36 protein-coding genes are annotated in these 47,887 nt (G+C 73.9%); 21 read left to right on the forward strand and 15 right to left on the reverse strand.

Annotated features, from left to right (window positions below):
* Window positions 1–118: 118 nt before the first annotated feature.
* From ABT247_RS05080 to ABT247_RS05110, 7 genes are all read right to left on the reverse strand, one after another.
* Window positions 119–646, reverse strand: a complete 528-nt coding sequence (locus tag ABT247_RS05080) for a hypothetical protein (RefSeq protein WP_350738113.1) — start codon at window positions 644–646, stop codon at window positions 119–121.
* 61 nt (window positions 647–707) lie between these two features.
* Window positions 708–974 (reverse strand): hypothetical protein, encoded by a 267-nt coding sequence (locus tag ABT247_RS05085; protein WP_350738116.1) that lies wholly within the window; start codon window positions 972–974, stop codon window positions 708–710.
* 341 nt (window positions 975–1,315) lie between these two features.
* Window positions 1,316–1,888, reverse strand: a complete 573-nt coding sequence (locus ABT247_RS05090) for a hypothetical protein (RefSeq protein ID WP_350738119.1) — start codon at window positions 1,886–1,888, stop codon at window positions 1,316–1,318.
* The gene (locus tag ABT247_RS05095) at window positions 1,885–3,282 is read right to left on the reverse strand and encodes a hypothetical protein (RefSeq protein WP_350738122.1); all 1,398 of its coding nucleotides are present in this window, start codon (window positions 3,280–3,282) and stop codon (window positions 1,885–1,887) included. The genes ABT247_RS05090 and ABT247_RS05095 overlap by 4 nt, the downstream gene beginning before the upstream one ends.
* Window positions 3,279–4,088 (reverse strand): ABC transporter ATP-binding protein, encoded by an 810-nt coding sequence (locus ABT247_RS05100; protein ID WP_350738125.1) that lies wholly within the window; start codon window positions 4,086–4,088, stop codon window positions 3,279–3,281. Before ABT247_RS05100 ends, ABT247_RS05095 begins: the two co-directional genes overlap by 4 nt.
* Before the next feature lie 32 nt (window positions 4,089–4,120).
* Entirely contained in the window at window positions 4,121–4,948 is an 828-nt protein-coding gene (locus ABT247_RS05105; protein ID WP_350738128.1) for a zf-HC2 domain-containing protein, read from the reverse strand.
* Window positions 4,945–5,505: an RNA polymerase sigma factor gene (locus tag ABT247_RS05110; RefSeq protein ID WP_350738130.1), complete on the reverse strand. Its 561-nt coding sequence runs from the start codon at window positions 5,503–5,505 to the stop codon at window positions 4,945–4,947. Before ABT247_RS05110 ends, ABT247_RS05105 begins: the two co-directional genes overlap by 4 nt.
* Window positions 5,506–6,097: 592 nt before the next feature.
* Between ABT247_RS05110 and ABT247_RS05115 the strand changes: the two genes are divergently transcribed.
* On the forward strand, window positions 6,098–8,077 hold the full coding sequence (locus ABT247_RS05115) for a family 20 glycosylhydrolase (RefSeq protein ID WP_350738133.1): 1,980 nt from the start codon (window positions 6,098–6,100) through the stop codon (window positions 8,075–8,077).
* Window positions 8,078–8,160: 83 nt separating this feature from the next.
* On the opposite strand, the gene ABT247_RS05120 is transcribed toward ABT247_RS05115, so the two are convergent.
* Window positions 8,161–8,700, reverse strand: coding sequence for a hypothetical protein (locus tag ABT247_RS05120; RefSeq protein WP_350738136.1), 540 nt, complete (start codon window positions 8,698–8,700; stop codon window positions 8,161–8,163).
* Between the two features lie 546 nt (window positions 8,701–9,246).
* Between ABT247_RS05120 and ABT247_RS05125 the strand changes: the two genes are divergently transcribed.
* The 5 genes from ABT247_RS05125 to ABT247_RS05145 all read left to right on the forward strand — a co-directional run bounded on the left by ABT247_RS05125 (window position 9,247) and on the right by ABT247_RS05145 (window position 17,091).
* Entirely contained in the window at window positions 9,247–9,546 is a 300-nt protein-coding gene (locus ABT247_RS05125; protein WP_350738139.1) for a hypothetical protein, read from the forward strand.
* Between the two features lie 1,009 nt (window positions 9,547–10,555).
* Window positions 10,556–12,328 carry an acyclic terpene utilization AtuA family protein gene (locus ABT247_RS05130; protein ID WP_350738210.1) on the forward strand — a complete coding sequence of 591 codons (1,773 nt, stop codon included), beginning with the start codon at window positions 10,556–10,558 and terminating at the stop codon, window positions 12,326–12,328.
* Window positions 12,325–13,923: an acyl-CoA carboxylase subunit beta gene (locus tag ABT247_RS05135; RefSeq protein ID WP_350738141.1), complete on the forward strand. Its 1,599-nt coding sequence runs from the start codon at window positions 12,325–12,327 to the stop codon at window positions 13,921–13,923. The genes ABT247_RS05130 and ABT247_RS05135 overlap by 4 nt, the downstream gene beginning before the upstream one ends.
* Window positions 13,924–13,937: 14 nt before the next feature.
* Window positions 13,938–15,905: an acetyl/propionyl/methylcrotonyl-CoA carboxylase subunit alpha gene (locus ABT247_RS05140; RefSeq protein ID WP_350738144.1), complete on the forward strand. Its 1,968-nt coding sequence runs from the start codon at window positions 13,938–13,940 to the stop codon at window positions 15,903–15,905.
* 13 nt (window positions 15,906–15,918) lie between these two features.
* Window positions 15,919–17,091 carry an acyl-CoA dehydrogenase family protein gene (locus ABT247_RS05145; protein WP_350738147.1) on the forward strand — a complete coding sequence of 391 codons (1,173 nt, stop codon included), beginning with the start codon at window positions 15,919–15,921 and terminating at the stop codon, window positions 17,089–17,091.
* Window positions 17,092–17,210: 119 nt separating this feature from the next.
* On the opposite strand, the gene ABT247_RS05150 is transcribed toward ABT247_RS05145, so the two are convergent.
* Complete coding sequence (locus ABT247_RS05150; protein WP_350738150.1) at window positions 17,211–17,888, reverse strand: hypothetical protein; 678 nt, start codon at window positions 17,886–17,888, stop codon at window positions 17,211–17,213.
* Between the two features lie 224 nt (window positions 17,889–18,112).
* Between ABT247_RS05150 and ABT247_RS05155 the strand changes: the two genes are divergently transcribed.
* The 6 genes from ABT247_RS05155 to ABT247_RS05180 all read left to right on the forward strand — a co-directional run bounded on the left by ABT247_RS05155 (window position 18,113) and on the right by ABT247_RS05180 (window position 24,267).
* The gene (locus tag ABT247_RS05155) at window positions 18,113–19,714 is read left to right on the forward strand and encodes a 4-coumarate--CoA ligase family protein (protein WP_350738152.1); all 1,602 of its coding nucleotides are present in this window, start codon (window positions 18,113–18,115) and stop codon (window positions 19,712–19,714) included.
* 90 nt (window positions 19,715–19,804) lie between these two features.
* Window positions 19,805–20,425 (forward strand): TetR/AcrR family transcriptional regulator, encoded by a 621-nt coding sequence (locus ABT247_RS05160; protein WP_350738155.1) that lies wholly within the window; start codon window positions 19,805–19,807, stop codon window positions 20,423–20,425.
* A gap of 145 nt (window positions 20,426–20,570) precedes the next feature.
* Window positions 20,571–23,066, forward strand: a complete 2,496-nt coding sequence (locus ABT247_RS05165) for a SpoIIE family protein phosphatase (protein WP_350738158.1) — start codon at window positions 20,571–20,573, stop codon at window positions 23,064–23,066.
* Window positions 23,033–23,326, forward strand: a complete 294-nt coding sequence (locus ABT247_RS05170; protein ID WP_350738161.1) for an STAS domain-containing protein — start codon at window positions 23,033–23,035, stop codon at window positions 23,324–23,326. Before ABT247_RS05165 ends, ABT247_RS05170 begins: the two co-directional genes overlap by 34 nt.
* 81 nt (window positions 23,327–23,407) lie before the next feature.
* A complete protein-coding gene (locus tag ABT247_RS05175; RefSeq protein WP_350738164.1) occupies window positions 23,408–23,812 on the forward strand; it encodes a DUF2267 domain-containing protein in 405 nt (134 codons plus the stop codon).
* 56 nt (window positions 23,813–23,868) lie between these two features.
* Window positions 23,869–24,267 (forward strand): DUF2267 domain-containing protein, encoded by a 399-nt coding sequence (locus ABT247_RS05180; RefSeq protein WP_350738167.1) that lies wholly within the window; start codon window positions 23,869–23,871, stop codon window positions 24,265–24,267.
* A gap of 108 nt (window positions 24,268–24,375) precedes the next feature.
* Here ABT247_RS05180 and ABT247_RS05185 read toward each other — a convergent pair whose 3' ends face one another.
* Window positions 24,376–25,521, reverse strand: a complete 1,146-nt coding sequence (locus tag ABT247_RS05185) for an enolase C-terminal domain-like protein (protein ID WP_350738170.1) — start codon at window positions 25,519–25,521, stop codon at window positions 24,376–24,378.
* A 293-nt stretch (window positions 25,522–25,814) separates the two neighbouring features.
* Here ABT247_RS05185 and ABT247_RS05190 point away from each other — a divergent pair, with 293 nt between their 5' ends.
* From ABT247_RS05190 to ABT247_RS05200, 3 genes are all read left to right on the forward strand, one after another.
* The gene (locus ABT247_RS05190) at window positions 25,815–26,819 is read left to right on the forward strand and encodes an SDR family oxidoreductase (RefSeq protein ID WP_350738173.1); all 1,005 of its coding nucleotides are present in this window, start codon (window positions 25,815–25,817) and stop codon (window positions 26,817–26,819) included.
* Between the two features lie 243 nt (window positions 26,820–27,062).
* Window positions 27,063–29,918: an aconitate hydratase gene (locus ABT247_RS05195; protein ID WP_350738176.1), complete on the forward strand. Its 2,856-nt coding sequence runs from the start codon at window positions 27,063–27,065 to the stop codon at window positions 29,916–29,918.
* 45 nt (window positions 29,919–29,963) lie between these two features.
* The gene (locus ABT247_RS05200) at window positions 29,964–30,467 is read left to right on the forward strand and encodes a metallophosphoesterase family protein (protein ID WP_350738179.1); all 504 of its coding nucleotides are present in this window, start codon (window positions 29,964–29,966) and stop codon (window positions 30,465–30,467) included.
* 72 nt (window positions 30,468–30,539) lie between these two features.
* On the opposite strand, the gene ABT247_RS05205 is transcribed toward ABT247_RS05200, so the two are convergent.
* Window positions 30,540–31,118: a TetR/AcrR family transcriptional regulator gene (locus tag ABT247_RS05205; protein WP_350738181.1), complete on the reverse strand. Its 579-nt coding sequence runs from the start codon at window positions 31,116–31,118 to the stop codon at window positions 30,540–30,542.
* A gap of 71 nt (window positions 31,119–31,189) precedes the next feature.
* Here ABT247_RS05205 and ABT247_RS05210 point away from each other — a divergent pair, with 71 nt between their 5' ends.
* A complete protein-coding gene (locus ABT247_RS05210) occupies window positions 31,190–31,675 on the forward strand; it encodes an FBP domain-containing protein (protein WP_350738183.1) in 486 nt (161 codons plus the stop codon).
* Window positions 31,676–32,049: 374 nt separating this feature from the next.
* Here ABT247_RS05210 and ABT247_RS05215 read toward each other — a convergent pair whose 3' ends face one another.
* The 3 genes from ABT247_RS05215 to ABT247_RS05225 all read right to left on the reverse strand — a co-directional run bounded on the left by ABT247_RS05215 (window position 32,050) and on the right by ABT247_RS05225 (window position 35,132).
* Window positions 32,050–34,110, reverse strand: coding sequence for a serine/threonine-protein kinase (locus tag ABT247_RS05215; RefSeq protein ID WP_350738186.1), 2,061 nt, complete (start codon window positions 34,108–34,110; stop codon window positions 32,050–32,052).
* A gap of 117 nt (window positions 34,111–34,227) precedes the next feature.
* Window positions 34,228–34,602, reverse strand: coding sequence for a peptidase inhibitor family I36 protein (locus tag ABT247_RS05220; RefSeq protein ID WP_350738189.1), 375 nt, complete (start codon window positions 34,600–34,602; stop codon window positions 34,228–34,230).
* Window positions 34,599–35,132: a hypothetical protein gene (locus ABT247_RS05225; protein ID WP_350738191.1), complete on the reverse strand. Its 534-nt coding sequence runs from the start codon at window positions 35,130–35,132 to the stop codon at window positions 34,599–34,601. Before ABT247_RS05225 ends, ABT247_RS05220 begins: the two co-directional genes overlap by 4 nt.
* Window positions 35,133–35,671: 539 nt before the next feature.
* On the opposite strand from ABT247_RS05225, the gene ABT247_RS05230 reads away from it, so the two are divergent.
* Both ABT247_RS05230 and ABT247_RS05235 read left to right on the forward strand, forming a co-directional pair.
* The gene (locus ABT247_RS05230; protein WP_350738194.1) at window positions 35,672–37,177 is read left to right on the forward strand and encodes an extracellular catalytic domain type 1 short-chain-length polyhydroxyalkanoate depolymerase; all 1,506 of its coding nucleotides are present in this window, start codon (window positions 35,672–35,674) and stop codon (window positions 37,175–37,177) included.
* Window positions 37,178–37,344: 167 nt separating this feature from the next.
* Window positions 37,345–38,328, forward strand: coding sequence for an aldo/keto reductase (locus tag ABT247_RS05235; protein WP_350738197.1), 984 nt, complete (start codon window positions 37,345–37,347; stop codon window positions 38,326–38,328).
* A 93-nt stretch (window positions 38,329–38,421) separates the two neighbouring features.
* Here the strand turns inward: ABT247_RS05235 and ABT247_RS05240 are convergent, their stop codons facing one another.
* Window positions 38,422–39,426, reverse strand: coding sequence for a LuxR C-terminal-related transcriptional regulator (locus ABT247_RS05240; RefSeq protein WP_350738199.1), 1,005 nt, complete (start codon window positions 39,424–39,426; stop codon window positions 38,422–38,424).
* Between the two features lie 286 nt (window positions 39,427–39,712).
* Between ABT247_RS05240 and ABT247_RS05245 the strand changes: the two genes are divergently transcribed.
* The 3 genes from ABT247_RS05245 to ABT247_RS05255 all read left to right on the forward strand — a co-directional run bounded on the left by ABT247_RS05245 (window position 39,713) and on the right by ABT247_RS05255 (window position 47,622).
* Entirely contained in the window at window positions 39,713–39,946 is a 234-nt protein-coding gene (locus ABT247_RS05245; RefSeq protein ID WP_350738202.1) for a hypothetical protein, read from the forward strand.
* A 369-nt stretch (window positions 39,947–40,315) separates the two neighbouring features.
* Complete coding sequence (locus ABT247_RS05250; protein ID WP_350738205.1) at window positions 40,316–46,510, forward strand: DNRLRE domain-containing protein; 6,195 nt, start codon at window positions 40,316–40,318, stop codon at window positions 46,508–46,510.
* 275 nt (window positions 46,511–46,785) lie between these two features.
* Complete coding sequence (locus ABT247_RS05255) at window positions 46,786–47,622, forward strand: alpha/beta fold hydrolase (RefSeq protein WP_350738208.1); 837 nt, start codon at window positions 46,786–46,788, stop codon at window positions 47,620–47,622.
* Window positions 47,623–47,887: the final 265 nt, after the last annotated feature.

Raw genomic sequence — 47,887 nt, forward strand, 5'->3', positions numbered from 1 at the left:
GACCGTCCATGGTCGGCGGGCCAGGGGATCGATGTGGGACCTGTCGACCGCCTGCGCAGTGAGCATCTACAGGTGTCACGCGACACGTCTCACAGCCAGGGAAGTCGGTCGGGCCTGGTTAGTTGCAGCGCGAGCAGGGCTGGAACACCACGATGCGGCCGCTCTGGGCGCCTCCGTAGTACCCGTAGTGGCCGTCGATGGTGGCCCAGAACCCCTCCTGTACCACGTAGGTCCCGTAGTTCTGGGGTCCGTAGTCGTGGAAGAACGCCTCCGAACCGTTCTCGAAACTGGCGGGTGCCCAGGTGTCGCATCCGCCGTCGGCTACCTGCCAGGTCGCGCCCGTGGAGGGGTTCACACCGAGCAGTTGCTGGCACACCAGGATGTTCAGATTGGAGGGACCGTTCGCTTGGACGGTCCCGACCAGGTCGTTGTATCCGTAGCCGCCCACCGACGGAAGGAGGCTGACGCTTCCGGCTTCGGGTGCCCACGCACAGGTGTGGCCGCCGTCGTAAGACCTGCATCCCTTGATTCCGACGGTTGCCACGTCCGCCGAGGCGGGCTGCGCCGCGAGCGCGGTGCTCAGGAACATCAGGACGGTCGCGCTGATGACGGCGACCGCCTTCGACCTCGTCCGCTGAATCTTCATCAGGCCTCTCTCCAGAGAGTACGAGGAACGGGCGAAAGGCCGTTCCGGAATATCAAAGACTTCAGTGGTACCAAGCCGAGCCGGTGCTCTGGCTGCCGTTGGAGATCGCTATCGCAACCGCGTGGACGACGCTGTCGTGGTAGTACGGGTTGGTGTTGCCGCTCCCGCCCGGCCCGAAGGAGATGGTCTGGGAGGTCTGCAGTCCCGTTTGGTCGTTCCGGTCGAAGATGGTCAGCCAGCAGGTGGTCGTATACGAGTCCAGGTGGCCGTAGGCCGAGTTGGCCGACAGGTTCAGATGGCCGATGCAGCCGGGAACCGAGATGCTCACCGAACCGGTCGTGCCTGCGTGGGCGGTTCCCGATATGCCGACAACGCTGATGCCGGCCATCGCGGCTGTGGCGATCATTGCCCCGATACGACGACGCATGGATCCTCCATGATTCCATTGATCTGAGAGCACTGAACGGTGGACAACAGCGACCTCTCGCGGGCTTTCCGCCCCTGTCGTTGTCCGCACATCAGGTTGCCCGTGCACCGGCATGGTGCGGAAGGACGTTGACCGGACGTTTCCCTGACGCTTGGACCGATGCGCAGGCTTCGCCAACCGACCCGAGGGCAAGGAGGCCGCGCGGCCGGCCCCGCGGCGGGCCCGTCACCGTCTCGGGCCCGTCACCGTCTTGGGCCCGCCGCCGCGTACAGCACGGTGCCGGTCGCCAGCAGGGCCCACGCGGTGGCGGCGGATGCCGTCGTGGCGGGGGAGATGATCATCCAGCCGCCGACCTCTCCCGCGAGGCCGGGCGGAACCGGGACGAGGAGGGTGAAGGCGAGCCAGCCGACCGGCAGGGTCCAGGCGAACTGCGCGCCGCACAGCACCGCCCCGAGCGCGGCCAGGCCGGCCAGGCCGGCGCTGTCCCGGACGACGAGCGCGATCGGGGCGAGCCTGGCTCCCGCCGCCTGGACCGCCAGCAGCGCCGCTCCGGCGCCCGCGCCGGCCAGCAGCACGTGTGCCGCCCGGCGGGGCGCCCACCGGATCGCGGCGGTCCGGTCCAGCGCGACGTCCCGGCCGCCGAGCCCGACGGAGGCGGCCGCGACGTTCGCGGTCAGGACCAGGACCGCGACCCCCTCGGCCAGCGGGCCCGCGCCGTCCCGGTTGCAGGCCCACGCCGCCAGCGCGACGAGCGCGACCGCCGCGGCGGAGGTGGGCACCTGCCGTGAACGGGCGTACAGGATCAGCCACCTCATGGCGACACCCACCCCGCCATCGCCGCAAGCTCGTTGTTCCCCGTGCAGGAGAGGGCGGCGGCGTGGAGTTCGGTGATCCGGGAGCGCTGTTCGGCCGGTGGCAGTGCCGTCAGCCGCTGCCAGACGGCGTCGGCGTCCGCCCAGGTGCGCTGCGAGTACGCGTAGGAGTCCGGCCGCTGCAGCGGTACGAACCGGTGGTCGCCCAGGGCCCAGCTCGCGGCGATGCTCTGGACGGGGATGTCGATCTGCCCTCTGCCCTCCCAGGTGGTGCGCGGTGCGCAGTTCGGTGCGAGGCCCTGGGCGACCAGGAGGCGGGTCAGTTCCGCCCCCGTGGCGGGGGCGATCAGCGGGTCGTCGAAGTCGACCAGCACCGCGTCGCCGGTGAGCCGGCGTTCGTCGCCGAGCGCGCGCAGCTGGGTGTCCTCCCGCACCGAGGTCGGCGCCTTGTCGCCCAGGGCGTCGTGCAGCACGCGCAGTGCCTCCTTGCCGCGCTGCGCGAGGTCGGGCAGGCGCGACCGGTGCGCCGCCGTCACGCACACCGGTCCGTCGCAGACCGGGGCGGCGGCGGCCCTGTCGATGACGTAGGTGCCACCCGGGTAGGCCGGCAGGACCGCCAGGGCGAGGGCCGCGCCGGCCAGGGCGGGGGCCACCGCGAGCAGTCGGGCCCGGCGGGTCGCGGCCACCAGCAGTGCGAAACCGGTGGCGAGCAGGCCGAGCAGCCAGAGCGTCTGGCCGAGGTGCACGGAGCCGGCCAGGGTCAGCAGCAGCTCGCGCGGCTCCGCGGTCACCGGGAACAGCAGGGCGAGCCGGTTCGGCGCGCTGCTCGACGGCAGGGCCGTCTCGTTGCTCTGACGCAGCAGGAGGGTCGCCAGCAGGAGGGACAGCGTCAGGGCCGGCGGGGTGAGCACGGAGGGCAGGGCCCGCCCGACGCCCATGCCGAACACGGCCCCCGCGACCAGGGACAGCGCCGCCACCAGCGAGATCGGCAGCCAGCCGGAACCCGTGTAGGCGGTGTCACCGAGGGCCACCTGGACCGCGCCCACGAGGACCAGCAGGCCGAAGCCGGACGCCAGCGCGAGTGCCGTCGCGCCGGCCGGCAGCGCCGCACGGCGCCAGGCCGGCAGCGGCGTGGTCGCCAGCAGTTCGACCGTCCGCGCGCGGGAGTCGCGCAGCCCGTACACCGCTCCCAGGCCCACCACGAGCGGCCACCAGAAGCCCAGCAGGTACCGGGTCCACAGGGCCATCGAGGTCCACTGGGCCGTCCACCCCGCGTCACCCTTCCACCAGATCCCGTCGATCAGCAGCAGGACCGCCAGGCTGCCCGCCAGGACGACGAGGCCGGGCCACGGGGCGGCGGAGCGCTTCAGCTCGATGCGCAGGACACGTCCGTTCACCAGGTGCCTCCCGGCCGTCCGGAGCCCTGGAGCAGCGCCGAGTAGCCGCGCTCCAGCGGGCTGTCGCCCGGGTGGTGGGGGCCGCCCGCCGCGGCGAGGTCGTCCGGCGTGCCCTGGAAGACGAGGCGGCCGTCGGCGACGAGCACCACGTCGGAGCAGGCGGCGGCGACGTCCTCGACCAGGTGGGTGGAGACGACCACACAGGTGTCGCGGCCCAGCTCCTGGAGCAGTTCGCGAAAGCGCAGTCGCTGGGCCGGGTCCAGACCGACCGTCGGCTCGTCCAGCAGCAGCACCGCCGGGTCGTTGACGATGGCCTGGGCGATGCCGGCCCGCCGCACCATGCCGCCGGACAGGGTCCTCATCCGGTGGTCGGCGCGGTCCGCCAGGCCCACCCGTTCCACGGCCCGCTGGACGGCCCCGGGCACGTCCGCCTTCGGGACCTCCTTCAACCAGGCCATGTACTCGACGAACTCACGCACCGTGAAGCGCTTGTAGTAGCCGAACTCCTGCGGGAGGTAGCCGAGCCGGCGGCGCAGGGCACGGTGGTCGCCCGCCCCGCCCACTGCGGTGCCGAGCAGCTCCAGTTCGCCCTCGGTGGGGCGCAGGACGGTGGCCAGCGTCCGGATCAGGGTGGTCTTCCCCGCTCCGTTGGGCCCCAGGAGGCCGTGGGTGCCGGTGCCCAGGGAGAGGTCGAGCCCGTCGACCGCCGGCTTCCTGCGTCCGACGCGTACGCGCAGGCCGCTGGCCCGGATCTCCCAGGCGTAGGTCTTCGGCGCGGTGTCGGCCGCGCTCGTGGTGGGCGTCATGCGGTGGTCCCTTTCGGGGGTCGACGATGGTGTCACAGCGTTGAGTACGCGTCCTTGCGGGCGATCACGGCGCCGGTGCCGAGCGCGATGAGCAGCCCCCACCAGGGCAGCCGGTCCGGCTGCAGGACGAGCCGCAGGGCGAGGGGGACGTGGCCGGTGGCCATCGCGGGCACCGCCACGACGACGCCCCACGCGGCCAGCAGGCCGGTGGCGGCGCGGGTCACGCCGACCACGCTGCCCAGCGCCAGGGCGGTGGAGGTGAAGGCCAGTGAGGGCAGCAGCCACTGCGCGGCCGTCGTCGTTCCGGTCAGCCATCCCCCCAGCAGGAGCGCGGGCAGGACCACCACGAGGACCGCCGTGGTGCGCCTGAGGAGCAGGGGCAGGCCGGCCCGGGCGGTCGAGGCCGTCAGTTCGTGGGCCGGGTCCAGGCCGCGCGACCACGACGCGGCGACCCCGCCCAGCGGCAGCACGGGAGCGATCGCCGACAGGGGAGAGGCCCCGCCGAAGAACGCCGGCGGTGCGACCGCGCCCAGCAGCAGCGCCAGCAGGGTGACGACGACGGTCATGGCCAGCCAGGGGGCCATCGCCGGCGTCAGCCAGGCCGACACCCACCTCGGGCGACGGCGTCGCGAGGGCGCCTGGGCGGCCGCGTCCACCTGCGGGTCCAGACCGGCCCGGACGGTGTCGAGGAGCGCGGCGATTCCGGGCGCCTCGGTGGCCACACCGGCCGCCAGGCGGCTCCGGCACGGCGCGCACGTCTCCAGATGGGCCTCCAGCGCCCACACCGTGTCCGCGGCCATCGTCGCGTCACCGCGTGTGTAGGCGTCGATCAACTGCTTCGACGCGTGTTCCCCGCTCATGCCAGCGCCTTCCGCATCGCGATCCGGGCCCGGCGGGCGCGGGTCTTGACCGTGCCTTCGGGCAGTCCCAGCAGGACGGCGGTCTCCCGTACGGAGAACCCGTCCAGCACCGTGGCCTGCAGGACCTCTCGAAGCTCCGGCGCCAGTCGCCGCAGGGCGTCGCCGACGTCCCCGCCGACGGTCGCGGCCAGTGCCTCGTCCTCCGCCGCGGGCACCACCGCCCGCTCGGCTGCGGCCACCGGCGGCTCGGCGTGGTGGGCGCGGCGCCGGAACGCATCGACCAGGCGGCGCGCCGCGATCGTCCACAGCCACCCCACGGCCGTCCCGCCGACCGCGCTCCCGGCGAACGCGCCGGCCGCGCGCCACACCGCCAGATACGTCTCCTGCATGACCTCGGCGACGATCTGCTCGTCCGCGCAGCGACGGCGCAACCGCACCGCCAGCCACGGCGACGTGCGCCGGTACAACTCGTCGAACGCCCTGCGGTCACCCCTGGCCACCAGCCGGACGAGGCGCTCCTCGTCCAGCTCGTCCAGTGCTCTCCTGCGTGATCTCACACCAGCCAGACGTCAGATGTGGCGTGCAGGTTCTGCGAGTGTCGTGACCTGCGTCACAGTGGCGCGCTCGCGGGGCGATCCGCCCCCGAGCTGCTGCCGCCGGTTCGTCGAGGCGGCAGCGCGGCGCGAGCGGCTGCCCGGCGGGCTGTTGCGCCATGACGCACCATCGGACGTTTGCAGCCCCCTCCCGGCGATGGGGCGCCTTCCCCGTTGCGTTCACCGGACAGCTGCGCCCTCACGGCCTGATTGACCTGGGCGCTGCAGCAGGGCTGCATCCAACGTGCTTCGCCAGTCCGAGCGTTGGCGTCCACTGCTCTTTGCCCCGCCCGCGACGTAAGGCCTCCACCCTCCTTGACTTGCGGCTTGGCGGGTGCGACGGTTTTGCAAATTTCTGGATTTTTGCTCACTGATTCGATCAATCTCGAGCAGAATCACACAGGGAGCTCCCGTGGGACTTCACCGACGGCGGACCGGGCGCACACACGTCCCCCCGGCCGCCCCCCTCGCAGCGACGGCGGCCGGCACCCGGAACCCGCTCGGGGCGTCACCAAGGCGGCGGGCGGCGGTCCTCGCGGTCCTGGCCGTCCTCACCATGACCGCCAGCGCGCTCGCCTCCGGCTGCGCCTCCGCGGCGACCGTGAACCCGGCGCCGCGGACCGTTCCCTCGATCCAGCGGTGGACCGGCGGCACCGGCACACTGACCCTCACCACTGCGAGCCGGATCGTGGTCCGACGCGCCGACGCGAGCGCGCTGTCCGCCGACGCCCGCACCTTCGCCGCCGATCTGGCCGACGAGACCGGGCTGAACCTGCCCGTGGTGACCGGCTCGGCGCCGAGGAGCGGCGACATCTTCGTCGAACTCGACACCACCACCACGCAGGCCGAGGGGTACACAGCGGCGATCGGCGCCGGCGTCACCATCCACGGCCGAACCGCTGCCGGGGTCTTCCACGGCGAGCAGACGATCGAGCAGATCCTCGCGCTGAGCCCCGACCACAGGAGCCTCCCCCTCGGCACCGCCGTCGACTGGCCGACCGTCGCACAGCGGGGCGTCATGATCGACGTCGGCCGGCACTTCTGGTCGGTCGCCGACCTGAAGGCCGAGATCCGGCAGATGAGCTGGTACAAGCTCAACGACTTCCACGTCCACTTCACCGACAACGACGGCTTCCGGCTGCAGTCCACGACCTACCCGAACCTCGCCGACCCCGGCGCCTCGTACAGCCACGCGGACATCGCCGACCTGGTCTCCTACGCGGCCGAGTACCACGTGACGCTGCTGCCGGAGATCGACCTCCCCGCGCACTCCGCGCCGATCCTGGCCGCCGAACCGAGCCTGGCCTGGCAGTGCCCGTCGATGGCCTCCCCGGGGAGCCAGAACAACCAGACGCTGGACATCACCAACCCGGCCGCGCTGACCTACGTCACGAACCTGCTCAAGGAGCTCGTGCCGCTGTTCCCCAACTCTCCGACCTTCCACACCGGCGGCGACGAGTACCCCGACGACACGGCCCAGCAGTCGTGCCCCGAGCTGGTCCGGTACGCCGCGGACAACCACTACCCGAGCACCGACGCCGTGTTCGTGGGCTTCACGAACCAGCTCGACACCGTCGTCAGGGGACTCGGCAAGCGGATGGAGGTCTGGAACTGGTGGGACGCCCTGAACAGCTCCACCGCCGGTCCGAACAAGGACGTCCTCATCGACGACTGGACCGCGGACCCCACTGAGCTCCTCCAGCAGGGCTACGAGGTCGTCCTCAGCTCCCAGAACTGGTACATCACCCCGGGCCTGGGCCTTTACCCCGACGACGCCGCCCTGTACTCCTCCTGGACGCCCTCCACCGCGGCCGGCGTCCACGGCTACGAGGTCTCGCTGTGGGGCGACTACCGGCAGACGATGACCGACGCCGCCTTCGACTCGTACCTGCACCGGCCGCTCGAGCTCCTCGCCGACCGCACCTGGGGCGGACCGCTCACCGCGAGCAGCAACTACACCTTCGAGGACGACGCCGACGCGATCGGCACGCCGCCCGGCGTCCCGCAGTACGCACCGCCGGGCGGCACCCTGCTGGCCGGCACCGCCTACGGCACCTCCCCGGCGTGGGAGAACGGCCCCAACACCTACCAGCACGTCTTCGACGGCGATGTCGGGACCTTCTTCGACTACTCGCAGGCCGACGGCGGCTACGCGGGCCTGGACCTGGGCACGCCCCAGCAGGTCACGAGGATCCGCTTCGTCCCCCGCCCCGGCCAGGAACAGCGCATGGTCGGCGGGCTGTTCCAGGGCTGCACCACCGGTCCCGACAGCGGCTGCGTGACCCTGGCGACCGTGACGGACCGGCCCACCGACGACTGGTTCCAACTGCCGGTCACCGACACCGGCACCTACCGCTGGGTGCGGTACGTCAGCCCGGCCGGTGGATTCGCCAACATCGCCGAGGCCCAGTTCTGGGGCCCGCCAGCGACCGGGACCATCACCGCGGGCACGTCCACCACGGCCGGCGCCGGCTCCGGCCACTCCGCCGACCCGACCGGCGGCTCGACGTCCGCCGCTGCCCGGATGGACCGCTGACAGCTGACGCCGGAGGGGGCGGAAGCTCTGGGGCCGCCGCGGGCTGACCGCACGACGAAGCGCCCCCGCCCCAGGGGCGGCGGTCAGTCCGAGGCGGCCGGGGCGGCGCCGGGGCCGTCGTCCTGGCGGGCGACGGCCGCCGCCCACTGCGGGAACTGCGCCACGGGTACCGCGGACGGGGCGGCGGGAAGGAACGCGACGCGGCAGCGCCGGCACAGCCAGGTCGCCCGCCACGTCTCGTGGAGTCGCTGCCACTGGTCGTAGGTCCGCGGCCACTGGGTCGCGGTGTCGTTGCGCCGGCGGCTCCGGTGGTAGGAGTGAGCGATGAAACCGAGCGCCAGCAGGATCGCGGCGGCGAGCAACGCGCCGTAGTGGTAGCCGACCTGGTAGGCGGTGCTGGAGGAGCCGGCGTCACCCCGGAACAGCGTGCCCAGCCCGAGCAGGCCGAAAAGGGCCGCCAGGACGAACAAGGTGATCGCGGCACCGGTCGTACCGCCGGGCTCGGGTGGCATCGACAGCAGTTCCCGAGTCGGCGGATCGAGGGGCCGGTCGGAGTCCAGGAGTGCCTTCCGTACGGCAACGGTCTCGTCCGCCGAGGCGCACGTCGGGCAGGTGATGTTCATCGACAGGTGGCTCCTGAGGTGACGCACGGTCGGCACGGGAATGGTGCTCTCGGGAAGGGGGCGCGGAGCAGGTAGTAGACCACAGCGAACTAACGGGCCGTATGGCCGCCCTGGCCCCGCGGTCAGGAACGGGTGGCGAAGGCGATCTCGTACGGTGTCTGGCCGGCGACGGCGAGCACGTCGTCGAGCAGCGCGCCCCGTGGGACGTCGCAGCCCTCGACAGCGACGACGGACAGCTGGGACGCCGCCGTCGTGGCCCGGTCGAGCCGCTCCTCGGTCAGGCCGTCGGTGAGGATCTCGTAGGCCGCTTCGACACCACCGATCCCTCACCCGTGCGGATCGGCGCCCCACGCGGGGGCGGCCGCGTGAGTCAGCCAGAAGACCTGGTCGGCTTGGGCCGAATCCGCCCACGTGGACCAGAGCGATTTTCCGGCTCCGCTCCGGCGGTCATCCCCTTGCGTAGGCGAAGCGAACGGGCCTCAGCGGGCGCGATTCCTTCTGCAGCCGGGGCGCTAGAGTGCCCTTCGCATCGGGGAAAGGAATGGCATGGCAGAGACGAGTTGGCAGCTCAGGCAGGGAGATCGACTCATTGGCATGTTGACCCTCGATAAGGTCGACATGTTCTGGTCGGACTGCCACTTCGAGCCTGCTGCCGCTTGGGAGGACCTCCGGCCTCTCTTCGCCGCCTCGCGGGATGCATGGGAACGCGGTGACCAAGACGCCGCCTTGGCAGCCGACGAGATGATCTATGCCCAGGGGCTCGTCCTCGACCCTGCCGGGGGTGGCGCCCCCATCACGGACTTCCTGATCCGGATCAACGGGGAGACGGCCCGCTTCCGGCACTGACCGGCTGCCTGGTGGTCACCCCGACCGAAGGCGTGGTCGGCCACGTTGTGTTCGGCAGCCAGAGCTGTTCAGGTCGAGGCGGGCGCCGCCAGTGCGGTCGGCTCCTCGAAGCCGGTCACGGCGTCCCCCTGGGCTATCACGGGTGTGAAGTGGCCGGGTCTGCTCGTGGCCGTCGAGCCGTAGCAGAGTTTCGCCGGGCGTCGGGGGGCCGGGGTGAAGGAGGGCTGCGCCCGATGCGCGTGGATCGAGGTCGTGTTCGTCCGTGAAGTTGGCGATCGTGTTGTTGAGGACGTCTTCCAGGCGCGTGAGCGGTTTGATCCTGAAGTGCTCCGGTGCCGGGCGGGTGGTGCGCACGCGCACCTGGTAGGTGCGGTGGTGGGCGTAGTCCAGGCTGGTGTCGGTCAGGTAGCCGTCGGTTCGTTCGCGGCCGAGTAGAACCTCCCAGCCGGGTTCGGGACGGGCCAACGCCGCGACCGGGCGGGCGAAATTCCCGCAGTGTCTCCTCGCGGGTGGGGATGGCGGGCTCGGGTCGGCCTGCTCCCGGCGGATTGCGGAACACGGTGCTGTCCTTCCCCGCATGGGGCTTGTTCTGGCGGGGTGTCAGTACGAGCCCCACGCCTGTGGCGGTTTGCCGGATCAGAAGATGCCGTAGTGGACGATCACCGCGCCCCGGGCCGGGTAGCAGCTCGAACCGTCGTCGAGAGTGGCGTAGCTGGTGTTCTCGACCCAGGCCATGCGGGTGGACGCCCCTGTGCGACCGGCGTCCGGCAGGGTTGGGGCCGTGGCGCGCCCGGCGGGCGCCGGTGGGGTCGGGGTGTCGGTGGAGGAGAAAAACAAGCAGGCGTGATTGCTTTTTTCTGTGGCCGGTGCCACGCTGCTGCCCGGCGGGGCTTGTCCGGAGTGTCGCCAACCCACCGGCAGGGGAGGCGCATTGGCGCGCGCACGCTCGGTACTGCGGATCGGCAACGCTTCGGGGTTCTACGGGGACCGCTTCTCGGCGGTGCGGGAGATGCTCACGGACGGGCCGCTGGACGTGCTCACCGGGGACTACCTCGCCGAGCTGACGATGCTGATCCTGGCGCGGGACCGGCTGAAGGATCCGTCCCTCGGGTACGCCCGGACGTTCCTGCGGCAGATGGAGGAGTGCCTCGGCCTGGCGCGCGAGCGGGGCGTGCGGATCGTGGTGAACGCGGGCGGCCTCAATCCCGCCCGACTTGCCGCCGAACTGCGGGAGTTGGCGCAGCGCCTGGGCGTGCGGACGGCCGTGGCGCATGTCGAGGGGGACGATCTGCTGCCCCGCCGCGCGGAACTCGGGCTTCCGGAGGGTGCGCTGGCCGCCAACGCCTACCTGGGCGGCTTCGGCATCGCCGCCTGTCTGGCCGGGGGCGCGGACGTGGTGGTCACCGGGCGGGTGACCGACGCCGCGCTGGTCGTCGGGCCCGGGATCGCCCACTTCGGGTGGTCGGCCACCGATCTCGACGCCCTCGCCGGGGCCGTGGTGGCCGGGCACGTCCTGGAGTGCGGGGCGCAGGCGACCGGCGGCAACTACGCCTTCTTCCGCGAACACGACGTGACCCGCCCCGGCTTCCCGCTCGCCGAACTTCACGCCGACGGCTCCAGCGTGATCACCAAGCACCCCGGGACCGGCGGCGCCGTCACCGTCGAGACCGTCACCGCCCAACTGCTCTACGAGACCGACGGACCGCACTACCAGGGCCCGGACGTCACCGCCCGACTGGACACCGTCCGGCTGACCGGGGACGGCCCGGACCGGGTGCGGATCGACGGCGTGCGCGGCGAGGCCCCGCCGCCCACCCTGAAGGTCGGCGTCAACCGCCTCGGCGGCCACCGCAACGAGGTGGTCTTCGTGCTGACCGGCCTGGACATCGAGGCCAAGGCCGACCTGGTGCAACGGCAGTTCGACGCCGCCCTGCCGCCGGGCGCCCGCCCGGCCGAACTGCGCTGGACCCTCGCCCGCACCGACCGCGCTGACGCCGCGACCGAGGAGACCGCCTCCGCCCTGCTGCGGCTCACCGCCCGGGACGCCGACCCGGCCAAGGTCGGGCGCGAACTCGGCCGGGTGGCCGTCGAACTGGGGCTCGCCGGATATCCGGGCTTCCACCTCACCGCCCCGCCCGGCCCGGGCGCGCCGTACGGGGTGTTCACGGCGGCGTACGTCGACGCCAAGGCCGTCGAGCACACCGCCGTCCTGCCGGACGGGCGCCGGATCGCCGTCCCGCCCGGGCCGGCCACCTCCCGGCCGGCCCCGGTCGAAGCGGAGACGCCCGAGCCGCCGCCACCCGGCCCGACCCGCCGGGCACCGCTCGGCCTGGTGGCCGGTGCCCGCAGCGGTGACAAGGGCGGGGACGCCAACATCGGCGTCTGGGCCCGCACCGAGCCCGGCTGGCGCTGGCTCGCCCACACCCTCACCGTCGACCTGCTGCGCGAACTCCTCCCGGAGACCGCCGGGTTGCCCGTCACCCGGCACCTGCTGCCGAACCTCCGGGCGGTCAACTTCACCGTCACCGGTCTGCTCGGCGAGGGCGTCGCCGCCCAGCACCGCTTCGACCCGCAGGCCAAGGCCCTCGGGGAATGGCTGCGCTCCCGCCACGTCGAGGTCCCGGCCGCCCTCCTCGACGGCCCGGCCGCCCTCCTCGACGGCCCGGCCGCGCGCCAGGACGACCGGGCCGCCGTTCTCGCCGAACCGGCCGACCGCGACGAGAACACCGACCGCCCCGACCGCCGGCCCGCCCGCCCCGACAGCCCGGAGGCCCCGCTGTGACCGTCCTGACCACCCGCGTCGACCCGGCCGGCCCGGAGTACGCCGAGCACCGCGCCGCGATGCTCGCCAAGCTCGCCGAGCTCGACGCCGAGCACGCCAAGGCGCTGGCCGGCGGCGGCCCGAGCTACGTGGAGCGACACCGCGGGCGCGGCAAGCTGCTGGCCCGCGAGCGGATCGAGCTGCTGGTCGACCCGGACTCGCCGTTCCTCGAGCTGTCCCCGCTGGCCGCCTGGGGGAGCGACCACCCGGTGGGCGCGGCGCTCGTCACCGGCATCGGCGTGGTCAAGGGCGTCGAGTGCGTGATCACCGCCAACGACCCGACGGTGCGCGGCGGCGCCAGCAACCCGTGGACCCTCCGCAAGGCGCTGCGGGCCGACGAGATCGCGCTGCGCAACCGCCTCCCGCTGGTCAACCTGGTCGAGTCCGGCGGTGCCGACCTGCCCAGCCAGAAGGAGATCTTCATCCCGGGCGGTGCCCTCTTCCGCGACCTCACCCGGCTCTCCGCCGCCCGGATCCCCACCGTGGCCGTGGTGTTCGGCAACTCGACGGCCGGCGGCGCCTACGTGCCGGGGATGTCCGACCACACCGTGCTGGTCAAGGAGCGCGCCAAGGTGTTCCTCGGCGGCCCGCCGCTGGTGAAGATGGCCACCGGGGAGGAGGCCGACGACGAGTCGCTGGGCGGCGCCGAGATGCACGCCCGGGTCTCCGGACTGGCCGACCACTTCGCGGTGGACGAGGTGGACGCGCTGCGGATCGCCCGCCGGATCGTCGCCCGGCTGAACCACCGCAAGCCGGGGCCGGACCCGGACCGGTCCGCCGAGCCGCCGCGGTACGACGAGGAGGAGCTGCTCGGCATCGTCCCCGGCGACCTCAAGGTGCCCTTCGACCCGCGCGAGGTGATCGCCCGGATCGTCGACGGCTCCGACTTCGACGAGTTCAAGCCGCTCTACGGCACCAGCCTGGCCACCGGCTGGGCCCGGCTGCACGGCTACCCGGTCGGCGTCCTGGCCAACGCCCAGGGCGTGCTGTTCAGCGCGGAGTCCCAGAAGGCCGCCCAGTTCATCCAGTTGGCGAACCAGCGGGACGTCCCGCTGCTGTTCCTGCACAACACCACCGGCTACATGGTCGGCAAGGACTACGAGCAGGGCGGCATCATCAAGCACGGTGCGATGATGATCAACGCGGTCGCCAACTCCACGGTGCCGCACCTGTCCGTGCTGATGGGCGCCTCCTACGGAGCCGGCCACTACGGCATGTGCGGCCGGGCGTACGAGCCGCGGTTCCTGTTCTCCTGGCCGAGCGCCAAGTCCGCCGTGATGGGCCCGCAGCAGCTCGCCGGGGTGCTGTCGATCGTCGCCCGGCAGTCGGCCGCGGCGAAGGGCCGGCCGTACGACGAGGACGCGGACGCGGCGGTCCGGGCGATGGTCGAGCAGCAGATCGAGGCCGAGTCGCTGCCGGTGTTCCTGTCCGGCCGGCTCTACGACGACGGCGTGATCGATCCGCGCGACACCCGCACGGTGCTCGGGCTGTGCCTGTCCGCGATCCACAACGCGCCGGTCGAGGGCGCGCGCGGCTACGGCGTCTTCCGGATGTGAGAGGGCTACCCACCATGACTTCCAGGACTCCGATCACCAATCTGCTGGTCGCCAACCGGGGGGAGATCGCCCGCCGGGTGTTCCGGACCTGCCGGGAGCTCGGCATCGCGACCACCGCCGTCCACTCCGACCCGGACGCCACCGCCCCGCACGTGCGGGAGGCCGACGCCGCCGTCCGGCTGCCGGGCGCCGCGCCCGCGGACACCTACCTGCGCGGGGAGCTGGTCGTGCGCGCCGCGCTGGCCGCGGGCGCCGACGCCGTGCACCCCGGCTACGGGTTCCTCTCCGAGGACGCCGGGTTCGCACAGGCCGTCCTGGACGCGGGCCTGGTGTGGGTCGGGCCGCCGCCGGCCGCGATCGCCGCGATGGGCTCCAAGACCGCGGCCAAGCGCCTGATGGCCGAGGCGGGGGTGCCCGTCCTGGGGGCGTTGGCCGAGCCGACCGAGGCCGACCTGCCGCTGCTGGTCAAGGCCGCGGCGGGCGGCGGCGGCCGCGGGATGCGGGTGGTGCGCCGACTGGCGGACCTGCCGGCCGAGTTGGCGGCGGCCCGGGCCGAGGCGGCGAAGGCCTTCGGCTCGGACGAGGTGTTCTGCGAGCGCTACCTGCCCACCGGCCGGCACGTCGAGGTCCAGCTGCTGGCCGACGCGCACGGTACCGTCTGGGCGGTCGGCGACCGCGACTGCTCGCTCCAGCGGCGGCACCAGAAGGTGGTCGAGGAGGCGCCGGCCCCGGGTCTGCCGGCGGACCTGCGGGCCGGGCTGCACGCGGCGGCGGTGAGCGCGGCCCGGGCGATCGGCTACGTCGGTGCCGGCACGGCCGAGTTCCTGCTCGGCGAGGACGAGCGGTTCCACTTCCTGGAGATGAACACCCGCCTCCAGGTCGAGCACCCCGTCACCGAGGCGGTCACCGGGCTCGACCTGGTGGCGCTCCAACTCGCCGTCGCCGAGGGGCGGAAGCTGCCCGGACCCACCCCGCCGCCGACCACCGGCCACGCCATCGAGGCCCGGCTGTACGCGGAGGACCCGGCCAAGGACTGGCAGCCCGCGACCGGCACCCTGCACCGATTCGAACTCACCTCCGCACACCAGGAGTTCGCGGGCGCCGGGCTCCGGCTGGACTCCGGCGTGGAGTCCGGCAGCGAGGTCACCCCGCACTACGACGCGATGCTGGCCAAGGTGATCGCCTGGGCGCCCACCCGGGCCGCCGCCGCCCGCCGGCTGGCCGACGCGCTCGCCCGTGCCAGGATCCACGGCCCTTCCACCAACCGGGAGTTGCTGGTCCGCGCGGTGCGGCACCCGGCCTTCCTGGCCGAGCGGCTGCACACCGGCTTCCTCGCCGAACACGCGCGGGAGCTGACCGCACCGGACACCAAGGGCGCCGAACTCGCCGCCCTGGCCGCCGCCCTCGCCGACGCCGCCGCCCGCTCCACCGCCCTGCCCTCCGGCTGGCGCAACCTGCCCTCCCAGCCCCAGGTGAAGCGCTACCGGACGGCCGACGGAAGGGAGTTGGAGGTGCGCTACCGCCGTACCCGGACCGGCCTGCTGGCCGAGGACCACCCGGACGTCGAACTCGTCGAGGCCGGCGCCGACCAGGTGGTGCTGCGCGAGGGCGGCGTGCGGCGCTCCTACCGCGTCGCCCGCTACGACGACCGGGCCGGCCGGGTGTACGTCGACACCCCGGTGGGCGGCACCGTGCTCACCGCCCTGCCGCGCTTCCCCGACCCGACCGTCCGCAGCGACCCCGGCGCCCTGCTCGCCCCGATGCCCGGCACGGTGCTGCGCACCAGCGCCGCCGTCGGGGACGCCGTCACCGCCGGGCAGCCGCTGCTGGTGCTGGAGGCGATGAAGATGGAGCACCGCGTCACCGCCCCCGCCGACGGAGTGCTCGTCGAACTGCTCGCCGCCCCCGGCCGGCAGGTCGAACTCGGCACCCTGCTCGCCGTCGTCCGGCCCACCGAAGCGCAGACCGTCCAAGAGGCCTGAGGAAGGACCCCGCATGTCCGCGATCGGCAGTCAGCTCCTCGAAACACCCGAACGCAAGGCCCTGCGCCGGGCCGTCGGCGACCTCGGCCGCCGCTACGGCTCCGCCTACTACCTCGCCAAGGCCCGGGCCGGCGAGCCCGCCGAGGAACTGTGGTCGGACGCCGGGAAGGCCGGCTACCTCGGCGTCAACCTGCCCGCCGAGTACGGCGGCGGAGGCGGCGGCATCACCGACCTCGCCATCGTGCTGGAGGAACTCGGCACGGCCGGCTGCCCGCTGCTGCTGCTGATCGTCTCCCCGGCGATCTGCGGCACCGTGATAGCCCGCTACGGCACCGAGGAGCAGAAGCGGCGCTGGCTGCCGGGGCTCGCCGACGGCAGCCGCACGATGGCCTTCGGCATCACCGAACCGGACGCCGGCTCCAACTCCCACCGGATCTCCACCGTCGCGCGCCGGGACGGCGGGGACTGGCTGCTGACCGGCCGCAAGGTGTTCGTCTCCGGCATCGACCACTGCGACGCGGTGCTGTTCGTCGCCCGGACCGAGGACGCGCGCACCGGCACGCTCAAGCCCTGCCTGTTCGTCGTCCCGCGCGACACGCCCGGCTTCGAGTACCGGGCGATCCCGATGGAACTCGTCGCGCCCGAGAAGCAGTTCCAGGTCTTCCTGGACGACGTCCGGCTGCCCGCCGACGCCCTGGTGGGCGACGAGAACGCCGGGCTGCTCCAGCTGTTCGCGGGCCTCAACCCCGAGCGGATCCTCACCGCCGCCTTCTCCCTCGGCCTGGCCCGCCAGGCCCTCGGCAAGGCCGTCGAGTACGCCAGGACCCGCACCGTCTGGTCCACCCCGATCGGCGCCCACCAGGGGCTGGCGCACCCGCTCGCCCAGTGCGCGGTGGAGATCGAACTGGCCCGGCTGATGACCCAGAAGGCCGGGCTGCTCTACGACGCGGGCGAGGACGTGGCCGCCGGGGAGGCCGCCAACATGGCCAAGTACGCCGCCGGGGAGGCCGCCGCCCGTACCGTCGACCAGGCGGTGCAGACCCTCGGCGGCAACGGCCTCACCCAGGAGTACGGGCTGGGCGCGCTGCTGGCGGCCACCCGGGTCGGCCGGGTCGCCCCGGTGAGCCGGGAGATGGTGCTCAACTACGTCGCCCAGCACACCCTGGGCCTGCCCAAGTCGTACTGACGGGCCGGGGCGCGGGCGTCGCGGTCCGGGGCGGCCGGCCGGGCGAGCACCGGGGTGCCGGACCGTACCCCGGTACCCCGGTACCCCGGTGCCCCGCCGCGCCGCGCGCCCCGGACCGGTCAGGACTCGGCGTCGCGCCCGGGACGGCGGCGCATCCCGCGGACGGCCAGTCCACCGACGGCGGCGACCAGCGCCACGCCGCCGAGCACCTCGGCGGTGCCGCCGCCGGAGGTGCCCCCGCCACCGGCGGCCACCCCGCCGTGCGGCCCGCCACTGGGGGAGGGGCCGGGCGAGTGGGTGGGGGAGTGGCTGGGGGAGATCGAGGGGCTCGGCGAGGAGGAGGGCGAGGGCGAACCGGAGGGCGAGGGCGACGGGGAGGAGCTGGCGCAGGAAACGTCGAACACCTTCTGCTTCGCGTTGCCGTTCTCGCCCACGAACGTCCATTCGAGCTTGTAGTGCCCGTCCGGAAGGGTCAATACGCCGGTCGAGCCGGTGCCGTTGGTGAGCGTGATCGATCCGGCCAGCACCAGCGCGGTGCCGGTCGGCGGCTGCTGCGAGATGGTCCAGTTGACCTGCTGGACGGTGTCGAAGTTGAAGGCGTCCAGGTAGAACTTGCAGACCTTGGGTTCGTCGCGGGTGTCGTCCACCGGCGTGGTGTCGCTGTGGATCTTGACGTCGCCGTTGTCGCCCGGCGCGGCCAGCGCGGCGGGCGCCCCGCCGAGGACGAGCGCGGCCGCCACCGTCGCTGCGGCGAGCAGGCTGCGCGCGGACGTCGGGGAGGGGGAGGTGGTTCTCACGGGGGTGCTCCAGGATCCGGGGCCGCACCCGGGGACGGGCGGCCGTGGTGCAACACCGTCCGGGCGGGCGCCCTCGGGAGCAACTGTGCCACGCGGCCACCGTGCCCGGTTCCCCACAATGGCCCAGCCACCGCCCCGACTGTCCGTATGCTCCTGAGCGCGCCCCGCACCGACCCGCGTCACCGGTTTTGTTGCCGCATCAACTTCCTTGCTGGAGGCATGCCTTGGTGTTCCGAAGCGAATTCCCGGACGTCCCCGTGATCGACCTGCCGATCCACGAGGCGGTGCTCGGCGCCGCCGCCGAGTACGGCGACCGGCCGGCCCTGATCGACGGCATCACCGGGGAGCAGGTCAGCTACGCGCGGCTCGCCGCCTCCGTCGACCGGGTCGCCGCCGGCCTGGCCGGGGCAGGGGTGCGCAAGGGCGACGTGGTGGCCCTGTTCAGCCCCAACTCGATCGCCTACCCGATGGTCTGCTACGGGGCCACCCGGGCCGGCGCCACCGTCACCACGGTCTCCTCGCTCTCCACCCCCGTGGAACTGGCCGGCCAGCTCCGTGACAGCGGCGCCCGCCGGCTGATCACCGTCTCGGCCTTCCTGCCGACCGCCCGGGCGGCCGCCGAACAGCTCGCCGCCGACGGCCGCCCGCTGGCCGAGACCATCGTGCTGGACGGCGCCGAGGGCCACCGCTCCCTCGCCGACCTGCTGGCCGCCACCGGCCCCGCCCCCGAGCCCGCGATCGACCCGGCCGAGGACGTCGCCGTCCTGCCCTACTCCAGCGGCACCACCGGCCTGCCCAAGGGCGTGATGCTCACCCACCGCTCGATCGCCACCAACCTCGCCCAGACCGACGCGCTCTACCGCCCCGCCGTCGGCGAGCGGGTGCTGGCCGTCCTGCCGTTCTTCCACATCTACGGGCTGGCGGCCCTGCTCAACCAGCCGCTGCGGTGCGGCGCCACCGTCGTCGTGCTGCCCCGCTTCGACCTGGAGCAGTTCTGCCGCGCGATCGAGCAGCACCGGGTGCAGGCCCTGGTGGTGGCCCCGCCGATCGCCCTCGCCCTGGCCAAGCACCCGGCGGTGTCCCGCTTCGACCTCTCCTCCGTCGAGTACCTGCTGTGCGCGGCCGCCCCGCTGGACCCGGAGCTCGCCGCGGCCTGCGCCCGGCGCCTGGGCCTGCCGCACCTGCTCCAGGGCTACGGCATGACCGAGCTGTCGCCCGTCACCCACGTCGTCTCCCCGACCGACCCCGACCCGTCGCCGGGCTCGGTCGGCCGGATGGTCCCGTCCACCGAGCTGCGGGTCACCGCCCTCGACGGCAGCGGCGACGACCTCGGGCCGGGCGAGCACGGCGAGCTGCTGATCCGCGGCCCGCAGGTGATGAAGGGCTACTTCGGGCGCCCCTCCGAGACCGCCGCCGTGATCGACGCCGAGGGCTGGCTGCACACCGGCGACGTCGGCTACGTGGACGGGCGCGGGTACCTGCACATCGTCGACCGGGTGAAGGAGCTGATCAAGTACAAGGGCTACCAGGTCGCCCCCGCCGAGCTGGAGGCCGTACTGCTCGGCCACCCGCAGATCAGCGACGCCGCGGTGATCGGCGTCCCGGACGCCGACGGCACCGAGTGCCCCAAGGCCTTCGTGGTGCGCGCCCCCGGCAGCACCCTGACCGCCGAGGAGGTCACCGGCTACGTCGCCGGGCAGGTCGCCCCCTACAAGAAGGTGCGCGCCGTGGAGTTCGTCGACGCCGTCCCCAAGTCCGCGGCCGGCAAGATCCTGCGCCGCGAACTGCGCGCCCGCGAGGCCGCCCGGGCCGCGGCGACGGCCTGAACGGTGGCCGACCCCGCCGGGCGGAGACCGCGGCCCGTCTGTGAGGATCGACCCGTCGCGCACCGACCGGAACAGGAACCGCCGCCCGCCATGACCAGCCACCCCGTCGCCCGCACCCCCCAGCAGGACCGCAGCCGCGCCACCCGCGCCCGGCTGCTCGCGGCCGCCGTGGACTGCCTGGCCGAACTCGGCTGGCAGGGGTCCACCGTCGCCGTGGTGGCCGAGCGGGCCGGCGTCTCCCGGGGCGCGGCCCAGCACCACTTCCCGACCCGGGAGGACCTCTTCACCGCAGCCGTCGAGTACGTCACGGCCGAGCGGCTGGCAGCCGTCCGCGCCCACGCGGACGGACTGCCGGCCGCCGGGCCCGACCGCACCCGGGCCGTGGTCGACATGATCGTCCGCCTCTACACCGGCCCGGCCTTCCGCGCCGCCCTGCACCTGTGGACCGCCGCCGCCACCGAGGAGGCGCTCCGGGAACGGATCGTCGCCCTGGAGGGCCGGGTCGGCCGGGAGGCCCACCGGGCCGCCGTGGAGTTCCTCGGCGCCGACGAGACCCGCCCCGGCGTGCGCGAATCCGTGCAGGCCACCCTCGACCTCGCCCGCGGCCTCGGCCTGGCCAACCTGCTGACCGACGACAGTGTTCGACGTTCCCGGGTGATCGGGCAGTGGGCGGGCCTTCTGGAGAGTACGCTGCGGCCGGTACGCCCATGACGCCCGTACGACCGGAGCGGCCGGAGACCCCTGACCAAGGGGTCGCCGGGCGGCCGATGTCCGTGCAGTCTGGAGAAGAAACCCGGCCGGCGCCGACCGCGAGGCCCACCCGGCCGGGCACGAGCCGAACCGGGGTGCTGCCTGAATGCACGGACACGAGTGGGACGCGACCGACGCCGCCGGCCTCGCGCCGGGCGGCGCCTCTACGCGCCCGGACGGCCACCGCCTGGTCCCGCTCGCGACGGCCCTGCTCCAGTCCGACGGCCTGATCCTCCACTGGAGCGAGGACGCCGAGGTCCTGCTCGGCTACACCGCCGAGGAGGCCGTGGGCAGCTACGCCGCCCAGCTGCTCACCGAGGAGGCCGACCGCCCGGACGTCCTCGACCTCTTCCGGCGGATCATGAGCGGCACCGGCCGGTCCTTCGTCTTCCCGGTCCGCCACCGCGACGGCCACCGGGTCGAGCTGGAGTTCCGCACCTACCCGATCGCCGGTCCGAACGGCACCCTGCTGCTGCTCGCCACCGCATCCGACACCCGGGCGCTGCACGAGATCGAGGCCGACCTCGCCGTGCTGGACGGCATCTTCGGCCGCTCGCCGATCGGCATGGCCGTGTACGACACCCAGCTGCGCTACGTCCGCATAAACGAGGCGCTCGCCCGGATGAACGGCGTCCCGGCGGCCGCCCACCTCGGCCGCCGGATATCCGCCGTCCTGCCCGGCATCAACACCGTCGAGATCGAACAGACGATGAGACAGGTCCTCAAGAGCGGCAGGCCCGTCGTCGACGCCCGCTCGCACGGCCGCGTCCCCGGCGACCCGAAGCGGGACCGCGCCTGGTCCGCCTCCTACTTCCGGCTGGAGGACTCCACCGGCCGGGTCTTCGGTGTCGCCTCCTCGATCATCGACGTCACCGAGCGCTTCCAGGCCGAGGCCCGGGCCGCCCGGGCCCAGGAACGACTGGCCACCATCGCCGAGGCCACCGCCCGGATCGGCACCACCCTCGACCTCCAGCGCACCGCCGAGGAGCTGATCGAGGCCGTCGTCCCCCGGTTTGCCGACTTCGCCACCGTCGACCTGCTGGAACCCGTCCTGCGCGGCGCCGAACCCACCCCCATCCCCGCGGACGGGGCGGTCACCCTGCGCGCCGTCGCCGTCGGCGAGAGCTACGAGACCGGCCTGGCGCACGCCGTCGACGTCGTCGGCGAGGTCTCCGAGTACGCCCCCGACCGCAGCTACACCCAGTGCCTGCGCAGCGGCCGCCCGCTGGTGCGCGCCCACGTCGACGAGGAGGTGCTGCGCGGACTGGTGTCCAGCGAGGACCGGGTCGCCCCCGGGATGGCGGCGGGCATCCACTCGTACCTGATGGTGCCGATCACCGCCCGGGGCATGGTGCTCGGTGGCTCCGAGTTCATCCGGATGCGCAACTCCGAGCCCTTCACCGACGCCGACGTCGCGCTGGCCGAGGAACTGGTCGCCCGCACCGCACTGGCCCTCGACAACGCCCGGCTCTACCGGCGCGAACGGGAGACCGCGCTCACCCTGCAGCGCAGCCTGCTGCCGCAGGAGATCCACCGCACCCTCGGCCTGGAGATCGCCTACCGCTACCTGCCCAGCAGCGTGGTCAGCGAGGTCGGCGGCGACTGGTTCGACGTGGTGCCGCTGTCCTGCGGGCGGGTCGCCCTGGTGGTCGGCGACGTCATGGGCCACGGCATCCGGGCCGCCGCCACCATGGGCCAGCTGCGCACCGTCGCCCGCACCCTGGCCACCCTGGACATGCCGCCGGAGCAGGTCCTCACCCGACTGGACGAGACCGCCTCCGGAATCGGCGAGGGCCAGTTCGCCACCTGCATCTGCGCCGTCTACGACCCCCTGGAGCGCACCGTCCAGGCCGCCTCGGCCGGGCACCTGCCGCCGGTGTGGGTCGGCGCCGACGGCACCGCCCGCACGGTCGAGGTGCCGCCGGGCGTGCCGCTGGGCGTCGGCGGGGTCGCCTTCGAGTCGATCGAGTTCACCCTCCCCGAGGGCGCCATGCTCGCGCTCTACACCGACGGCCTGGTCGAGCGGCGCGGGCAGGACCTGGACGACGGGATCGACCTGCTGGCCCGCACGCTCGCCCGGACCGGCCGCACGCTGGAGGAGAGCTGCGACGCCGTGCTCGGCGCGCTGGTGACCGACGGCACCGAGGACGACATCGCGATGATCATGGGCCGGGCGCTGCCGCTGCCCGCCGACCGGGTCGCCGAACTCCCGCTCACCGGCGGCGGCAAACTGCCCGGCAAGGCCCGCCGCTTCACCCGCGCCACCCTGGAGGCCTGGGGCCTGAACGCGCTGTCCGACTACGCGGAACTGCTGGTCAGCGAGCTGGTCACGAACGCCCTGCTGCACGCCGAAGCGCCACGCCGGCTGCGGCTGTTCCGCGACCGGGTGCTCACCGTCGAGGTCTCCGACGCCGGCGGGCAGACCCCGCAGCTGCGGCCGTTCGCCGAGCAGGACGAGGGCGGACGCGGGATGTTCCTGGTCAGCGAGCTGGCCCAGCGCTGGGGCACGGCCCCGCCTCTTCCCGGGCCGCTCGCCGCGAGCGGCCCGTCCGAAGAGAGAGCACGCCCATGTCAGACCGCGGACCGGCACCCCACGTGGTGAGGGCGTACGGCGAGATCGACCTCGACACCGCCCCCCGTCTGCGCCGCGACCTGTCCCGCGCGCTGGCCGAGCACCGGGACGTGGTGCTGGACCTGTCCGGCGTGACGTTCATGGACTGCTCGGGCCTGGGCGTCCTCGTCGACGCCCGCAACCAGGCCGACCGGCAGGGTTCGCGTCTGCTCCTGCGCGGTGTCGGCCGCCCCGTGGCCAGGCTCCTCAAGCTCACCGGCCTCACTGGCCACCTGGCCCCCACGCCCTGACGGCACGGCCGGGTGGACCGGCCCTGCCCGACCCGACCCCGTTCCGCGCCGACGGCGCGAAGAGCGAAGGGAGGATCCGCGGTGACGCTCCGTTGGGAGGCGTTCCTGGACCAGGTCCAGGAACGCGGCGAATACGTCACCCCGCAGGAAGCCGAACGGGCGGCACGCGTCGTGCTGGCCCTGCTCGGCGCCCACCTGGTCGGCGAGGTCCGGGCCGAGCTCGCGGCCCGCCTGCCGGAGGCACTCTCCCTGGTCCTGCTCAATCCCCTGCAGGCCGCCGAGCCGCTCAGCCCCGACCGGTTCGTGCGCGCCACCGCGGCCTGGATCGAGGGGGCCACCGAGCGGACCGCCCCCTGGGACATCGGCGCCGTGCTGTCCACGGTCGCCGACGCGGCGGGCGACGAGCTCATGGAACGCGTCCTGCTCCAGCTGCCGCCCGGCTACGACCTGCTCTTCGGCCGGCCCGCCGCCGGCCACCGCCCCTGACCCCAGCCACCCGCCGCAGCGCGCACGCAGCGGCCCGTCCCGGAAGGGCACCACCGATGACCCGGCACCGCCGCCTCCTCCAGCAGGTCCGCACCAACGGCCGGTACCCCACCGACGAGGAAGCCGACCGCGTCCTCACCGCCGTCCTGACCCAGCTCGGCGCCCAGCTCACCGGCGAGGAGCGCTGCGAGCTGGCCGCGGCCCTGCCCCAGCGCTGGCGCGCCGTCTTCACCGGCCAGATCCCGCTGCCGGAGCCGGTCAGCGCCCCCGCCTTCGTCGAGGCGCTCGCCCGGACCCTGGGCACCAGCCTCACCGCCGCCCGCTGGGACGCCTCCTCCGTCCTGACCGCACTCGCCGCCGTGACGGACCAGCACCTCGCGGACCGCATCCTGGCCGGCCTCCCGCGCGGGTACGCCCTGCTGTTCGGCCGGGCCGACCTCAGCGTCGCGGCCTGAGCGCGGCCTCCCAGCACGGCCCGGAGGGGCGGGCGGACGGCCGACCCGGGCTGACCGGCGGACGGCTGCCCCGGGCGGATCGGCGGACGGACGGCTGCTCCGGCGGCTTCAGCGGGCCGCCGGGGCCGGCCGGGAGCCGTGCACCCGGTAGCGCTCCGCGTCCGCCCACCTGACCTCCAGGCCGAAGCCCGGGCGGTCCCGCGCGGGGCGCAGCGCGCCGCCGTCCGGTCGCAGGGTGCCGTCCAGCAGCATGCCCTCCAGCCGGACGTGGTCGTGGAAGTACTCGAGGTGGCGCAGCCGGTCGACCGCGCAGAAGCCGTGGGCGGAGAGGGCGGGGGCGCAGTGCCCGGACAGGTCGATGTCGTGGGCGGCGGCGAGGCCGGCGACTTGGAGGAGGCCGGTGATGCCGCCGCAGCGGGTGACGTCGGCCTGGAGGCAGTCGACCGCGTCGGCCGCCAGCAGCGTGGCGAAGTCCGTCAGGAGGTAGCCGTACTCGCCGGCGGTGATCTCCGGCCGGCCCGCGGTGTGTTGCCGCACGGACCGGAGGCCGTCGGGGTTCAGGGAGCTGACCGGTTCCTCGAACCAGCGGACGTCCCACTCCTCGGCGAACCGCCGCGCCCAGTGCACGGCCTCGGTGCGGGTCAGGGCGCCGTTGGCGTCGGCGAACAGTTCGGTGCCGTCCCCGACGGCGCTGCGGACGGCGCGCAGCCGTTCGGGGTCCTGGTCGGGGTGCCGGGAGGTCTTGAGCTTGACGCGCGGGATGCCCTGGGCGGCCCAGCCGGACAGTTGCTCCGCCAGCCGGGCCAGGGGGTAGTTGGTGAAGCCGCCGCTGCCGTAGACGGGCACCCCCTCGTGGAAGGACGGCAGCAGGTCCACGACCGGGAGGTCCAGCAGCCGCCCCTTGAGGTCCCACAGCGCCAGGTCGACGGCCGAGACGGCCATGGCTCCGACGCCGGGTTGCCCGGCGTTGCGCACGGCCCGGCGCAGCCGGCGCCAGAGCGCGGGCGGGGCGAGCGCGTCGGCGCCGACGGTGACGGGCGCGAGCTGGGACTCGGTGAACACCGCGGTCGAGACGTCGCCGTAGGTGTAGCCGATGCCGGTGCGGCCTCCGCCGTGGGCCTCGACCAGGACCATGGTGGTCGAGTCCCATTCCAGGGTGCCGTCCTGCTCCCTGCCGTCCGGTCCGTCGGTGGGGACGGTGAAGGCGTGCACGGTGAGGCGGTCCACTCGGACGGGTGCGGTCGCCACGGTCATCGCGGTGCTCCTGTGTCGGTGGCCGCCGCAGGCGCGGCCGGGGCGGGCGGTGAACGCCGGGGGGCCTGCCCCGGAGCCACGCCCGTCGTCCCGGCCGTCGGTGGCCGTCGGCGGCCGTGGGCGGCCCGTCGATTCCGTCCGCGCCTGCCCCGGAGCGGCTCCGGCGAAACGGCGCCGGCGGGAGTCGGCCGTTTCGGCCGCGCGGTTGGGGAAACCCGTCAGGGCGTCCGGTGGCCGGGCGGTGCCGCGGCGACCGGATCGTCCCCAGCGCGGCGACCGGAACGAGGAGCGACATGACCCAGACCGTGGTGATCACCGGGGCGAGCGCCGGCATCGGCCGTGCCACGGCCCGGTTGTACGGGCGCCGGGGCGCGAACGTGGCGCTCCTCGCCCGCGGCAGCGCGGGCCTGGAGGCGGCGGCCGAGGAGGTCGAGCGGGCCGGGGGCACCGCGCTGGTCCTGCCGACCGACGTCGCCGACCACCGGGCGGTGTCCGCCGCGGCGAGCCGTGTGGAGGAGCGGTTCGGCGCCATCGACGTGTGGATCAACGTCGCCTTCACCTCCGTGTTCGCCCCCTTCGACGAGATCCGGCCGGAGGAGTTCCGGCGGGTCACCGAGGTGACGTACCTGGGCTTCGTGTACGGCACCATGGCCGCGCTGGAGCGGATGAAGCCGCGCGACCGGGGCACGATCGTCCAGGTCGGTTCCGCCCTGGGCGCGCGCGCCATTCCCCTGCAGTCCGCGTACTGCGGAGCCAAGCACGCCGTCAACGGCTTCACCGAGTCGCTGCGCTGCGAGTTGCTGCACGAGAAGAGCAAGGTCCGCGTCACGGTCGTCCAGATGCCGGCCGCCAACACCCCGCAGTTCTCCTGGGTGCTCTCCCGACTGCCGCGCCACCCCCAGCCGGTGCCACCGATCTACCAACCCGAGCTGTGCGCCCGGGCGGTGGCCTTCGCGGCGGACCACCCGGAGCGCAAGCAGTACTGGGTGGGCGGGAGCACGGCCGCCACCATCCTCGCCCAGAAGGCGGCCGCGCCGCTGCTGGACCGCTACCTCGCCCGGACCGGCTTCGACTCCCAGCAGACCGGCGACACCGTCGGGCCGGGCCGGCCGAACAACCTCTGGCACCCGGTGGACGGCGCCGTCGGCACCGATCACGGGGCGCACGGCGAGTTCGACGGGCGGTCCCACGGGCGCAGCCTCCAGCTCTGGGCCTCGCAGCACGCCGCAGCGGTGACCGCCGTGGCCGGCGGGGCGCTCGCGGCGGGCGCGGCCCTGCTCGCCCGACGGCGCCGCTGACGGCGGCTCGACCCCGGCGGCGTCGGCCGGCCGGCCGGGCTGATCCCGCCCGCTGCCCGATCCTGGAGTGCGGTCGCCCTGGCCCGGGGTGAGGTGGCCCTGGCGTGCGGTCGCCCTGGCCCGGGGTGCGGTCGCCCCGGTCCGGGGCGCGGTCGTCCCGGTTGGCTCCGCCGCCCCCGGGTAGCCGCCGCGTGCGGTCCCCGGCCCGCACGGGCCGCCGCGCCCCCGGGAGGAGTCACCACCATGCCGTCGGACAGCTTCGCCGCCCGTGGGACCTTCGAAGCCATGGGCTCGTCCCACACGCTCTACCGGCTCGACGCGGTGCCCCGCGCCGACCGGCTCCCGTACAGCCTCAAGGTGCTGTTGGAGAACCTGCTGCGCAACGAGGACGGGCACGGCGTCACCGGTGACCAGATCAGTGCGGTCGCCGACTGGGACCCGCGTGCCGAGCCGGCGACCGAGATCCAGTTCACGCCCGCGCGCGTGCTGATGCAGGACTTCACCGGGGTGCCGTGCCTGGTGGACCTGGTCGCGATGCGGGAGGCGATGACCGACCGCGGCGGCGATCCGGCGCTGATCGACACCCGCCGGCCCGTGGAGCTGGTGATCGACCACTCCGTGATCGCCGACCGCTTCGGCTCCCGCGAGGCCTTCGACCGCAACGTGGAGCTCGAGTACGAGCGCAACCGGGAGCGCTACGAGTTCCTGCGGTGGGGGCAGCGCGCACTGCGGAACCTGCGCGTCGTCCCGCCGGGGACGGGCATCTGCCACCAGGTCAACCTGGAGCACCTCGCCCGGGTGGTGTTCGACGAGGACGGGCTGGCCTTCCCCGACACCCTGGTCGGCACCGACTCCCACACGCCGATGGTCAACGGGCTCGGCGTGCTGGGCTGGGGCGTCGGCGGGATCGAGGCGGAGGCCGCGATGCTCGGCCGCCCGGTGAGCATGCTGCTGCCCAAGGTCGTGGGCGTACGGCTGAGCGGAGCGCTCCCGCCGGGCAGCACCGCCACCGACCTGGTCCTGACGATCGCCGAACGGCTCCGCGCCCACGGCGTGGTCGGCTCCTTCGTGGAGTTCCACGGGCCGGGCGTCGGCGAGGTGCCGGTGGCCAACCGGGCCACCATCGGCAACATGAGCCCGGAGTACGGCGCCACCTGCGCCATCTTCCCGATCGACGCGGAGACGCTCGCCTACCTCCGCCTCACCGGCCGCGACGAGCGGCACGTGGCCCTGGTGGAGGCCTACGCCAAGGAGCAGGGGCTGTGGCACGACCCCGGGCACACCGCCGACTACAGCGAGACGCTGGACATCGACCTGTCCGCCGTCGTCCCCTCGATCGCCGGGCCGAAGCGGCCTCAGGACCGCATCGCCCTGGCCGACGCGCCCGCGGCCCTGTTCGCGGCCCTCGGCACGGACGGGAGCCCGGACACCGGCGCCCCGGCCGGAGTCGACGAGGGCGACGAGGAGTCCTTCCCCGCCTCCGACCCCCTGTCGGTGACCGGCGACCACCCCGGCGACCGGCCCGCCCCGCCGCCCCGGTCCGGTGCGGCGCCGCCCCCACCGCCCGGTCCGGTCTCCGCCCCGGCGGGAGGCGGCACCGTCGACCGGATCGGCCACGGCTCGGTGGTCATCGCGGCGATCACCTCCTGCACCAACACCTCCAACCCGCAGGTGATGGTCGCCGCCGGGCTGCTGGCCCGCAAGGCCGTCGAGCGCGGCCTGCGCTCCAAGCCGTGGGTCAAGACCAGCCTCGCGCCGGGCTCCCGGATCGTGATGGACTACCTCGCGCACGCCGGACTCCTGCCGCCGCTGGAGGCACTCGGCTTCGACCTGGTCGGCTACGGGTGCACGACCTGCATCGGCAACTCCGGGCCGCTGATCGAGGAGGTGTCGCGGGCCGTGGCCGCCGACGACCTCACCGTGGTGTCCGTCCTCTCCGGCAACCGGAACTTCGAGGGCCGCATCCACCCCGAGACCAGGCTCAACTACCTGGCCTCGCCCCCGCTCGTGGTCGCCTACGCGCTCGCCGGATCGATGGCCGTCGACCTCACCCGCGACCCGCTCGGCATCGGCGACGACGGCCGGCCCGTTCACCTGCGCGACGTCTGGCCGGACCCGGACGAGATCCAGCAGGTGGTCACCGCCAGTCTGCGGCCGGAGATGTTCACGGCCGGCTACGCCGACCTGTTCACCGGTGACGAGCGCTGGCGCGCCCTGCCCGCGCCCCGCAGCGACCTGTTCACCTGGGACCCCGACTCGACCTACGTACGGTGCCCGCCCTACTTCCAGGAGATGCCCCGGCAGCCCCTGCCGCCCGGCGACCTGACCGGCGCCCGGGTGCTGGCGCTGCTGGGCGACTCGGTCACCACCGACCACATCTCCCCCGCCGGTGCGATCCGGCCCGACTCGCCGGCCGGCGCGTACCTGCAGGCCCACGGGGTCGCGCCGCGGGACTTCAACTCCTACGGCTCGCGGCGCGGCAACCACGAGGTGATGATCCGCGGCACCTTCGCCAACGTCCGCCTGCGCAACCTGCTCGCGCCCGGCACCGAGGGCGGCTCCACCCGCCACCTGCCCGACGGCGAGCAGACCACCATCCACGGGGCGGCCGTGCGGTACGCCGAGGAGGGCGTGCCGCTGCTCGTGATCGCGGGCAAGGAGTACGGCTCCGGATCCTCCCGGGACTGGGCGGCCAAGGGCACCGCGCTGCTCGGCGTCAGGGCCGTGCTGGCGGAGTCCTTCGAGCGCATCCACCGCTCCAACCTCGTCGGCATGGGCGTCCTGCCGCTGCAGTTCCAGCCCGGTCAGAACGCCGGCTCGCTGGGGCTCACCGGCGAGGAGACCTACGCCGTCCGGGGCCTCGCCGAACTGGCCGGGACGGCGGGATCGGCGGGGACGGACGGGGCGGCGGGGTCGGCGGGGACGGACAGGGCGGCAGGGTCGGCGGGGACGGCCAGGACGGCCGAAGTCGAGGCCACCGGGCCGTCCGGCACCATCCGCTTCACCGCCCGCATCCGCCTCGACACCCCGACCGAGGCCGAGTACTACCGGCACGGCGGCATCCTGCCGTACGCCCTCCGGTCCCTCCTGCCCGGCTGACGCCGCCCCTGCCGACCCGAACCCGTACGAGACACGGAGCGCGGCGTGCGACTGCTGCTGACCACGGACACCCACGTCCCCACCCGGGCGCGCGCCCTGCCCGAACCGCTGCTGCGGGCCGTCGAGGAGGCCGAGGTGGTGTTCCACGCCGGCGACTGGGTGGACACCGCCACGCTCGACCTGTTCGAGGCCCGGGCCCGGCGGCTGGTCGCCGTCCACGGCAACAACGACGGGCCGGCGCTGCGGGAGCGGCTGCCCGAGGTGGCCCGTGCGGAGCTGGGGGGTCTGCGCTTCGCCGTCGTGCACGAGACCGGGCCGGCGCGGGGCCGCGAGCAGCGGTGCGAGGAGCGCTTTCCCGACGCGGACGTCCTGGTGTTCGGCCACAGCCACATCCCCTGGGACAGCCGCACCCCGGGCGGCCTACGGCTGCTCAATCCGGGCTCCCCCACCGACCGGCGCCGCCAGCCCTTCGCCACGTACCTGACCGCCGACGCGGAGGGCGGCCGCCTCAGCGACCTGCGCCTGCACCGGCTGCCCCGGCGCACCTGACCCGGCTGCGCGCGGCTGCATGCGGCTGCACGCGGCTGCACGCGGCTGCGGCGCCGGTCGGCCAACGGGGCGTCACCGGGGTCGGGGCGCCGGCCAGTTGCGCAGCAGGGCGTCGAGGGCGTCCAGGATGCGCGCCCAGGTGTCCTCGGTGTCGCGGGGGGTGTGCTGGAATCCTCCGGCCCGTTCCAGGGCGACGTAGCCGTGGAAGGTGCTGCCGAGCAGCCGGACGGCGTCCGTCTCGTCGGGTTCCGCGAGGTCGTAGCCGCGCAGGATGGCACGCGTCATCCGGGAGTGCCGGACGGCGGCGCTGTTGACCGCGGTCTCGTAGTCGAGTTCCAGCTGCGCGGCGGCGTAGCGGCCGGGGTGTTCGCGGGCGTAGTCGCGGTAGGCGTTGGCGAAGGCGGCCAGGGCGTCCTTGCCGGCGCGTCCGGCCAGTGCGGTGGCAACCCGGTCGGCGAGTTCCTCCAGCGCGAGCAGCGCGATCCTGGTCTTGAGGTCCTGGGAGTTCTTGACGTGCGAGTACAGGCTCGCGTCCTTCACCCCGAAGCGTCGTGCCAGCCCCGAGACGGTGACCTTGTCGAAGCCCACCTCGTCGGCCAGCTCCGCTCCCGCCCGGGTGAGTCGTTCCGCGTTCAGCCCCACGCGTGCCATGCGCTTCCCTTCGATCGCCTGGACCCAGTATACGTTTGCCTAGCCCTCCTAGGTTATTTACTATCCACTCTATGAAGCCTTTGACCGAGCACGAGATCCGCTCCGCCTTCGTCAACTGCAGCAAGGGCGAGGCCAAGCGCCTGCACGTTCCCCGCGACCTGGCCGAACAGCCCTGGGAGGACCTGGACTTCCTCGGCTGGCGCGACCCGCAGGCACCCGACCGCGGCTACCTCGCCGCCGAGCTGGACGGGCGGACGGTGGCGGTCGCACTGCGATCCTCCGGCGCCGCCTCCTGGCAGGCCCGGCGGAGCATCTGCTCGCTCTGCGTGACCACGCACACCGGGGGCGTCTCGCTGCTGGTGGCACCACGGGCCGGGCAGGCCGGCAAGCAGGGCAACTCGGTGGGGGCGTACATGTGCAGCGACCTCGCCTGCTCGCTCTACGTGCGCGGGAAGCGCGAGGTGGGCACCCGGCTGCACGAGTCGCTCACCGTCGAGGAGAAGATCCGCCGCACGGTGGCCAACCTCGCCGCCTTCGTCGCCAAGGTCACCGCCTGATCCCGGGCGCGGTCTCCCGGCTATGGCCGTCGACGTCGCCCTGAAGCTCGCGCTCGCTCTGGCGCTCGCTCTCGGCCGGGTACCGGCTCGGCCCCGTCTGCTCGACCGGGCCCGGAGCGAGTCCGCCGACGGGGCGGCGGTGCCGCTGCGAGGGCGCCGCGCTGCGGCTGGAGACCCTCCGGGTCGAGGCCCTCGAGCAGCTCGCCGAAGGGCTGCTCCACCGCTCCTGACACGCCGGCACGCACACCTCTGCACACCTGCACACGTGCACACGTGCACTGAAACGACACCGGCGGGGCTCCGACGTCATCGGACGGGGCGGAGTGCGCTCCGGGAGGCGCCCAGGGCGACCGGCTCCCCGGATCCGCACGGCGTCAGTGCTTCGCCTGGTCCTTCAGGACGGCCCGGACGCGCTCCAGGAGGTCGGGCGGCAGCTGGGCGTAGCCCAGGTTCTCGGCCGTCAGCTGGCCGGTCCCGCTGACGACGTGGGAGAGGTAGCCCGCCACGGCGGAGGCGGAACGGTCGTCCGTGCCTCCGTGGTCGCAGTACACCGCGTAGCCGATCTGGATCAGCGGATACCCGCCCGGCACGAGCTGGTCGTAGGTCGGGCTGACCGTCAGGTCGGCGCCCGACCCGGCCACCCGGGCGGACGCGGCCGCCGTCGTGGCCGCCTGGGGCTTGGCCGGCACGGGGGCGCCGCCGGGCCCCGCCGGGAGCGACGCGGTACCCAGCTTGCCGGCGGCGGCCGGCTTGCCGGAGGCGGCCAGCGGCGCGAAGGAGATCGAGTACGGCGTGTCGGCGGTCCGTCCGGTGAGGTCGAGCGTCTGCTGCGTGGTGCCGTGGGCCTGGGCCGGCCAGGACGCGCTCGGGGGGAACGGCCAGTCCGCGGGCGCTGCCGCGGCCAGGTACCGGGTGAAGGCGAGCGTGGTCGACAGCTCGCCGGACGGGCGGTACACGATGATGTCCTTGGCCGGAAGCGAGGACGCCGGGTTGAGCGCCTGGATCGCCGGGTCGTCCCAGCTGACGATCTGGCGGTTGAAGATCCGGGCGATGACCGGGGCGTCCAGGATCAGTTGGCCCGCCCCCGGGACGTTGTAGACCACGGCGATCGGCGTCACGTCCACCGGGAGTCGGACGGCGCGGCCGCCCGCGCACCGCGATCCGAGGTCCTGGTCCCCGGGTGGGACGTCGAGGACCGCGGCGGCGACCCGGCCGGCGGCGAAGTCGTCGCCCGCCGCGCCGTAGCGGGTGCCGTCCTTGGCGGTGAGGTTCGCGGTGGGGCAGGCCTGGTGGTAGTTCTGCGTCCACCGGTCGACGAGGACCGCCTGCTGGGTGTCCGCGCCGATCACCGCGTCCCCCGCCGGGCCGCAGGTGACCGGCCCGGGCGGCGCGTCCGGACCGAGCAGGGGGGTCGGGTTGTCGTAGGTCCCCGACGGCCAGGTGGCGATGGACAGCCCCGCAGCCGCAGCGAGCGCGAGCAGCGTCGCGCCGACGATCAGCCCACGGCGGCCACTCGGGCGCGCAGCGCCGTCCGGTACGCCGACGGCTTCGGGCGCGGGCGCCGGGCCGGGTACGGACGCGTCGAGGACGGTCGCGGGCGCCGTCGGCTGCGTCTGCGGCCGGTCGGCCGCCGTCCGCTCCGCCCCGGCGAGCCGCTGCAGCAGCTGGTCGGCGGTGGGCCGCCCGGCCGGGTCCTTGGCCAGGCACGCGGTGACCAGGGGCACCAGTTCGGCCGGCACACCGGTCAGGTCCGGCTCCTCGTGCACCACCCGGTAGCCGACCGCGTGTGAGGAGTCACCGCCGAAGGGGCCGCGGCCGGTGGCCGCGAACACCAGCACCGAGCCGAGGGCGAACACGTCGGTGGCCGGGTCGGCGGTGCCGTCCCGGAACTGCTCGGGCGCCATGAACGGCGGGGTGCCGACGGCCACCCCGGTGCTGGTGAGCTGGGTGCCGTCGAGGGCCCGGGCGATGCCGAAGTCGATGACGCGCGGGCCGTCCTGGGCGAGGAGGACGTTGCCGGGCTTCAGGTCGCGGTGCACCAGGCCGGCGCGGTGGATGTCCTGGAGCGCCTCGGCCAGGCCGACCGCCAGCCGTCGCACCTCGTCGCCGGTGAACGGGCCCCGGGCGGCGACGCGTTGGGCCAGCGACGGGCCCGGGATGTAGAGGGTGGCCAGCCAGGGGAGCACCGCGTCGGCGTCAGCGTCGACGACCGGCGCGGTGAACGCCCCGCTGACCAGCCGGGCGGCCGCGACCTCGTGCCGGAAGCGGGCCCGGAACTCGGTGTCCGAGGCCAGGTCGGCGCGGATCACCTTGACCGCCACCTGCCGGCCCGACAAGGACCGGGCGAGGTAGACCACGCCCATCCCGCCGGCGCCCAGCCGGTCCTCCAGCCGGTAACCACCGATCTCGCGCGGATCGTTCTCCAGCAGCGCCATGCGCCCGCCCCCGTCCCCTCGCGCGCACCGGTCAACGGAGGGTGCGCGCAAGGCAGCCTAGCGCCGGCCGGTCGGATGTGCTCCGCTCCCCCGGGACGGTGCCGACGCCGACGGGTTTCAGCAGCTCATCGTCCAGGTGTGGGACCCGCCCTGGTCGTTGGCGCCCTGGTTGTAGCCGACCTCCTGCCCGGGGGCGAGGCAGATGGTGACGCGGCCGAGCAGTTCACGGCCTTCGTAGACCTTCACGTGGTCCTTCACGCCGGGGCCCGAAGTGCCGTGGTTGGCCCAGGAGGAGTCGTGCTTGAACATGTCGCCCTCCCACCAGTGGTCGTCTCCCGAGTGCTCGATCTTCAGGCCCTGGAAGTTCGCGTCCGTCCACACGCAGAAGTACCCGCTCCCGCACGGCGCGGAAGCGGCGGCCGGGACGGCCGTGCCGGCGGCCGAGCCGAGGGCGAGCACGGCCGTGGTGAGCAGGGTGGTGAAGCGCCTCATCGGGGTGGACCTCCTGGAGTCGGTTGGTTTCTGAGCAGGGTCGTGGCTTCGGTCAGGGCGTGGGCCCGCAGTCGCTGCCAGGTGGCGAGGTCGCCCTGGTGGCGGGCGCGGACCTGTTCGAGGCTGCTGTGGGTGTGGTCGGCCTCGGGCTGGAGGTTGTTGACGACCACCGAGGCCCGGAACCACCCGGCCTGGTCGCCGTACAGCTGCTGCTGGGCGGCGGCCAGGCAGCCGTCGGTGTGGGCCCGCACGACGTGTCCGGTCGGCAGGGTGAGGGCCAGCTGGGCCGGCCCGGTACCGAACAACGCGTCCGTGACCCGCTGCTGGTCGGCCGCCGGCGGGGGCTGCTCCCCCGGCCCGGGCGGGGTGATCCCCTGGCGCCGCAGGCAGGAGTCGGTCAGCTGCCGGGTCGCCGCGGCGATCACCTCGTCCGCGCTCGGGCCGGCCGGCGACGGCGACGGCGACGGCGCACAGCCGACCGCCACCACGGCCACGAGCAGCGCACCTGTCGTCCGCAGAGCGGCTCGCATCGGGTGCACCATGGATCAGCCCGACACCCGTCGGCTCGCACCGTTCGACCCCGGGCTCCGAACCGTCCGGGGGTCGCTGGTCTCACACATGGGCCACATCGTGCCGCCTGCGGGCCCGCCCGACCGGACCGATCACGGGCAGGGGCCCCTCAAACGGGTGATCATTTGCCCCGTCAGCAGTCCATGATCATGCGCTCGTTGACGCTGGACCGACCGACGGCTCGCGGCCCTGGCGGAGATCCGCGCACCGGTCCGACCGCGCGCGGACGAGGCCGCCCGGCTGCTCGACGCGGAGGTGACCGCGCAGAGCCCGAGCCCCAGAACCACCGCGGGTTCGGTGCCGAGTCGGCGGCCCGAGGCGGTCGGCCGGAGGGCCGCACCGGCACCATGGCGTCGCGTCACACCGGGAGGCGGTGGGAGGTGGACGTCCCGCCCATTCACCGGGCCGTCCGCCCGGCTCCATGCTTCACTGCACGACCTCGCCCGCCGGTTCCCCCTCCCAGCGGCCGACGGGCCCCTCCCCCACCCTGGAGCCCACCATGGACAAGCCCGTGCGCACGTCCGGCCCGGTCGCGCGCGCCGTACGCGCCGTACGCCGGTGGACCGCCGTCGGCACCGCCGTGCTGACCCTCGCCTCCGGCACCGCCGTCGCCGCCTCCGCCGCTCCGGCCCCCGCCGCGGTCGCCGGAGCGGCCGGCAGCGGCACGTACCAGCAGGTCAGCGACTTCGGCTCGAACCCCGGCAACCTCGCGATGTACAGCTACGTGCCGACCGGTCTGCCGGCGGGAGCGCCCCTGGTCGTCGCGCTGCACGGGTGCACCCAGACCGCGAACGACTACTACAGCTCCTCCGGGTGGCCCAAGTACGCGGACCTGTACCGCTTCGCGGTGGTCTTCCCGCAGACGGGCTCCGCCAACAACAGCCTCTCCTGCTTCAGCTGGTTCGACTCCGGCAAGGACGCCCGCGGCCGCGGCGAAGCCGCCTCGGTGGTGCAGATGGTGACGAAGGCCGAGTCGCTGTACGGCTCGGACTCCCACCGCGTGTTCGTCACCGGCCTGTCCGCCGGCGGCGGGCTGACCGCCGACCTGCTGGCCGACTACCCCGACGTCTTCGCCGGCGGCGCCGTCGACTCCGGGCTGCCGGCCCAGTGCGCCACCACCCTCGGCGCCGCTTCCGGCTGCCAGAACGACGACCAGCACCTCACGCCGGCGCAGTGGGGCGACAAGGTCCGCGGCTCCGACCCCGGCTACACCGGGCCGTGGCCCCGCGTGGCGATCTGGCAGGGCACCGCCGACTACACCGTCCGGCCGGTCAACGGCACCGAGTTGCGCGACCAGTGGACGGACGTCTGGGGCATCGGCCAGACGCCGTCCAGCACCCAGAGCCTTCCCGGCGGCACCACCCTCACCACCTACGACGACGGCGGCGGCCGGCCCGCCGTCGCGCTGTACTCCGTCTCCGGCATGGGCCACGGCCTCGCCGTCGACCCCGGCTCCGGCCCCGACCAGTGCGGGACGACCGGTGCGTACTTCCTGGGCGCCCTCTGCTCCAGCTACTACACGGCTCGGTTCTGGGGGCTCGGTGCCGCCCAACTGCCCGCACCCGGCGGCCTCGCCGTCACCGGCACCACCGCCCACGCGGTCTCACTGTCCTGGAACGCCGTCAGCGGCGCGGCCTCGTACGCCGTCTACCGCGACGGCGTGAGGGTCGACACCGGAGCCGTCACCGGTACCACCTACACCGACACCGGTGTCGACACCTCGGTCGCCCACGGCTACGCCGTCGCCGCCGTCGACTCCTCCGGAACCGTCGGCGCCCGGTCCTCCACCGTGAGCGCCGGCGGCAGCGGCACCCCGGCTCCGGCCTGCTTCACGGACAGCAACTACGCCCAGACCGTCGCAGGGCGCGCCCACCAGAGCGGCGGCCAAACCTACGCCAACGGTTCCGGCCAGGCCATGGGCCTGTGGAACACCTTCACCGTCCACACCCTGGAGGAGACGTCCCCGGGCTTCTACGTGCTCGCCGACGCCGGGTGCCCCGCCTGACGCCCCGCCGCCCGCACCGGGGCCCGCACCGTCCGATCCGGCGGACCGACCCGACCCGCGCAGGCCGACCCCTCGCACAGACCGGCCTCGCGCAGGCCGGCCCCCGCGCCGGTTCCGCGGCGGGGTCGTTCCACCGGACCGGTCGACGGACGTGAGAGGCTCCTGCTATGGAACAGCGCGTACTCGGCCGCACGGGCCGTCCCGTATCGATCGTCGGACTCGGCACCTGGCAGCTCGGCGCGGACTGGGGGAACGTCCGGGAGGAGGACGCCCTGGCCGTGTTGGACGCCTCCGTCGAGGCGGGTGTCACGCTCTTCGACACCGCCGACGTCTACGGCGACGGCCGCAGCGAGCGGCTGATCGGCCGTTTCCTGAAGGAGCGCGCGGACGCGGAGGTGTTCGTCGCCACCAAGTTCGGCCGTCGGGCCGAGCAGCGGCCCGAGCACTACAACCTCGCCAACTTCCGCTCCTGGGCGGACCGTTCACGGGCCAACCTGGGTATGGAGCGGCTGGACCTGGTGCAGCTGCACTGCCCGCCGACCCCGGTCTACTCCTCGGACGAGGTGTTCGACGCCCTGGACACCCTGGTGGCGGAGGAGCGGATCGCCGCCTACGGGGTGAGCGTGGAGACGTGCGCGGAGGCGCTGACCGCGATCGCGCGCCCGGGTGTCGCGAGCGTGCAGATCATCCTCAACGCCTTCCGGCTCAAGCCGTTGGAGCAGGTGCTGCCCGCCGCCGCGGCCGCCGGGGTCGGGATCCTGGCGCGGGTACCGCTCGCCTCGGGGCTGCTGTCGGGCCGCTACAGCGAGCGGACCTCCTTCGCGCCGGACGACCACCGCAGTTTCAACCGCCACGGCGAGTCCTTCGACCAGGGCGAGACCTTCTCCGGCGTGGACTTCGCGACGGGCGTCGAGGCGGCGCGGGAGTTCGCCGCGCTCGCACCCGAGGGCGCCACCCCGGCCCAGACGGCGCTGCGGTGGGTCGTCCAGCAGCCCGGGGTGACGACGGTGATCCCCGGCGCCCGGAACGTGGCGCAGGCGCGGTCCAACGCCGCGGCCGCGGCCCTGGAGCCGCTGCCCGCGGCGACGCTCGACGCCGTGCGGGAGCTCTACGACCGTCGCATCCGGCCGCAGGTGCACGACCGCTGGTAGTCACCCGGTAGTCACCGGCCCGAGCGCGGCGGCGGCGCCGCTCCCGTGCCGCCGCCACCACCGCCACCGCGCCGCCGTCTGCGCGTCGCGGCCCTACAGCCAGCCGCGCTGGGCGGTCTTCAGACCGGCCGCGAAGCGGCTGGCCGCCTCCAGGCGGTCCATCAGGACGGCCATCTGCCGCCGGACGGTGCGCACCGAGATGCCGAGCCGTTTGGCCGCGGCCTCGTCGGTGAGGCCGGTGGACAGCAGGCGCAGCAGTTCGCGTTCGTCGGCGCTCAGGGCCGATCCGTCCGCGCCGAGCCCGTCCCCGGCGCCGTCCCGGTCGTGGGCGATCGGGACGGCGGTCTCCCAGGTCTGCTCGAACAGGGCGACCAGGGAGGCGATGATGCCCGGTTCCCTGGTGCACAGCGCGCCGGCCCGGGTGTTGGCCGGGTCGATCGGCACCACCGCGGTGCTCCGGTCGAAGACCAGCATCCGGGGCGGCAGGACCGGGGCGGTCCGCACCTCGCCGCCGAGGCCGGTCATCCAGCGGGCGTAGTCGAGGGTCCGCGGGTCGTCGTGGATGTCGTCCTGGTAGATGGTGCGCAGCCTGACTTCGCGGGCCAGGGCGTCCTCGTCCAGCGGACGGGCGGCGGCCAGGCTGGCGGCGGACTGCGCGCCCCCGGGCATCACCGCCAGGACCTCCGTGGTCAGTCGGGCGGTCAGCACCTCCAGCTTGTCCTGGACGGCGTCCAGGCCGATGAGCCGCTCACGCCCACCCGTCGGGGTGTCGGCGCGCAGGGTCGCGTACTGGGCCAGGGCACGGGCGACCGCCGCCTTGGTGGCAGCCAACTCCTGCTGGCGGCGGGCCAGTTCCTCCTCCTGGCGGCGCAGCAGCAGGTCCAGTCCGCGCTCCGGGCTGACCGGGCGCAGGGCGCCGGGCTGCTCCCGGGAGGCTCGCAGCAGGGCGAGGTCGGCGAGTCGGTGGAGGGCGGCCCGCACGACGGGCTCCGGGAGCGCCAGCCGGTGGCAGAGTTCGGCGACCCCGCCGTCCGGGTCCGTGAGCATCTCGCGGTAGACGGCCTCCGCGGTGGCGTCCAGCCCCAGCAATTCCAGCACTTCGAACCCCTGCTCCCCGTGGACGATTCCGTATGTGTTCGGTCGGCCCGTCGGTGATCTTTCCTCCGGACCGAACGCCCTCACAAGGCATGATCCGGTCAACGCCCCGATCCGGCCGCCGGGCCGGATTTGCAGCAAGCTGCCTGGCCTGATCCTGCCTCCGGATTCGCTTCCGACCACGGGCCGCCGACCGGCAGGATTCGCCGTGCGCGCACTCTCCCGAAAGTCCGGGCGCCCGAACTCGGGCTCCGCCCGCCGCAGTTCCCGCACAGAACAGGACTCCGTCGTGTCCGTCCGTCCGCTCGCCGCCGCCCTCCTCTCCCTCGCCACCGCCGCCCTCGCCGCCGTGGTGTTCGTCCTCGCCGCCGCGACCGCGCCCGGGGCCTCGCCCGCGAGCACGGCCGCGAGCGCGTCGGCCGCCACCGGCGGCGCCGGTGGCGCGATCGGCTGGGACGGCCCCTCCGTCCAGTCGATCAGTTGGGACGCCCCGCCGGCCACCGACCGCGCAGACCAGTTCTGACCTGCGGCTCTTCTCCCGCACCGGACCGCTCGCTCCCGTCCACCGCAGCTGAACCGCCCCCCGGCTCCGCGGGTCGGCGTTCGGCCGACCCCGGCCGCCCGCCGATTTGGCTGATTCATTGCGATCGCTTTACCAGGCCATGACTGGCGCGGGAGCGGCGAGCCGGCGTGCGCGCGGTGGGTCGCCGCGCTGACTCGGCGCGCTGATACGCCGCATTGATCCGGCGCGTTGATCCGGCGCAGTGCGTCGGCTCTCTTTCCGCGCCCGTCGGACCACCGTCACGGCACGCCGTCACCGACCGTGCCTCCCCGACCATCCGTCCATTCCCGAACAGCTCCGCATCCCCGGACGATCCCCCAGAGGAGTTCCATGTCACGCCTCACCGGCGAACCTCCACGGCCCCGGGCCGCAACCGGTCCGCAGCCTCCCCTCCCACCACGCCGGCGCTCCGCGCTGCGCAACACCGCCGTCGCCCTGGCCGTGCTGCTGGCGGCGGAGTCGGCCGCCGTCATCATGACCACCGGCCAGGCCGTGGCCGTGGGCAAGGAGCAGGCCCCGAAGCCCGTCCGGGCCCAGGGCCCGGCCGAAGCCGCGGACCTCGCCACCGCCCACCTCAAGGCCCGGTTGGAGAACCGCCGCATCGAGGTGGTCGACGAGCGCACCGAGTCGACCACCACCTGGATCAACCCGGACGGCACCACGACCCTGGACATGGCCTCCGGGCCGATCCGCTACAAGGACCGGTCGGGCCGCCTCCAGCCGATCGACGTCGACCTGGCCCGGCAGTCGGACGGCAGCCTCAAGGCCAAGGGCCACCCCTTCGGCCTCGCGCTGGCCGGTGCCACGCCGCCCGCCGCCGCGTCCGCGTTCAAGGCCTCCGGCGCCCCCGCCGGGGACCAGAAGGCGCCGAGCACTCCGCTCGTCTCCCTGGACAACGGCAGCGGCACCACCATGTCGCTGTCCTGGCGCGGCGCCCTGCCCGCCCCCGCGGTGGAGGGCGCCCGGGCCCGGTACGCGAACGCGCTCACCGCCACCGACCTGGTCATCGAGTCCACCCGGACCGGGTTCGAGCAGTTCCTGGAGCTGAAGGACCGCTCGGCGGTCGCCGCCAACGGCAGCGTGACGCTCACCCTCGACGCCGCGGGCCTGCGGGCCCGGCCGAACCCGGACGGCTCGGTGTCGTTCCTCGACCCGAAGACCGGTCAGGAGGCCGGCCAGCTCCCGGCGCCGGTGATGTGGGACGCGAAGGTCGACGAGCGCAGCGGCGAGCACACCCGCACGGCGCCGGTCGCGCTGAAGGTCACCCAGACCGGCGACGCGATCGACCTGACGCTCACCCCGGACGCGGCCTTCCTCAACGACCCGAGGACCACGTACCCGGTGACCATCGACCCCGCGGTCAACATCGGGGTCGGCTTCGACACCTTCGTCCAGCAGGGCTACTCCACCGACGTCTCCGCGCAGACCGAGTTGAAGCTCGGCAACAACGGCTCGGGCCAGGTCGCCCGCTCCTTCCTCCAGTTCCCGATGGCGAAGATCAGCGGGAAGCAGATCACCAGCGGCAAGCTCAACCTCTGGAACTTCCACAGCTGGTCCTGCACCGCGAAGAGCTGGGAGGTCTGGGACACCGGCACGGCCACCACGGCCACCCGGTGGACCGCCCAGCCCAACTGGAACAAGAAGTGGGCCACGTCGACCGCGACGAAGGGCTACTCCAGCTCCTGCAACGACGGTTGGGTGAACCAGGACATCACCTCGCTGGTCAAGGCCTGGGCGGCGAACGGCAACGCCAACAACACCCTGGGCATCCGGGCCACCGACGAGTCCGACCCGTACGGCTGGAAGAAGTTCAACTCCGGCAACGCCTCGTCCAACACGCCGTACCTGTCGGTCACGTACAACACCCCGCCGGCCGTCTCCACGCTGGTCTCCCCGGCGGACACCGTGCGGCTCAACGACGCCACCCCGACGCTGTCCGCCAAGGCGACCGACCCGGACGGCGGCAACATCGCGCTGGACTTCGAGGTCTGGACGTCCACCGGAACCGCGGCCCTCCAGTCCGGACGAACGGGCCTGGCCGCCTCGGGCTCGACGTTCACCTGGACCCCGGGCACCGCGCTCGCGCAGGGCACCTACAAGTGGCGCTCGCGCTCCTGGGACGGCACCGCCAACAGCGCGTGGTCGGCCTTCCGCACGTTCACCGTGGACACCACGGCGCCGGGCACCACCGGCATCTCCTCCGGGGACTTCCCGGCCGGCCAGTGGTCCGGTACCCCCGACGGGAACGGCGACTTCAGCGGCACGTTCACCTTCACCCCGCCCACCAGCGACGTGAAGGACGTCCAGTACCGGCTGGACGGCGGCACCTGGGTGACGGCGGCGACCACCGGTGCGCCGGTCTCGGCGAAGCTCGCCTTCAAGGCGGGCACCCACACCGTCACCGCGCACACCCGTGACGCGGCCGGCAACGTCTCGCCGGACAAGGCGTACACCTTCTACGCGGGCAAGGGCTCCGCGCTGACGGCCCCCGGCCCGGGCGAGCGCCCGGCCCGCCGCACCTCGCTGCTGGCCGAGGGCAACAGCAACTACACCGGCGTGCGCTACCAGTACCGCCGCGGCGAGACCGACGCCTGGAAGGACGTGCCGACCGCCGACGTCGCCACGGCCGACGGAAAGCCGGTGGCCGCCTGGCCGTTCGCCGCCCCGGGCGGCAAGCCGGGCGCGCTCACCTGGAACATCACCGACACCCTCGCCGAGAACGGTCCGGTCGACGTCCGCGCCGTGTTCACCGACGGCACCGCCACCGACGCCACCGCGCCGACCACGATCACCGTCGACCGCAACGCCGGTGACGCCCCGGAGACGCCGATCGGCCCGGGCCAGGTCAACACCCTCACCGGTGACCTCACCCTGTCCGCCACCGACGCCCAGGGCTTCGGCCTGAGCGCCGAGCGGTCGTTCTCCTCCCGGCGGCCGCTGAACGGCTCGGCCCAGGAGGGCCAGGCGGCGATCTTCGGCCCGCAGTGGAGTTCCGGCACCTCCGCCGAACTCACCGAGACCGCCTACAGCTACGTCCGCCAGACGTCCCCGACCTCGGTGTCGGTGGTGTCCTCGGACGGCGGCGAGATCGGCTTCACCGCCACCGGTACCGGCGGCTGGAAGCCGGAGCCGGGTGCCGAGGACCTGACCCTGAGCGGCGCGTTCACCGCCTCCTTCACCCTGAAGGACACCGCCGGCACCACCGTCACCTTCGGCAAGGTCGACCCGGCGGCCACCACCTGGCAGGCCACCGGCTCCTCGCTGCCCAGCAACGACTCCACCACCTCGGTGGTCTCCGAGAAGGTCGTGGCCGGCGGTAGGACCCTGGCCCGGCCCAAGTACGTGTTGGCCCCGACCACCGGCACCGCCTCCGCGGACTGCGCCGCGGCGCCCGCCACCGCCGGCTGCCGCGTGCTGGAGTACGTCTACGCCGGCACCACCACCGCCACCGCGGCCGCCCTCGGCGACGTGGCCGGGCAGGTGAAGCAGATCCGCCTGTGGTCCACCGACCCCGGCGCGGGCAGCGCCACCCCCGTCGTCGTGTCCCAGTACGCCTACGACGAGCAGGGCCGCCTGCGCGAGGTGTGGGACCCGCGGATCAGCCCGGCGCTGAAGACCGCCTACGCCTACGACGCCGCCGGCCGGGTCACCACCGTGACCGAGCCCGGTGAGCTGCCCTGGACGCTGGAGTACGGCAAGGCCGGCAACGCCGCCACGGCCGGCGACGGCATGCTGCTCGCCGCCTCCCGGGCGACCCTCAAGCAGGGCAGCAAGGACGTCACCGACGGCACCGCGACCACCTCGATGGTGTACGACGTGCCGCTGTCCGGCGCCAACGCCCCGTACCCGCTGGGGCCCTCCGACGTCGCCGCCTGGGGCCAGAGCGACGCCCCGACCGACGCCACGGCCGTGCTCCCGCCCGACGCCGTGCCGGCGAGCCACGACGGCAAAGCCCTCGGCACCGCCGCCTACGCCCGCGCCTCACTGACCTACACCAACGCCTCCGGGCGCGAGGTCAACCTGGCCACCCCCGGCGGCGGGATCACCACCACCGAGTACGACGCGCACGGCAGCCCGGTGCGCACCCTCTCCGCGGAGAACCGCATCCTCGCCCTGGCCACCACCGGCGAGGGCCTGAACAAGCTGCGGGCGCTCGGCATCGCCGGCCGCTCCACCGCCGACCGCGCCCAGGTGCTGTCCTCGCTGTCGGTGTACTCGGCGGACGGCAAGCGGCTGGTCGAGCAGTACGACCCGCTGCAGCTGGTCACCCTGGAGCACGACCTGGCCGCCTCCGGCACCGCCCCGGCCCTCGCGGCCGGCGCCGAGGTCCCGGCCCGGGCCCACACCGTCACCGGCTACGACGAGAACCGCCCGGCGGACGCCGCGGCCAGCGACCGCGAGACCTCGGTCTCGGTCGGCGCCCGGATCGACGGCTACGCCGCCGACGCGGACGTGCGCACCACCACCACCGCCTACGACTGGGCCCAGGGCCTGCCCACCCGCACCGTGCAGGACCCGGCCGGCCTGAAGATCACCACCGCCACCGGCTACGACGCCGCCGGCCGGGTCGTCTCGCAGTCCCGGCCGAACTCCACCGGCTCGGACGCGGGCACCACCGTCACCACGTACTACGGCACCGGTGCCACCGGCGCGTGCGCCGGCCACCCGGAGTGGGCCGGACTGGTCTGCTCCACCGCCCCGGCCGCACCCGTCAGCGGCGGCAGCGCCCCGGCGCAGACGCCCACCAAGACGTACCAGTACGACCGCTGGGGCAACGTCACCGTCCTCACCGAGGTCGCCAACGGCGTCACCCGCACCACCACCCGCGGCTACGACGCCGCCGGGCGCCTGACCAAGGTCTCCGTGACGGGCGGCACCGGCACCGCCGTGGCCGACACCGTGTACGGCTACGACCCGGCCACCGGCCAGGCGTCCAGCATCGCCAACGGCAGCGCGACCGTCACCCAGGGCTTCGACCGGCTCGGCCGCCCCGTCTCCTACGACGACGGCGCCGGGAACGTCACCACCACCGAGTACGACCGGCTCGACCGCGTGGTGAAGAAGTCCGACTCGGTGCCCTCCAGCGTCACCTACGGCTACGACACCGCCAAGGACCCGCGCGGCCTGCCCACCTCCATGACCGACTCGGTCGCGGGCACCTTCACCGCCGGCTACGACGTCGAGGGCCGGGTGGTCTCCCAGACCCTGCCCGGCGGCAACACCCTCACCAGCAGCTACGACAGCCGGGGCATCCAGACCGGCAAGACCTACGCCAACCAGTCCGGCACCGTCCTGCTCGCCGACACCGCGGCCTACACCGTCCACGGGCAGCAGGCCGGCCGCACCCAGACCGACGGCAGCAGCACCACCGACTCCTACACCTACGACGCCACCGGCCGTCTGCTGAGGACGGTCTCCGGCAACGGCCTGGACTGCACCACCCGCAGCTACGCCTTCGACCGGAGCAGCAACCGCACCAACCGCACCACGGTCGGCGACGACTGCGACCCGGCCACCGCCGACGCCGTCACCGCCACCGAGAACCACACCTACGACGCCGCCGACCGGATCACGGACGCCGGTTACGCGTACGACGCCTACGGCCGCACCACGGCGCTGCCCAAGGGCACCCAGCTGAGCTACTTCGCCAACGACCTGGTCCGCGGCGAGACCCTCGGCAGCACCCGCAGGACCTGGGACCTGGACGCCGCCGGCCGCCTCGCCACGGCCACCACGGAGACCAGGGCCGACGACGGGACCTGGACGGTCACCGCCCGCGCCACCAACCACTACGACGGCTCGGACGACAGCCCGTCGTGGACCCGCGAGGTCGACGGCAAGCTCACCCGCAACGTCACCGACCTCACCGGTCAGCTGGTCGCCGCCACCGGCACCGACGGCGGCGCGATCCTGATCCTGACCAACCTCCACGGCGACGCCTCCGTCCAGATGTCGCCCGACGGCACCCAGGACCTCGCCGTCTACCACTACGACGAGTACGGCAACGTCGTCGACGCCACCGGCGCCACCGAGTACGGCTGGCACGGCGGACAGCTGCGGGCCACCGACTCCGTCAGCGGCCTGGTCCTGATGGGGGTCCGGGCCTACGACCCGACCACCGGCCGCTTCCTGCAGACCGACCCGGTCCTGACCGGCTCGCCGAACGCCTACGGCTACCCGGTCGACCCGATCACCACCGACGACCTCGACGGCCTGCGCTGGCTGAAGAAGTGGACCGCCAAGCTCAGCAAGGCCGGTGCGGCCAACGTCGCCAAGCAGCTGAAGAAGACCGGCAAGATCAGCTCGATCATCGGACTGATCGTCGCCCTCTTCCCGCACTACGTCGCGAAGATCATCGGCGGCATCCTCAAGGTCATGGGCTCGCTGCTGAAGAGCTGGGGCAAGGCCATCGAGAAGGCCAACAACCGACGCGGCAGCCGGGGGGTGAGCATCACCATCGGCGTCTGGCAGGACCACATCTGGACGGTGCCGTACGGCAGGAGCGAGATCAAGACCCGCTACTGATCCGCCGGGGCGCTCCCGCAACGGCGTGACGCACCACCACGAGGCCGGCCGGCCCGGGGCACTCCCGGGCCGGCCGGTCCGCTGTTTCCGGGGGGCGGCCGGACGCCCCCGGACGCGGCCAGGACCGAACACGGCCAGGACCGGCGCCGGCCGAGCACGCATGGACGCTCTCGGACGACACGCGGTGCCCGCAGCGGCAACCGTCCGCACCCGCTCGGCCCTAGCGTGGGCGCACCGCAGCGGCCCGCTGCCCGAGTGGAAAGAGAGCCCAGCCCATGCCGTTCATCACCGTCGGCCAGGAGAACACCACCCCCATCGAGCTGTACTACGAGGACCGCGGCTCGGGGCAGCCGGTGGTCCTGATCCACGGCTTCCCGCTGGACGGGCACTCCTGGGAGCGGCAGAGCGCCGCGCTGCTCGACGCCGGCTACCGCGTGATCACCTACGACCGCCGCGGCTTCGGCCAGTCCTCCCAGCCGGCCACCGGCTTCGACTACGACACCTTCGCCGCCGACCTGAACACCGTGCTGGAGACCCTCGACGTCCAGGACGCCGTGCTGGTCGGCTTCTCGATGGGCACCGGCGAGGTCGCCCGCTACGTGGCCCGCTACGGCTCCGCCCGCGTCGCCAAGGTCGCCTTCCTGGCCTCCCTGGAGCCGTGCCTGCTGAAGACCGACGACAACCCGGACGGCGCAGCCCCGAAGGAGTTCTTCGACGGGATCGTCGCCGCGGTGAAGGCCGACCGCTTCGCCTACTACACCGACTTCTACCGGGACTTCTACAACCTGGACGAGAACCTCGGGACCAGGATCAGCGAGGAGGCCGTCCGCAACAGCTGGAACGTCGCCGCGGGCGGCGGCGCCTACGCCGCCTCGGCCGCGCCGTCCACCTGGTACACCGACTTCCGGGCCGACATCCTCCGCATCGACGTGCCGGCCCTCATCCTGCACGGCACGGGCGACCGCATCCTGCCGATCGACAACACCGGCCGCCCGTTCCACCGGGCGCTGCCCTCGGCCGAGTACGTGGAGATCGAGGGCGCGCCGCACGGCCTGCTGTGGACCCACGCCGAAGAGGTGAACGCCGCGCTGCTGGCCTTCCTCGCCAAGTAGCCGCGCCGGGCGGCCCGTCCGCCCGGCGATGCGCGAAAGCCCCGGACTCCCCCGTCATGCGGGACGGGAGCCCGGGGCTTTCCGCGTTCCGCTCCGGCCGCCGGGGACACCGCCGGCGGGTGCGCCGAGGGACCGGCGGATCCGACACGGGCGGACCGGAGAGGCCGGTGCGCTGACGGACCGGAGACGGTGCGCTGAGCGCCAACTCCCTTGTGTGCGCCCGAATTAACTTTCCATCAGGCGCTCGGCGGGCCGGTCCCGTGAC

Source organism: Kitasatospora sp. NPDC001539 (genome assembly GCF_040298565.1).
Lineage (GTDB): Bacteria > Actinomycetota > Actinomycetes > Streptomycetales > Streptomycetaceae > Kitasatospora.

Excerpts from the sequence above, each read along its gene's own strand:
- ABT247_RS05080 (WP_350738113.1), bottom strand. The coding sequence starts at position 646 with ATGAAGATTCAGCGGACGAGGTCGAAGGCGGTCGCCGTCATCAGCGCG.
- ABT247_RS05090 (WP_350738119.1), bottom strand. The coding sequence starts at position 1,888 with ATGAGGTGGCTGATCCTGTACGCCCGTTCACGGCAGGTGCCCACCTCC.
- ABT247_RS05100 (WP_350738125.1), bottom strand. The coding sequence starts at position 4,088 with ATGACGCCCACCACGAGCGCGGCCGACACCGCGCCGAAGACCTACGCC.
- ABT247_RS05105 (WP_350738128.1), bottom strand. The coding sequence starts at position 4,948 with ATGAGCGGGGAACACGCGTCGAAGCAGTTGATCGACGCCTACACACGC.
- ABT247_RS05115 (WP_350738133.1), top strand. The coding sequence starts at position 6,098 with ATGACCGCCAGCGCGCTCGCCTCCGGCTGCGCCTCCGCGGCGACCGTG.
- ABT247_RS05120 (WP_350738136.1), bottom strand. The coding sequence starts at position 8,700 with ATGAACATCACCTGCCCGACGTGCGCCTCGGCGGACGAGACCGTTGCC.
- ABT247_RS05125 (WP_350738139.1), top strand. The coding sequence starts at position 9,247 with ATGGCAGAGACGAGTTGGCAGCTCAGGCAGGGAGATCGACTCATTGGC.
- ABT247_RS05130 (WP_350738210.1), top strand. The coding sequence starts at position 10,556 with ATGCTCACGGACGGGCCGCTGGACGTGCTCACCGGGGACTACCTCGCC.
- ABT247_RS05140 (WP_350738144.1), top strand. The coding sequence starts at position 13,938 with ATGACTTCCAGGACTCCGATCACCAATCTGCTGGTCGCCAACCGGGGG.
- ABT247_RS05145 (WP_350738147.1), top strand. The coding sequence starts at position 15,919 with ATGTCCGCGATCGGCAGTCAGCTCCTCGAAACACCCGAACGCAAGGCC.
- ABT247_RS05160 (WP_350738155.1), top strand. The coding sequence starts at position 19,805 with ATGACCAGCCACCCCGTCGCCCGCACCCCCCAGCAGGACCGCAGCCGC.
- ABT247_RS05165 (WP_350738158.1), top strand. The coding sequence starts at position 20,571 with ATGCACGGACACGAGTGGGACGCGACCGACGCCGCCGGCCTCGCGCCG.
- ABT247_RS05170 (WP_350738161.1), top strand. The coding sequence starts at position 23,033 with ATGTCAGACCGCGGACCGGCACCCCACGTGGTGAGGGCGTACGGCGAG.
- ABT247_RS05180 (WP_350738167.1), top strand. The coding sequence starts at position 23,869 with ATGACCCGGCACCGCCGCCTCCTCCAGCAGGTCCGCACCAACGGCCGG.
- ABT247_RS05185 (WP_350738170.1), bottom strand. The coding sequence starts at position 25,521 with ATGACCGTGGCGACCGCACCCGTCCGAGTGGACCGCCTCACCGTGCAC.
- ABT247_RS05190 (WP_350738173.1), top strand. The coding sequence starts at position 25,815 with ATGACCCAGACCGTGGTGATCACCGGGGCGAGCGCCGGCATCGGCCGT.
- ABT247_RS05195 (WP_350738176.1), top strand. The coding sequence starts at position 27,063 with ATGCCGTCGGACAGCTTCGCCGCCCGTGGGACCTTCGAAGCCATGGGC.
- ABT247_RS05205 (WP_350738181.1), bottom strand. The coding sequence starts at position 31,118 with ATGGCACGCGTGGGGCTGAACGCGGAACGACTCACCCGGGCGGGAGCG.
- ABT247_RS05210 (WP_350738183.1), top strand. The coding sequence starts at position 31,190 with ATGAAGCCTTTGACCGAGCACGAGATCCGCTCCGCCTTCGTCAACTGC.
- ABT247_RS05215 (WP_350738186.1), bottom strand. The coding sequence starts at position 34,110 with ATGGCGCTGCTGGAGAACGATCCGCGCGAGATCGGTGGTTACCGGCTG.
- ABT247_RS05220 (WP_350738189.1), bottom strand. The coding sequence starts at position 34,602 with ATGAGGCGCTTCACCACCCTGCTCACCACGGCCGTGCTCGCCCTCGGC.
- ABT247_RS05225 (WP_350738191.1), bottom strand. The coding sequence starts at position 35,132 with ATGCGAGCCGCTCTGCGGACGACAGGTGCGCTGCTCGTGGCCGTGGTG.
- ABT247_RS05230 (WP_350738194.1), top strand. The coding sequence starts at position 35,672 with ATGGACAAGCCCGTGCGCACGTCCGGCCCGGTCGCGCGCGCCGTACGC.
- ABT247_RS05235 (WP_350738197.1), top strand. The coding sequence starts at position 37,345 with ATGGAACAGCGCGTACTCGGCCGCACGGGCCGTCCCGTATCGATCGTC.
- ABT247_RS05250 (WP_350738205.1), top strand. The coding sequence starts at position 40,316 with ATGTCACGCCTCACCGGCGAACCTCCACGGCCCCGGGCCGCAACCGGT.
- ABT247_RS05255 (WP_350738208.1), top strand. The coding sequence starts at position 46,786 with ATGCCGTTCATCACCGTCGGCCAGGAGAACACCACCCCCATCGAGCTG.